Origin of the sequence: Saccharothrix lopnurensis (assembly GCF_042658445.1) — a bacterium.
Taxonomy (GTDB): Bacteria; Actinomycetota; Actinomycetes; order Mycobacteriales; family Pseudonocardiaceae; genus Actinosynnema; species Actinosynnema lopnurensis.
The window spans coordinates 115,344-173,014 of the sequence record NZ_JBHSQO010000010.1 but is presented as its reverse complement, the minus strand read 5'-3'; the positions used below and the strand labels follow the sequence as shown (position 1 = coordinate 173,014).

General features: G+C 73.5%; 46 protein-coding genes (2 of these 46 cut by a window edge). 34 read left to right on the top strand and 12 right to left on the bottom strand.

All coding sequences use genetic code 11. From position 1 onward, the window contains the following. The 4 genes in view from ACFP3R_RS12755 to ACFP3R_RS12740 are tightly spaced (at most 30 nt apart) and all read left to right on the top strand, a layout consistent with a single transcriptional unit that may run on beyond the window. Positions 1 to 687: the 3' portion of an ABC transporter permease gene (locus tag ACFP3R_RS12755; protein WP_380635838.1), read on the top strand. 312 nt of this gene lie to the left of the window's left edge; 687 of the gene's 999 nt are visible here — the last part of the coding sequence; its start codon lies beyond the left edge, outside the window; the stop codon is at positions 685 to 687. Then, a complete protein-coding gene (locus tag ACFP3R_RS12750; RefSeq protein WP_380635799.1) occupies positions 684 to 1,673 on the top strand; it encodes an ABC transporter permease in 990 nt (329 codons plus the stop codon). Before ACFP3R_RS12755 ends, ACFP3R_RS12750 begins: the two co-directional genes overlap by 4 nt. A gap of 30 nt (positions 1,674 to 1,703) precedes the next feature. Continuing rightward, a complete protein-coding gene (locus ACFP3R_RS12745) occupies positions 1,704 to 2,888 on the top strand; it encodes a substrate-binding domain-containing protein (RefSeq protein ID WP_380635797.1) in 1,185 nt (394 codons plus the stop codon). 2 nt (positions 2,889 to 2,890) lie between these two features. Further along, positions 2,891 to 3,802 carry a sugar phosphate isomerase/epimerase family protein gene (locus ACFP3R_RS12740; RefSeq protein WP_380635795.1) on the top strand — a complete coding sequence of 304 codons (912 nt, stop codon included), beginning with the start codon at positions 2,891 to 2,893 and terminating at the stop codon, positions 3,800 to 3,802. Between the two features lie 6 nt (positions 3,803 to 3,808). On the opposite strand, the gene ACFP3R_RS12735 is transcribed toward ACFP3R_RS12740, so the two are convergent. After that, on the bottom strand, positions 3,809 to 4,864 hold the full coding sequence (locus ACFP3R_RS12735) for a LacI family DNA-binding transcriptional regulator (RefSeq protein WP_380635794.1): 1,056 nt from the start codon (positions 4,862 to 4,864) through the stop codon (positions 3,809 to 3,811). A 292-nt stretch (positions 4,865 to 5,156) separates the two neighbouring features. On the opposite strand from ACFP3R_RS12735, the gene ACFP3R_RS12730 reads away from it, so the two are divergent. The 7 genes from ACFP3R_RS12730 (at position 5,157) to ACFP3R_RS12700 (ending at position 15,159) form a co-directional block, all read left to right on the top strand. Continuing rightward, positions 5,157 to 6,422 (top strand): ABC transporter substrate-binding protein, encoded by a 1,266-nt coding sequence (locus tag ACFP3R_RS12730; protein WP_380635792.1) that lies wholly within the window; start codon positions 5,157 to 5,159, stop codon positions 6,420 to 6,422. Positions 6,423 to 6,426: 4 nt separating this feature from the next. Further along, on the top strand, positions 6,427 to 7,380 hold the full coding sequence (locus ACFP3R_RS12725; RefSeq protein WP_380635790.1) for a carbohydrate ABC transporter permease: 954 nt from the start codon (positions 6,427 to 6,429) through the stop codon (positions 7,378 to 7,380). Then, a complete protein-coding gene (locus ACFP3R_RS12720; RefSeq protein WP_380635788.1) occupies positions 7,380 to 8,207 on the top strand; it encodes a carbohydrate ABC transporter permease in 828 nt (275 codons plus the stop codon). Before ACFP3R_RS12725 ends, ACFP3R_RS12720 begins: the two co-directional genes overlap by 1 nt. Position 8,208: 1 nt before the next feature. Continuing rightward, positions 8,209 to 9,399 carry a mandelate racemase/muconate lactonizing enzyme family protein gene (locus tag ACFP3R_RS12715; RefSeq protein WP_380635786.1) on the top strand — a complete coding sequence of 397 codons (1,191 nt, stop codon included), beginning with the start codon at positions 8,209 to 8,211 and terminating at the stop codon, positions 9,397 to 9,399. A gap of 235 nt (positions 9,400 to 9,634) precedes the next feature. Beyond that, complete coding sequence (locus ACFP3R_RS12710) at positions 9,635 to 11,992, top strand: ricin-type beta-trefoil lectin domain protein (protein WP_380635785.1); 2,358 nt, start codon at positions 9,635 to 9,637, stop codon at positions 11,990 to 11,992. Between the two features lie 209 nt (positions 11,993 to 12,201). Beyond that, the gene (locus tag ACFP3R_RS12705) at positions 12,202 to 14,025 is read left to right on the top strand and encodes an alpha-galactosidase (RefSeq protein ID WP_380635783.1); all 1,824 of its coding nucleotides are present in this window, start codon (positions 12,202 to 12,204) and stop codon (positions 14,023 to 14,025) included. Between the two features lie 24 nt (positions 14,026 to 14,049). Beyond that, complete coding sequence (locus ACFP3R_RS12700; RefSeq protein ID WP_380635782.1) at positions 14,050 to 15,159, top strand: ricin-type beta-trefoil lectin domain protein; 1,110 nt, start codon at positions 14,050 to 14,052, stop codon at positions 15,157 to 15,159. Positions 15,160 to 15,196: 37 nt separating this feature from the next. Here ACFP3R_RS12700 and ACFP3R_RS12695 read toward each other — a convergent pair whose 3' ends face one another. Further along, positions 15,197 to 16,174, bottom strand: a complete 978-nt coding sequence (locus tag ACFP3R_RS12695) for a PaaX family transcriptional regulator (RefSeq protein ID WP_380635780.1) — start codon at positions 16,172 to 16,174, stop codon at positions 15,197 to 15,199. Between the two features lie 154 nt (positions 16,175 to 16,328). Here ACFP3R_RS12695 and ACFP3R_RS12690 point away from each other — a divergent pair, with 154 nt between their 5' ends. Then, entirely contained in the window at positions 16,329 to 17,657 is a 1,329-nt protein-coding gene (locus ACFP3R_RS12690; protein ID WP_380635779.1) for an extracellular catalytic domain type 1 short-chain-length polyhydroxyalkanoate depolymerase, read from the top strand. 33 nt (positions 17,658 to 17,690) lie between these two features. On the opposite strand, the gene ACFP3R_RS12685 is transcribed toward ACFP3R_RS12690, so the two are convergent. Then, the gene (locus tag ACFP3R_RS12685; RefSeq protein ID WP_380635778.1) at positions 17,691 to 19,214 is read right to left on the bottom strand and encodes a glycoside hydrolase family 43 protein; all 1,524 of its coding nucleotides are present in this window, start codon (positions 19,212 to 19,214) and stop codon (positions 17,691 to 17,693) included. A 262-nt stretch (positions 19,215 to 19,476) separates the two neighbouring features. On the opposite strand from ACFP3R_RS12685, the gene ACFP3R_RS12680 reads away from it, so the two are divergent. The 3 genes from ACFP3R_RS12680 to ACFP3R_RS12670 all read left to right on the top strand — a co-directional run bounded on the left by ACFP3R_RS12680 (position 19,477) and on the right by ACFP3R_RS12670 (position 23,568). Next, a complete protein-coding gene (locus ACFP3R_RS12680) occupies positions 19,477 to 20,463 on the top strand; it encodes a LacI family DNA-binding transcriptional regulator (RefSeq protein WP_380635777.1) in 987 nt (328 codons plus the stop codon). 293 nt (positions 20,464 to 20,756) lie between these two features. Further along, positions 20,757 to 22,088, top strand: coding sequence for a glycoside hydrolase family 6 protein (locus ACFP3R_RS12675; RefSeq protein ID WP_380635775.1), 1,332 nt, complete (start codon positions 20,757 to 20,759; stop codon positions 22,086 to 22,088). A gap of 67 nt (positions 22,089 to 22,155) precedes the next feature. Continuing rightward, complete coding sequence (locus tag ACFP3R_RS12670; RefSeq protein ID WP_380635774.1) at positions 22,156 to 23,568, top strand: glycoside hydrolase family 10 protein; 1,413 nt, start codon at positions 22,156 to 22,158, stop codon at positions 23,566 to 23,568. Between the two features lie 81 nt (positions 23,569 to 23,649). Here the strand turns inward: ACFP3R_RS12670 and ACFP3R_RS12665 are convergent, their stop codons facing one another. The 4 genes from ACFP3R_RS12665 to ACFP3R_RS12650 form a co-directional block, all read right to left on the bottom strand. After that, the gene (locus ACFP3R_RS12665) at positions 23,650 to 24,663 is read right to left on the bottom strand and encodes an SMP-30/gluconolactonase/LRE family protein (RefSeq protein ID WP_380635773.1); all 1,014 of its coding nucleotides are present in this window, start codon (positions 24,661 to 24,663) and stop codon (positions 23,650 to 23,652) included. A 63-nt stretch (positions 24,664 to 24,726) separates the two neighbouring features. Continuing rightward, on the bottom strand, positions 24,727 to 26,841 hold the full coding sequence (locus tag ACFP3R_RS12660; RefSeq protein ID WP_380635772.1) for a PQQ-dependent sugar dehydrogenase: 2,115 nt from the start codon (positions 26,839 to 26,841) through the stop codon (positions 24,727 to 24,729). 412 nt (positions 26,842 to 27,253) lie between these two features. After that, positions 27,254 to 28,072 carry an alpha/beta fold hydrolase gene (locus ACFP3R_RS12655; RefSeq protein WP_380635770.1) on the bottom strand — a complete coding sequence of 273 codons (819 nt, stop codon included), beginning with the start codon at positions 28,070 to 28,072 and terminating at the stop codon, positions 27,254 to 27,256. A 165-nt stretch (positions 28,073 to 28,237) separates the two neighbouring features. Beyond that, entirely contained in the window at positions 28,238 to 29,062 is an 825-nt protein-coding gene (locus ACFP3R_RS12650; protein ID WP_380635768.1) for a helix-turn-helix domain-containing protein, read from the bottom strand. 269 nt (positions 29,063 to 29,331) lie between these two features. Here ACFP3R_RS12650 and ACFP3R_RS12645 point away from each other — a divergent pair, with 269 nt between their 5' ends. Next, a complete protein-coding gene (locus ACFP3R_RS12645; protein WP_380635766.1) occupies positions 29,332 to 29,559 on the top strand; it encodes an acyl carrier protein in 228 nt (75 codons plus the stop codon). Continuing rightward, positions 29,556 to 30,455 carry an ACP S-malonyltransferase gene (locus ACFP3R_RS12640; RefSeq protein ID WP_380635764.1) on the top strand — a complete coding sequence of 300 codons (900 nt, stop codon included), beginning with the start codon at positions 29,556 to 29,558 and terminating at the stop codon, positions 30,453 to 30,455. Before ACFP3R_RS12645 ends, ACFP3R_RS12640 begins: the two co-directional genes overlap by 4 nt. A gap of 161 nt (positions 30,456 to 30,616) precedes the next feature. On the opposite strand, the gene ACFP3R_RS12635 is transcribed toward ACFP3R_RS12640, so the two are convergent. Continuing rightward, positions 30,617 to 31,018 (bottom strand): acyl-CoA thioesterase, encoded by a 402-nt coding sequence (locus tag ACFP3R_RS12635; RefSeq protein WP_380635762.1) that lies wholly within the window; start codon positions 31,016 to 31,018, stop codon positions 30,617 to 30,619. 353 nt (positions 31,019 to 31,371) lie between these two features. On the opposite strand from ACFP3R_RS12635, the gene ACFP3R_RS12630 reads away from it, so the two are divergent. Together ACFP3R_RS12630 and ACFP3R_RS12625 are read left to right on the top strand one after the other, a co-directional pair. After that, positions 31,372 to 34,206 carry an AfsR/SARP family transcriptional regulator gene (locus ACFP3R_RS12630; protein WP_380635760.1) on the top strand — a complete coding sequence of 945 codons (2,835 nt, stop codon included), beginning with the start codon at positions 31,372 to 31,374 and terminating at the stop codon, positions 34,204 to 34,206. Between the two features lie 11 nt (positions 34,207 to 34,217). After that, entirely contained in the window at positions 34,218 to 35,927 is a 1,710-nt protein-coding gene (locus ACFP3R_RS12625; RefSeq protein WP_380635759.1) for an aldehyde dehydrogenase family protein, read from the top strand. Positions 35,928 to 36,012: 85 nt separating this feature from the next. Here ACFP3R_RS12625 and ACFP3R_RS12620 read toward each other — a convergent pair whose 3' ends face one another. After that, positions 36,013 to 37,590 (bottom strand): anthranilate synthase component I, encoded by a 1,578-nt coding sequence (locus ACFP3R_RS12620; protein WP_380635758.1) that lies wholly within the window; start codon positions 37,588 to 37,590, stop codon positions 36,013 to 36,015. A 235-nt stretch (positions 37,591 to 37,825) separates the two neighbouring features. Here ACFP3R_RS12620 and ACFP3R_RS12615 point away from each other — a divergent pair, with 235 nt between their 5' ends. From ACFP3R_RS12615 to ACFP3R_RS12555, 13 genes are all read left to right on the top strand, one after another. Next, a complete protein-coding gene (locus ACFP3R_RS12615; protein ID WP_380635757.1) occupies positions 37,826 to 38,905 on the top strand; it encodes a beta-ketoacyl synthase N-terminal-like domain-containing protein in 1,080 nt (359 codons plus the stop codon). Continuing rightward, on the top strand, positions 38,895 to 39,662 hold the full coding sequence (locus tag ACFP3R_RS12610; RefSeq protein ID WP_380635755.1) for a hypothetical protein: 768 nt from the start codon (positions 38,895 to 38,897) through the stop codon (positions 39,660 to 39,662). The genes ACFP3R_RS12615 and ACFP3R_RS12610 overlap by 11 nt, the downstream gene beginning before the upstream one ends. Then, the gene (locus ACFP3R_RS12605; RefSeq protein ID WP_380635753.1) at positions 39,653 to 41,122 is read left to right on the top strand and encodes an AMP-binding protein; all 1,470 of its coding nucleotides are present in this window, start codon (positions 39,653 to 39,655) and stop codon (positions 41,120 to 41,122) included. The genes ACFP3R_RS12610 and ACFP3R_RS12605 overlap by 10 nt, the downstream gene beginning before the upstream one ends. Beyond that, positions 41,119 to 42,249 (top strand): beta-ketoacyl-[acyl-carrier-protein] synthase family protein, encoded by a 1,131-nt coding sequence (locus tag ACFP3R_RS12600; RefSeq protein ID WP_380635752.1) that lies wholly within the window; start codon positions 41,119 to 41,121, stop codon positions 42,247 to 42,249. The genes ACFP3R_RS12605 and ACFP3R_RS12600 overlap by 4 nt, the downstream gene beginning before the upstream one ends. Continuing rightward, positions 42,246 to 43,226: a beta-ketoacyl synthase N-terminal-like domain-containing protein gene (locus tag ACFP3R_RS12595; RefSeq protein ID WP_380635750.1), complete on the top strand. Its 981-nt coding sequence runs from the start codon at positions 42,246 to 42,248 to the stop codon at positions 43,224 to 43,226. The genes ACFP3R_RS12600 and ACFP3R_RS12595 overlap by 4 nt, the downstream gene beginning before the upstream one ends. Beyond that, the gene (locus ACFP3R_RS12590; RefSeq protein WP_380635748.1) at positions 43,223 to 44,419 is read left to right on the top strand and encodes a beta-ketoacyl-[acyl-carrier-protein] synthase family protein; all 1,197 of its coding nucleotides are present in this window, start codon (positions 43,223 to 43,225) and stop codon (positions 44,417 to 44,419) included. Before ACFP3R_RS12595 ends, ACFP3R_RS12590 begins: the two co-directional genes overlap by 4 nt. Then, on the top strand, positions 44,416 to 45,315 hold the full coding sequence (locus tag ACFP3R_RS12585) for a beta-ketoacyl synthase N-terminal-like domain-containing protein (RefSeq protein ID WP_380635746.1): 900 nt from the start codon (positions 44,416 to 44,418) through the stop codon (positions 45,313 to 45,315). The genes ACFP3R_RS12590 and ACFP3R_RS12585 overlap by 4 nt, the downstream gene beginning before the upstream one ends. A gap of 37 nt (positions 45,316 to 45,352) precedes the next feature. Then, complete coding sequence (locus ACFP3R_RS12580) at positions 45,353 to 46,150, top strand: SDR family oxidoreductase (RefSeq protein ID WP_380635744.1); 798 nt, start codon at positions 45,353 to 45,355, stop codon at positions 46,148 to 46,150. 26 nt (positions 46,151 to 46,176) lie between these two features. After that, positions 46,177 to 46,425 carry an acyl carrier protein gene (locus ACFP3R_RS12575; RefSeq protein ID WP_380635742.1) on the top strand — a complete coding sequence of 83 codons (249 nt, stop codon included), beginning with the start codon at positions 46,177 to 46,179 and terminating at the stop codon, positions 46,423 to 46,425. A gap of 83 nt (positions 46,426 to 46,508) precedes the next feature. After that, positions 46,509 to 47,228, top strand: coding sequence for a 3-oxoacyl-ACP reductase FabG (gene fabG, locus ACFP3R_RS12570; protein ID WP_380635837.1), 720 nt, complete (start codon positions 46,509 to 46,511; stop codon positions 47,226 to 47,228). A 20-nt stretch (positions 47,229 to 47,248) separates the two neighbouring features. After that, a complete protein-coding gene (locus ACFP3R_RS12565; protein WP_380635740.1) occupies positions 47,249 to 48,160 on the top strand; it encodes an alpha/beta hydrolase in 912 nt (303 codons plus the stop codon). After that, positions 48,157 to 49,191 carry an LLM class F420-dependent oxidoreductase gene (locus ACFP3R_RS12560; protein WP_380635738.1) on the top strand — a complete coding sequence of 345 codons (1,035 nt, stop codon included), beginning with the start codon at positions 48,157 to 48,159 and terminating at the stop codon, positions 49,189 to 49,191. Before ACFP3R_RS12565 ends, ACFP3R_RS12560 begins: the two co-directional genes overlap by 4 nt. Before the next feature lie 15 nt (positions 49,192 to 49,206). Next, the gene (locus ACFP3R_RS12555; protein WP_380635737.1) at positions 49,207 to 50,373 is read left to right on the top strand and encodes an FAD-dependent oxidoreductase; all 1,167 of its coding nucleotides are present in this window, start codon (positions 49,207 to 49,209) and stop codon (positions 50,371 to 50,373) included. A 164-nt stretch (positions 50,374 to 50,537) separates the two neighbouring features. Here ACFP3R_RS12555 and ACFP3R_RS12550 read toward each other — a convergent pair whose 3' ends face one another. Genes ACFP3R_RS12550 through ACFP3R_RS12540 form a run of 3 tightly spaced genes read right to left on the bottom strand, consistent with a single transcriptional unit; the run spans position 50,538 to position 54,186 of the window. Further along, a complete protein-coding gene (locus ACFP3R_RS12550) occupies positions 50,538 to 51,401 on the bottom strand; it encodes an HpcH/HpaI aldolase/citrate lyase family protein (protein ID WP_380635735.1) in 864 nt (287 codons plus the stop codon). Next, a complete protein-coding gene (locus ACFP3R_RS12545) occupies positions 51,398 to 52,174 on the bottom strand; it encodes an IclR family transcriptional regulator (RefSeq protein ID WP_380635733.1) in 777 nt (258 codons plus the stop codon). Before ACFP3R_RS12545 ends, ACFP3R_RS12550 begins: the two co-directional genes overlap by 4 nt. 5 nt (positions 52,175 to 52,179) lie before the next feature. Continuing rightward, the gene (locus ACFP3R_RS12540) at positions 52,180 to 54,186 is read right to left on the bottom strand and encodes an oxidoreductase (protein ID WP_380635732.1); all 2,007 of its coding nucleotides are present in this window, start codon (positions 54,184 to 54,186) and stop codon (positions 52,180 to 52,182) included. Between the two features lie 256 nt (positions 54,187 to 54,442). On the opposite strand from ACFP3R_RS12540, the gene ACFP3R_RS12535 reads away from it, so the two are divergent. Beyond that, positions 54,443 to 56,035, top strand: coding sequence for an ABC transporter substrate-binding protein (locus ACFP3R_RS12535; RefSeq protein WP_380635730.1), 1,593 nt, complete (start codon positions 54,443 to 54,445; stop codon positions 56,033 to 56,035). A gap of 5 nt (positions 56,036 to 56,040) precedes the next feature. Beyond that, positions 56,041 to 57,671: the 5' portion of an FAD-dependent oxidoreductase gene (locus ACFP3R_RS12530; protein ID WP_380635728.1), read on the top strand. 361 nt of this gene lie beyond the right edge of the window; only the first 1,631 of its 1,992 coding nucleotides appear in the window; the start codon lies at positions 56,041 to 56,043; its stop codon lies beyond the right edge, outside the window.

Genomic DNA, 57,671 nt, shown 5'->3' with positions numbered 1-57,671 from the left:
GTCCTGCCCGGCGTGCTGCTCGCGCTGGCGGTCGCGGCCGTCGTCGGCCTCGTCAACGGGCTCGTGGTCACGGGTCTCCGGGTCAACGCGTTCATCGCCACGCTCGGCGTCGCGCTGGTCCTGCGCGGGTACCTCGAACAGGGTTACACCGGGCCGGCGGGCAGCGTGCCGCGCTCGTTCCAGCACCTCGGGTACGCCCGGGTCGGACCGGTCCCGGTGGCGGCGCTGCTGGTGCTGCTGGTCGCCGCGGGCGCGTGGTGGTACCTGCGGCGGACCCGCGGCGGCTACCACATGTACGCGGTCGGCGGTGACGTCGACGTGGCGCGGCTGTCCGGCGTGCGGACCGGCCGCACGATCGTCACCGCGCACGTGCTGTGCTCCCTCGCGGCCGGCCTCGCCGGCGTGTTCCTGGCCGCCAGGCTCGGGTCGGGCGCGCCGTACGTCGGCACGGACGCGGGGTACGACCTGGAGTCCATCGCGGCCGTGGTGCTCGGTGGGACGGCCCTCGCGGGTGGCCGCGGCGGTATCGCGGGCACGGTGGGCGGCGTGCTGCTCCTGGCGACCCTGGACACCGTGTTCGACGACCTCGCGGTGGACCCGTTCTTCAAGGACGTGGTCCGCGGGGTCGTGCTCGTCGCGGCGGTGGCGCTGTACGCCCGCCGCGGGTCGTCCCGGAGGTCGGCGTGACGGGGCGACCCCGCCCGGCCCGCGGGACCGCGCCGGTGCTCGCCGTGCTGGCGGTCCTGCTGGTGGCCCTGGCCTTCGCCGGGCCCGCGTACGCCGAGCCGGACGGTTACCTGGCGCTGCTCAAGCGGGCCACGCCGCTGGTGGTCCTGGCGATCGGCCAGTACTTCGTGGTCGTGTCCGGCGGCTACGACCTGTCCGTGGGGTCGCTGGTGACCGCGGGGGTCGTGATCGCCGCCCGGCTGATCTCGGGGGACGACGCGAACACGTGGTGGGTGATCGCGCTGCTGCTCGCCTTCGGCGCCCTGGTCGGCCTGGTCAACGGCCTGATCACGACGAAGCTGCTGGTGCCGTCCTTCATCGTGACGTTGGGGGCGCTGCTGGTGCTCGACGGCGCGGTGTTCCTGTGGACCGGCGGGGCGCCGCGCGGCGCCCTGTCGCCGTCGTTCCGGGCGTTCGGCCGGGGCGGGTTCGACGTGCCGGTCCTGGGGCAGGTGCCCTGGTCTGTCGTCGTCCTGCTGGTGGTCCTGGCCGGGGCGGTGCTGTTCATGCGCGGCGGCACCGGGCGCACGCTGCTCGCGGTGGGCGACAACGACACCGCCGTCCGGCTGGCGGGCGGGCGGGTGGACCGGCTGCGGGTGCTGGCGTTCGTGCTCTCGGGACTGCTGGCCGCCCTCGCCGCCGTCCTGCTCGCCGGGTTCGCCGGGGTGTCCGCGCAGGTCGGCGCCGGCCTGGAGTTCCGGGCCATCACCGCGGTCGTGCTCGGCGGCGTCCTGCTCGGGGGCGGTCGGGGCTCGGTGGTCGCCGCGGCCGCGGGCGCGCTGTCGCTGGAAGCCCTGTTCTCGCTGCTGAACCTGCTCGGCGTCGCCGGCGCCCTCGACTCCGCCGTGCAGGGACTGATCCTCATCGCCGCGGTCGCCTACGCCGCCCGCGGCACGGGCCCGCGCCGGGTGCTCCGGCCCCGCGGGACCGGAACCGCCATCCCCTGAAACGCCGCCGAAGGACCAAGGAGCAGCACCATGCGCAGGACGTGGACCGCACTCGCCCTCGTGGGCGCCCTCGCGACCGCCGGGTGTTCGAGCGACCTGCCCGCCGAGGGCCCGACCGCCACGACGCCCCCCGACCGCGCCGGGTCGGAGTTCTTCGACCGGGCCGAGTACGAGCGCCAGTTGGCGTTCCGCACCGCGACGCCGGTCGGGTTCGAGGACGGCGGACCGGCGCCCGCGCCGTGGGAGCAGATGCTCGACCCGGAGATGGTGGACACCAGCGGGTACGCCAAGCCCGGCGGCGACCACCACCTGTGCTTCTCCAACGCCTCGGTCGACAACCCCTGGCGGCAGGTCGGGTTCCGGACCATGGCGGAGGAGGTGAAGCTGCACCCGGAGATCACCGGGTTCACCGTCCTCGACGCGGAGGCCAAGGACGACAAGCAGATCAGCGACATCCAGTCGTTCGCCTCCCGGGGGTGCGACGCGCTGATCGTGTCGCCCAACACCACCGCCACGCTGACCCCGGCCGTCGAGGCCGCGTGCGCGACCGGTGTGCCGGTGATCGTGTTCGACCGGGGTGTCGACTCCGACTGCCCGGTCACGTTCATCCACCCGATCGGCGGGTTCGCGTTCGGGGCCGACGGCGCCGAGTTCCTGGCGGAGGAGGTGGAGCCCGGCGGCAAGGTGCTGGCGCTGCGCATCCTGCCGGGCGTGGACGTGCTGGAGCAGCGGTGGGCCGCGGCGAACGAGATCCTCGCGGACAGCGGGCTGGACGTCGTCGGGGTCGAGTTCACCGACGGCGACGCGGCCAGGACCAAGAGCATCGTCAACGACCACCTCCAGCGCGAGGGCCGGATCGACGGCGTGTGGATGGACGCCGGCGCGACGGCCGTGGCCGCGGTCGAGGCGTTCCAGGACGCGGGCGCCCCGATCCCGCCGTTCGTCGGCGAGGACCAGCAGGACTTCCTGCGCACGTGGGTCGCGGAGGGGATGACCGCGGTCGCGCCCACGTACCCGACGTTCCAGTGGCGCACACCGGTCATCGCCGCGCTCCGGGTCCTGGCGGGGAAGCAGGTCCCCGAGGAGTGGGTGCTGCCGCAGCCGAAGGTGACCCGGGACGACGTCCGGGACTTCGTCGACCACGACATGCCGCCGCTGCACTACGCCATGTGCGGCTGCGAGGCCATGCCGGGTTACCCCGGTCCCTGGAAGTAGCCGTGGACAGGCGCCGGTCGATCCGCCCGCGCCGGACCGACTCGCCCGACGGGAGCACGCACATGTGGGACATCGGGGTCAGCACCTGGGTCTGGACGTCACCCCTCACCGACGACGTGCTGTCGGTGCTCGCGCCGCGCATCCGCGGGTGGAGCTTCGACGTCGTCGAGCTGCCGGTGGAGAACCCCGGCGACTGGGACCCGCACCGGGCGGCCGGGCTGCTGGCGGCCCTGGGCCTGAAGGCCACCGTCTGCCTCGTCATGCCGCCCGGTCGGGACCTGGTCGAGTCCGACGCCGTCGTCGAGACCCAGGACTACCTGCGGCACGTCGTGGACGTGGCGGCCGTCGTCGGCAGCGGCGTGGCGGCGGGCCCGGCCTACAGCGCGGTGGGCCGCACGTGGCGGATCGGGCACCGGCCGGAGGTCTACGCCCAGCTGCGCGCGAACCTCGCCCCGGTGGTCGAGCACGCGGCGTCGAAGGGGGTCCGGATCGCGGTGGAACCGCTGAACCGCTACGAGACCAGCCTGATCAACACGGTCGGGCAGGCGTTGGAGGCGTTGGACGGGCTGCCCGAGGAGGGCTGGGGGCTGGCGCTGGACACCTACCACCTGAACATCGAGGAGTCGTCGCCCGTCGAGGCGATCCGGGCCGCGGGTGCCCGGATCGCCCACGTGCAGGTGTGCGCCAACGACCGCGGCACGCCGGGGCGGGACCACCAGGACTGGCCGGCGGTGCTGCGGGCGCTGGCGGGTGCCGGTTACCGCGGTCCGCTGTGCATCGAGTCGTTCACCCCCGACAACGCCGCGATCGCGACGGCCGCGTCGATCTGGCGGCCCCTGGCGGAATCGCCCGACGCCCTCGCCGCCGACGGGTTGGCCTTCCTGCGCGGCGCCACGGCGCCGTTCACGGGCTGATCGATGTCATCGCGGCGGCGCCACGGAGCCGCGAACGCGGACGGGCATGGGGACGTAGTGCGGTCCGTTCCCGCCCGCGCGGCCCGCGTCCTGCCGCTCGGGTCCGGCCAGGAGGAGGTCGACGGCCTTCGCGCCGAGGTCGTGGTGCGGGAACGCGACCGTGGTGAGGCCGGGGCGCAGCCACGAGGCGATGGGGTGGTCGTCGAAGGAGACCACGGAGACGTCGTCGGGCACGGTGAGACCGGCTTCCTGGAGCGCCTGGTAGGCGCCCAGCGCCAGCCGGTCGTCGAGGCAGATCAGGGCGCGGGGTCGCTTGGCGCCCAACAGGTCCCGCGTCGCGGCGAAGCCGCACTCCGGCAGCCACCACCGGCACGGGCGCGCGCCCTCCACCTCCACCCCCGCCTCGTCCAGGGCCCGGCGGATGCCGGTGAGCCTGCCGACCGCCGCGGTCCCGCCCGCGGGCGCGTCACCGCCGATCGGATCGGCGCCGATGAGGTGGATGCCCTCGACGTGGCCCGCGTCGAGGAGCACGCGCGCGGCGGCGCGCCCGCCCAGCACCTCGTCGGGCAGGACGGAGGGCAGCGCGGACGGCTCCCGGGGCAGCGCGTTGAGCAGCACGGCGGGCCCGTCGGCGAGCACCCTCGGCACGCCGATCCTCCTGGTGCGCACCGTGGCCAGCACGATGCCGTCGACGTGGTGGTCGCGCATCGTCCCGATCAGCGTGCGCTCAAGCCCGGGATCGCCCTCGGTCTCGCCGAGCAGCAGCGTCACGCCGTGCCGGCGGGACGCGGCGAGCGCGCCCCTGACCATGTCGCCGGCGATCCGCGAACCCGCGACCGAGTCGGACACGAGGGCGATCGTCCGGGTCCTCGTCCCGCGCGGCTCCCACGACGCGCGGTTGCGGCGGTACTCCATCTCCGCCGCCGCCTCGCGGACCCGTCGCTGCACCTCCTCGGAGATCCGCAGGTCCGGACCGCGCCCCGAGAGCACCAGGGACACGGTGGTCTGGGAGACACCGACCACCTTGGCCACGTCGGCCAACGTGACCCGTCGTGCGCCCATCGTGGACCTCCCGCCGATGAGTCAGACTCAAGGGATTGTGGCCCCGGTTACCCATGACAGCTCTTCGGCTAACCCGACGTCAAGGGGGAGCGGCATGTTGTTCGTGCGACTGCGCATCCGCGGTCGCGACCCGGGTCCGTCTGCCGCAAGGTCTGCGGCGGATCGGCGGTGGTAAGTAATACTCATCGTTCCCCAACGGGCGGTGGATCAGTATGGTGGCCGAGTCAGCTCCTTGGCGTCAGCAAGCCGAGCGGGTGGGTAACCCGGCCGCCGTCTGGAGAAGTGAGCAGCCATGCAGCAGCGCACACCGTGGTCCGCTGTCCTGGTCCTGGGGTTGGTGCTGAGCGGCTGCGGGAGCGCCGCGGTGTCGGACCGCACCGGGACCTCCGGCGACGATCTCGTGGTCTGGGACTGGAAGTCCGGTGACGCGAACGCCGCCGCCTACCTCGACGCGGCGAGGGCGGACTTCGCCAAGAGCCACCCGGACGTCGACGTCGAGTTCGTGGCGCAACCCTTCGACCAGTACTACACGTTGCTCGGAGCGGCGATCCAGTCCGGCAAGGGCCCCGACGTCATCCTCTTCAACGGGGGCGGTCAGCTCCGGGACCGGGTCGACGCGCTCCTGCCGCTGGACGAGTACGTCGCCGAGGACAGGCGGCGACTGGTCGGCTGGGACGCGTTCACGCACGCCGGGAAGACCTACGCCGCACCGGTGACACTGCAAGGACATCCCCTGTACTACAACAAGGCGCTGTACGAGCAGGCCGGTCTGGACCCCGAGGCGCCCGCCGGGAACTGGGCCGACTTCGTCGAGGACTGCGGCGCCATCACCGACCGGACCGGCGCCGAGTGCTTCGGCGTGGGCAACAAGGAGGGCATCGGCATCCAGTTCTTCCTGTCCGCCATGGGATCGGCGGTGCTCGCCCCGGACGAGTACGACCGGTGGATCGCCGGGGAGCGGGACTGGACCTCGCCGAACGTGAAGCGGATCTTCGAGCTGTGGCAGCAGGTCGACGCCGCCGGCCTGAACAACGACGGGGTCAACTCCACCGCGATGTTCAACGACGCGTTCGCCATCTTCCAGTCGGGACGGGCCGCGCACGTCATCGGGCTGGTGTCCGACATCGGGCACTGGAAGGACTTCGGCGAGTTCCTCGACCCGGACGACGTCGGTGTCATGGCGGCGCCGGTGGTGAACCCCGGGGCGACGCCGAGCCTGCCCTACGACGGCGGCATCGGCTACGGGGTGGCGAAGTGGACCCGTGACCCGGAGGTCGCCGCCGACCTGGTGCGCTCGCTGACGTCGACCGTGGCGCTGGGTGCCTTCTACGCCGACGCGGGCGCGATCGCGGCCGACACCGCCATCGACGTCTCCGCCGCCGGCCCGGCCGTCGCCGCGATCACCTCGGCGATCAGGACGGGCAAGCCGGCGCTGCACGTCGCCCTGTCCAGCAAGACGGTCGACCTGATGGGACGCCTCTCGCAGCAGCTGCTCAGCGGCTCCGCCACCGTCGACGAGGCCGTGGCGCAGCTGGCCGCCTCCGACGCGGCGGGCTGATCCCGTGCCGGCCGCACCGTCCCCGTCCCCGCTCCGCCCGGCGCCGACCACCGGGCGGGTCGAGCCGGCACCGGCCCGCCGACGACCCCGGCGCGGGTCGCGGGCCGAGCGCCTGGCGCCGTTCGTCCTGGTCGCGCCGGCCGTGCTGATCATCGTCGCGCTGCGCCTGTGGCCACTGGCGCTCGGGGTCAACTTCTCCTTCACCGGTGACGGCGACCGCAACGGCACGCCGGTCGGCCTCGACAACTACGCGACCCTGTTCGGCGACCCGCTCTTCCGCACCGCGCTGGGCAACGCCGCCCTGCTCCTGCTGCTGCTCCCGGTGGCCGTGGCGATCCCGGGGCTGCTCGCCACCTTCATCTACCTGAAGGTTCCCGGGCACCGGGTCTACCGGGGCGTCTACTTCTTCCCGGCCGTGCTCTCGCCGGTGATCGTGGGGGCGGTCTTCAACCTGCTGCTGGGTTTCGACGGGCCCCTCAACCAGCTCCTCGGCGTGGTGGGGCTCGGGCCGGTGGACTGGCTCGGGGACCCCGACGTGGCGATCTTCGCGGTCGTCGGCGTGCACGTCTGGGCGACGTTCGGCATGGCGCTGGTCGTCTTCCTGGCCGGGTTCGCCGCCCTCGACCCCTCGTTGCTGGACGCGGCCACCGTGGACGGCGCCTCCCTCCCGCAGACCATCCGGCACGTGATCGTCCCGGGGCTGACCCGCACCATCCAGTTCGTCTTCGCGACCACCACGATCGGCCTGCTGACCTCGATGTTCGGCCTGCTGTACGTGATGACCAGCGGCGGGCCGGAGGCGTCCACCTACCTGCCCGAGTACTACATCTGGATCCGGCAGGGGCAGTTCGACCAGCCCGCGCTCGCCTCCGCGGCGTCCACGGTGCTGCTCCTGGTCATGCTCCTGGTCGGGTCGGCCCAGATCGGTGTCCTGCGCCGCGTGGGGAGGGAGGGCTGATGGCCGGCCGGGGGATGACGAGGTGGGTCGTCGCGGTCCCGATGGCGGTGCTCGCGCTGGCGACGGTCTACCCCCTGCTGTTCACCGCCAACGTCGCGGTGAAGACCCGCCGCGAGTACGTCCTGGACCGGTTCTCCCCCCCGGGTTCGTGGAACTGGGAGAACATCGCCACGGCGTGGACGACCGCGGGCGTGTCCCGGTACTTCCTGAACTCCGCGGTCGTGGTGACCTGCTCGGTCGCGCTGCTGCTGCTGTTCGGGTCGATGGCCGGGTTCGCGCTGGCCCGGTTGCGGTTCCGCGGTTCGTCGGCCGTCCGCCTCGGCTGCCTCGCCGCGCTGTTCATCCCCTTCCAGGTGATCATGGTCCCGCTCACCCGGGTCATGGCCGACACCGGTCTCGTCGACACGTACCCGGGACTCGTCCTGGCGTACGTGGCGCAGTTCCTGCCGTTCACCGCCTTCCTCATGACGAGCTACTACTCGACGGTGCCCCCGGACATCGTGGACGCGGCCCGGATCGACGGGAACACGACGTACGGCGTCTACTGGAGGATCATGCTGCCGATGGGCGCCCCGGCGCTCATCTCGGTCGGGGTCCTCGACGCCCTCTTCTGCTGGAACGACGTGCTCATCGCCCTGCTCGTGATGCCGTCGGCGGACCACCGCACGCTCATGGTCGGGGTCACCTCGCTGCGGGGGCAGTACTCGGACGACATCCCCGTCTTCGCCTCCGGGGTGCTGATCGCCGCGGTTCCCGTCCTCGCCGTCTACCTGCTCCTGCAACGCCGGATCGCCGACGGTGTCACGGCCGGGGCCACGAAGGGCTGAGATGCGCATCACCGGTTATCGGACCCTCACCACCGTCCAGGACTGGGGTCGGCCGGTCGGCGACGCCAACGGCGTCTTCCCCGACGGCCTGGTCCGGGTGCCGATCGTCCTGGTCGAGACCGACGGGGGGATCACCGGCATCGGGCTCGGGTCGCACGTGGAGATCGAGGCGGTCTTCGCCGCGATCGAGGGCGAGGACCCCCGCGGTGTCACCGCCCTCTACGACCGGATGCTGCGCCGGGTGTTCAAGGCGGGGCACGCGGGCGCGGTGTTCGGCACCATCGGCACCCTCGACACGGCGCTGTGGGACATCAAGGCGCAGGCCGCCGGAGAGCCGCTGTGGCGGCTGCTGGGCGGGCGCGACCGCCGCGTGCCCGCCTACGCCTCGGGGCTGGACATCGGGCTGGGGGACGACGAGCTCGTGGCGGCGTACGAGACCTACGCCGATCACGGGCTGCGGGCGGCGAAGCTCAAGGGCGGTCTGGACGTCGACCGGGACCGGGACCGCCTCATCCTGGTGCGCGACGTGCTCACCGCCGCCGGCGGCGGGACGCGACCGGGTCTGATGCTCGACGTCAACGAGTCCCTGACCCGCAAGCAGGCGGTCCGCCACGTGGGCGAGCTCGAACGCACGCTCGACCTGACCTGGGTCGAGGAACCCGTCCGGCGCTGGGACGCGGAGGGGCACGCCGTCGTCAGCCGCGGGGTCCGGGCGTCGGTCGCGAGCGGGGAGAACCTGAGCGGGTTGGAGCAGTACCGACCGCTGATCGCGGCGGGCGCGGTCGACGTCGTACAGACCGCGGCGGTCTGGGGCGTCACGCACTTCCTCCGGGTCGCGGCCCTCGCGCACGCCCACGACCTGCCCGTGAGCCCCATCGGCACCACGCCGGTGGGGTTGCTCCACGCCGCGACGTCGGTGCCGAACCACCTGGTCAGCGAGTTGCAGGACCTGCGCCCGCCCACGGGGGTGTCCGCCGACCTCCACGTGGAGGGCGGCGCGTTCGTGCTGGGCGACAGCCCGGGGCTGGGCATCCGCGTCGACGAGGAGGCGGTCGACGCCTCCCGCCACCGGCTTCCGGTCCCGGCGCCCGACGGGCCCCACGTCCGGCCGGAACGCGCCGGGCAGCGCCTGCTGGCCGTGGTGCCGGACACCGTCGCCCCGCCCGACCGCCTGAACCCGCTGCCGTCCTGATCGACCCGTCGGGTCCGCGCGCCCGAGCACGGTCCCTGTCCGCCGTCCCGACCACCCGCGGTCCCGACCGCCGTCTCGACCGCCCGCCGGCCCGCCGGCCCGCCGCCCTGCCCGTCCGCCGGCCGCCGCCGCCGGCCTGACCGACCACCGCCCCGACCACCACCGCCCCGACCGGCCGCCGCACAGCACACCCCCACTCCAGGAGGTCCCCTTGTTCGCGTCCTCGTCCCCCGCGGTGCGAAGGCCGTTGTCGGTCGCCGCCGCCGCCGCGGTGCTGGCGGCGGTGATGGTCCCCGCCCCTCCCGCGCACGGCGCCACCACGACCCTCTACGCATCGCCCTCCGGCACCGGCACCGCGTGCTCCACCACCCAGCCGTGCTCCCTGTCCGCCGCGCAGGCCGCCGTGCGGTCGCAGGTCGGCTCCACGTCCGGCGACCTCGTCGTGCAGCTGGCCGGCGGCGTGTACCGGCTCTCCCAGCCGCTGCGGTTCACCGCCGCCGACTCCGGCGCCAACGGCTACCGCGTGATCTGGCAGGCGGCCCCGTCCGCGCGCCCCGTGATCAGCGGCGCCCGAGCCGTCACCGGGTGGTCGGTCGTCGACGCCGGGAAGAACATCTGGCGGGCGAACGTCGGCGCCGGGACCGACTCCCGGCAGCTGTACGTCGACGGCGCGATCGCGACGCGGGCGCGCACGCAGGTGAACCGGGCCGACTTCACCTTCACCGACACCGGCATGAGGTTCTCCACCACCGCGCTGGGCTACCTCAACAACCTGGCGAACCAGAACCGGGTCGAGGTGGAGAGCGTCAACTCCTTCACCGACCGCTACTCGCCGGTGCAGGGCATCAGCGGCAACTTCCTCACGATGCAGCAGCCCGCGTGGAACAACAACACCTTCGGCTACGACACGCTCGCCGCGCCGCACCGCGCGGGCCCCCTCTACCTGGCCAACGCCTACGAGTTCCTGGACTCGCCGGGGGAGTGGTACCTCAACCCCGGGACGGGCGCGCTGTCCTACATCCCGCTGCCCGGCCAGGACATGGGCACCGCCGGCGTCGAGCTGCCGGTGCTCCAGTCCCTGGTGGACGTCGGGGGCACCTACGACGCGCCGGCGCACCACATCTCGTTCAGCGGGATCACGTTCACCGGCACCAGCTGGCTCGGGCCCAGCGGCAACCAGGGCTACGCCGACCAGCAGACCGGCGCCTACCTGGCGGGCAACTGGAACTGGCCCGCCAACCGGATCACCTCGTGCCAGAACGGCTGCGCCCAGTTCGAGGCCGCCCGGCCGCACTGGAGCCAGATGCCCGCCGCCGTGCAGGTCTCCGCCGCCGACGACATCACGTTCAGCGAGTCCCGGTTCCTCAACCTGGGGCAGACCGCCATCGGCATCGGCAACGACGCCAACGCCCACGCGAGCGGGGTGGGCCTGGGCGCGAGCGACATCACGGTCACCCGGTCCGAGATCGCCCACAGCTCGGCCGGCGGCATCGTGGTCGGCGGCGTGCGGGCCGACGCGCACCACCCGGGCGACCAGCGGATGGTCAACCGGAACATCACCGTCAGCCACAACCGCATCCACGACCTGGGCGTGGAGTACCGGGGCAACGTCTCGGTCCTGAACACCTACGTCAGCACCGCCACCGTGGCCCACAACGAGGTCTACAACATGCCGTACTCGGGCATGTCGATCGGCTACGGCTGGGGCGCCAACGACGCCGGCGGCAGCAACCACTACGCCAACCGCGGGCTCTACAACTACCAGCCGCGCTACACGACCCCCACCACGGCGTCCGACAACCGGCTCCTCAACAACTACATCCACGACGTCATGCAGCAGATGAACGACGGCGGGTGCGTCTACACGCTGGCGTGGAACCCGAACGCGGTGATCAGCGGGAACCACTGCCTGCGGACCAACGGCCACTTCGGGCTCTACTTCGACGAGGGCTCCCGCCACTACACCGCGACCAACAACGTGTTCTCCGCCACCGGGACCTGGGCCACCGCGAACTACTGGGGTGGCGAGAACATGGGCAACTGGACGGTCGCCAACAACTGGTCCACGAACGGCAGCACGAACGTGACCAACGGCGACCGCGGCAACGTGGTGTCCGGCAACGTCACGGTCACCAACGGCAACTGGCCCTCGGGCGCGCGGGCGGTGATGGCCAACGCCGGACCGGGCGGCGGCACCGGCGGCCCGCAGAACGCCATGCTCGTGGGCGGGCAGTCCGGCCGTTGCGCCGAGGTCGCCGCCGGCGGCGCCAACGGGGCGCAGGCCCAGCTCTGGGACTGCAACGGCGGCGCCAACCAGAGGTGGACCCACACCTCGGGCAGGCAGCTCGTGACGGCCGGCAACAGGTGCCTCGACGCCAGTGGTCAGGGGACCGCCAACGGCACCGCGGCGATCCTCTGGGACTGCAACGGCCAGGTGAACCAGCAGTGGAACGTCAACGCCGACGGCACCATCACCGGGGTGCAGTCCGGGCTCTGCCTGGACGCCGGCGGCAACGGGACCGCGAACGGCACCCTGATCCAGCTCTGGTCCTGCCACGGCGGCGCGAACCAGCAGTGGGGCGTCCGCGGCTGAACGGCCGCGGGGAGGCCGGTCCGGCCTCCCCGCGGGCCCCTCGTCTCGACAGCCCAGTTGTGAGCGCTAACGAAGCCGCGTGCTTGACACCTCCTCCGGTGGTCAGCAGACTTGTTGACACAGGTCTCCTTGCTCGTGCTCACCTGATGTGAGCGTGAACAAGTGATGTCCCGGCAGGAGCGCCCTCTCGACGACGAGCAGGAGGCACCGTGGGTGGAGTTCGAAGGTCATCCCTGCGGCGGGCGGGCGCACTGCTCGCCGCCGCCGCGCTGTCGACCACGGCCTTCACCCCGGGACCGGAGGAGCAGGCGCCGGCGTGGGACAACGGGGTCGCGACGACCCCGCCGCTGGGGTGGAACAGCTACGACTCGTTCAACTGGAACGTCACCGAGGCGCAGGTCAAGGCCAACGCCGACTACATGCGCGACAACCTCAGGCAGCACGGCTGGCAGTACGTCGTCGTCGACTGGGCGTGGTACTACCCGGGCCGGGGCACCGGGAGCCCGAACCAGGACGCCAACCTCCAGCCCCGGCTGCGCACCGACGCGAACGGCCTGCTGCTGCCCGACACCACCCGGTTCCCCTCCGCCGCGGGGACCAACGGGTTCAAGCCGCTGGCCGACTACATCCACACCGCGGGCCTGAAGTTCGGCGTGCACCTGATGCGGGGCGTCCCGCGCCAGGTGGTGGCCGACAACCTCCCGGTGCCGGGCACGAGCTGCCGCGCCAACGAGATCGAGAACAACACCACCGCGGCCTGGTTGAACCTGAACTGGGGCCTGGACATGGGCAACCCGTGCGCCCAGGCGTACCTGGACGCCCAGTTCCGCCTGCTGGCCTCGTGGGGCGTGGACTACGTCAAGGTCGACGACATCGCCGCGCCGACCTACCGCCAGGCCGAGGTCGAGGGCTACAAGCTGGCGATCCAGCGCAGCGGCCGCCCCATGGTGCTCAGCCTCTCGCCCGGCCCGACCTCCACCGCCAACGGCGCGCACGTCGCGGCGAACGCGAACATGTGGCGGGTGGTCAACGACCTGTGGGACAACTGGTCGTCGCTGGACGCCCTGTTCGAGCGGCTGCACGCCTGGACACCGCACCGCCGCCCCGGCGCGTGGCCCGACCCGGACATGATCCCGATCGGCTGGCTGTCCCAGCAGGGCCCCGTGGGGTCGCCGCGCTACTCCAACCTGACCCCGGACGAGCAGCGCACCCTGATGACCCTGTGGTCGATCACCCGCTCACCGCTGATGTGGGGCGGTGACCTGACCCAGAACCGGGCCTCCGAGCTGGCGCTGATGACCAACGCCGCCGTGCTGGCGGTCGACCAGCACAGCCTCAACAACCGGCAGCTCTTCGCCGGTACGCACACCGCCTGGACCGCCGACGTGCCCGGCAGCCAGGACAGGTACCTGGCGCTGTTCAACCGGGGCGGCGGCACCGCGACCGTGTCCGCGTCGCTGGCCGAACTCGGGATCGGCTCGGCCACCGCGGTCGACCTGTGGTCGGGCGCGGACCTGGGCACGGTGAGCGGGACGCTGTCGCGCTCGCTGCCCGCGCACGGCTCCGGCCTCTACCGGCTCACCCCGCGCACGACCGTGCCCGTGCCGACCGCCGAGACGTTCACGGCGCGGCACAGCGGCAAGGTCGCCGACGTCTACGACGCCTCCACCGCCGACGGCGGCAACGTGGTCCAGTGGGCCCCCAACGGTCAGGCCAACCAGCGCTGGCGGGTGCGCGACGCCGGCGGCGGGTACTCCGAGGTGGTCAACGTCGGCAGCGGCAAGTGCCTGGACGTCTACGGCGGCGAGACCGCCACCGCCGACGGGGTCCGGGCCGTCCAATGGACCTGCAACGGTCAGGCCAACCAGAGGTGGCGCGTCGAGGACGTGGGCGGCGGCCACGTGCGGCTGGTCGCCCGGCACAGCGGCAAGTGCCTGGACGTGTCCGAGGCCGCCACCACCGACGGCGCCCAACTCGTCCAGTGGACCTGCGGCAGCGGCGCCAACCAGCAGTGGCGGCGGCAGAGCGCGTAGCCCGCCCGAACTCCAGGAGAACACATGCGACCACGCTCCCGACGACTCGCCGCCTGCGCCGCGGCGCTGATCACCGCCGCGCTGCTGCCCGCCGCCCCGGCCGCCGCCGAGTCCAACGGCGGGGTGCGCGTCATGCCCCTGGGCGACTCCATCACCGAGGGCACGCAGGTGCCCGGCGGCTACCGGATCGGCCTGTGGCAGCGGTTCGGCTCCGGCAACCACCGGGTGGACTTCGTCGGCTCCCAGTTCAACGGCCCCGCCTCGCTGTGGGACCACGACCACCAGGGCCACCCGGGCTGGCGCATCGACCAGGTCGACGCGAACGTCGTGACCTGGCTCCGCAACACCAACCCGCGCACGGTCCTGCTGCACATCGGCACCAACGACATCCTCCAGAACCGCGACGTGGCCAACGCGCCGGCCCGCCTGTCGGCGCTCGTGGACCGCATCACCTCGACCGCGCCGAACGCCGACGTGCTCGTCGCGACGATCATCCCGCTGGCCAACTCGGGTCAGGAGGCCGCGGCCCGGACCTACAACGCCACGATCCCCGGCATGGTGCGGAGCAAGGCGAGCGCCGGCAAGCGCGTGCACCTGGTGGACATGCACGCCGCGTTGACCACGGCCGACCTGATCGACGGCGTCCACCCCACGGCCACCGGCTACGACAAGATGGCCGCGACCTGGTACGCCGCGCTGCGCGCCGTCCCCGGGAGCATCGGCGACCCGGTCCCGTCCCAGGGCAGGCAGGTCGTCGGCGTGCCCTCGGGCCGCTGCCTCGACCTGCCCGGCTCGTCGACCGCCAACGGCACGCAGCTCCAGCTGTGGGACTGCCACGGCCAACCCAACCAGTCGTGGACGCACAACTCGTCCAGGCAGCTGGTCGTCCTCGGCACCAGGTGCCTGGACGCGTACGGCAGGGGCACGACCAACGGCACCCAGGTGGTGACCTGGGACTGCCACGGCGACACGAACCAGCAGTGGAACGCCAACGCCAACGGCACCATCACCAGCGCGCAGTCCGGCCTGTGCCTGGCCGCGTCCGGCCAGGGCACCGGCAACGGCACCAGGCTGGTCCTGTGGACCTGCACCGGGCAGCCCGACCAGCAGTGGACCCTGCGCACCCCGGCGTGACCGGACGGGCCGGACCCCGCCGGGGCCCGGCCCCCGATCAGCGGCCGGGTCCGGTGACGGGTTCGGCGGCGCCCGCCACACCCGCCAGCAGGTCGGCGACGGTGTGGGCCCGCACGTCGGTCGGCGGGTCGGTGGTGAAGCGGCCGGCGACGGCGCGCACGTGGTCCTGGGCGGGCCCGGCGAGGCCGTCGTAGACGGCGGCGAACAGGTCGCGGGCGGGTTCGCGCGGCCACCCCGGGGGGAGCAGGTCGAGGGGCAGCCGCGGGTCCAGGATGGGCAGGCGGCGGTAGGTGTCCATGACCTCGGTGCGGGTGCGGACCGCCTCGGCGCCGGTGATCCGGGCGGCGCGGACGTCGGGCAGCAGGGGGCTCCAGCGCCGGATGAAGTCGTCGTAGTGCCGGGCGATCGCCCCCGTGTCCCAGGCGTCGAGGGGGTGGCGGCCGACCGCCGCGCCGAGGTCGACGTGGCGGGCGCGGAAGACGGTCGTGGTGCCGGGGGCGAGTTCGGCCAGCTGCGCCCTGAGCTTGCCGGTGAGGTCGTGGGGCGAGACCCAGAGGCCGTCGTAGAGCGGCGCGTGGCCGAGCCAGCGCAGCAGGCCGCGCAGCTCGCGCCGCCGGGTCGCGTCCTCCTGGGGCAGGGAGAAGGCGACGAGCGTCCACCACCCGTCCCAGGTCGTGGCGTCGACGGCCGCGGCGGCGATGGACCGCCCGCCGGCGGCGAGGTTGTGGACCGCGGCCGCGGTGAGCCGGTAGGAGCTGTTGCGGCCCTGCCTGCTGCCCTCCAGCACGCCGCGGCGGGCGAGCCGGCTGGTGGTGGCGCGGGCCCCGGCGTGGCTCACGCCCGCCTCGGCGAGCAGCGCCACGATCGCCGCCGACGGCAGCCAGGCGCGGGAGCCGAGGGTGTAGTCGGCCATCAGGGTCACGGTGAGGCCCTGCGGCGAGTTGCCGGTCTGCCGCCGGGGGAGTCGGACCCCGTCGTCCGGGAAGATCTCCTCGATGTCATAGGGGCTGGTCACGGCGGCTCCGCTGCGGTCCGGGGGCGGTCGGCACCGACTGTAACCGGCTCCGGGTGGCGCAGGCGGGGCTGTCGAGACGGTCGATTGACAGTTCTGTGCTCGGTCGACACTGTAAGTGTCACCTATCCGTGCGCGAACCAAGGGAGTCGAGCGCATGAAGGTCACACCGAGCCTGTTGCTCGCCGCGGCGGCGTCACTGGTCGTCACCGGCCTCGTCACCGCCGTGCCCACCCCCGCGTCCGCGGCGTCGCTCACCGAGGTCACCGGCTTCGGCAACAACCCCGGCGGGATGCGGATGCACGTCTACGCGCCGGATTCCCGCCCGGCCAACCCCGGCATCGTCGTGGCCATGCACGGCTGCGGTGGTTCGGGACCCGGCTTCTACTCGGGCAGCGAGTTCGCCTCGCAGGCCGACCGCCACGGGTTCGTCGTCATCTACCCGAGCGCCCAGCAGGAGGCCGGGTTCGGCAAGTGCTTCGACACCTGGTCGGACGCCGCCAAGCGGCGCGGCGGCGGCAGCGACCCGGTCTCGATCATCTCGATGGTGAACTACGTCCAGCAGCGCTACGGCGGCGACCCGAACCGGGTCTACGCCACCGGTTCGTCGTCCGGCGGCATGATGACCAACCACATGCTCGCGCTGTACCCGGACGTGTTCAAGGCCGGGGCCGCGTTCATGGGCGTGCCCTACAACTGCTTCGCCAACGCCGCGGACTTCCCGCCCGGCAACTCGCGGTGCACCGGGAGCGGTGGCGCGAACCGGACGCCGCAGCAGTGGGGCGACGCGGTCCGGCAGGCGTACCCCGGCTACACCGGCGCCCGGCCGCGCGTGCAGCTGTGGCACGGCACCAACGACACGCTCGTGCCGTACTCGCTGCTGGAGGAGTCCGTCGAGCAGTGGACCAACGTCTTCGGCCTGAGCCAGACCCCGACGTCCACCGACACCCCGCAGGCCAACTGGAACCGCCGCCGCTACGCCGACAAGGTCGAGGCGTACAGCATCCAGGGCGCCGGGCACAGCCTGCCCTCCGCCGGCATGGCCGCCCGCGCCGTCGCGTTCTTCGGCCTGGACAACCCGGGTGACCCGACCTCCACCACGACGACGACCACGACCACCACGACGACGACCACCACCACGACCACCACGACCACCACGCAGCCACCCGGCGCCTGCCGCGTCACCAGCACCGTGAACGCCTGGAACACCGGCCTGACCGCGACCGTCACCATCACCAACACCGGCGCCACCGCGATCAACGGCTGGTCCCTGGCCTTCACCCTGCCCAACGGCCAGACCATCACCTCCGGCTGGAGCGCCACCTACTCGCCCACCTCGGGGCAGGTCACCGCGCGCAACGTCGCCTACAACGCCTCGATCCCGCCGAACGCCTCCATCGGCATCGGCTTCCAGGCCGGACACAACGGCAACACCGCCAAACCCGCGTCGTTCACCCTCAACGGGATGTCCTGCGCCACCGCCTGACGGGCCGGGGCGGCCCGGGGTTCCCGGGCCGCCTCACCCGGTGCCCCGTGCCTCCCGCGACGCCTCGGTGAACCGCCAGCTGCGGACCTCAACCAGGGCCCGGCCGTCCGCTCCGACGAAGGTGAAGTACACGTCGTGCACACCCGAGACGCCGTCGAGGTCGGCACCGACCTCGGTCCAGACCCCGATCGGTCCGCCGACCGGGATGGTGGCGACGACGGGCCCCGCGCGGTCGTCCAGGCGGACCTGGATGCCCGCGTCCGCCACGAGCGGCTTGACCCGCGCCGACACCCCGCCGGCGCCGGCGCCGAAGTCGACCGACGACAGCGACGTCCAGTCGCCGTCGTCCACGTCGTGCAGGACCAGCGCGGGCACCTCGTCCGGCGCGCTGATCCGCCTCGTGGCCAGCCCCTGCTGCCAGGCGATGGTCACCGCCTCGATCTCCCGGTAGGGGTCGAGGTGGCGGATCTGCGCGACGCCGTCGAAAGTGCCGGGGACCTCCCGCACGGTGCCGTCGGCGTTGAACTCCAGCTCGGCGATGTGCGGGCTGCGGAACCCCTGCGTCGTGCCGCCGGTGATGCGGCTGTTCAGGGTTTGCGCGTGGTAGGTGAGGTAGTGCCGGCCGTTCAGCTCGAAGACCGACTGGTGGTTGTTGCCACCGGCGCCGAAGTGGACGCCGGGGTTCCGGAAGACGACCCCCGCGTACTCGTCGGGCGTCCACGGGCCCATCGGGTCGTCGGCCACGAGGTAGGCGATGGCGCCGAGCGGCGGGCCGTCCGGGTCGACCGGTCCGCCGAAGCCGAAGTTGGACGAGTAGGAGTAGTAGTACCTGCCCGCGCGCTTGAAGAGGTGGCCGGACTCGAACGCCAGGGGCGCGTCGATGACCTCGGCGGCGCCCTCGGTGCTGATCATGTCGTCGCCGAGCCTGATGACGCGGGTCGACCTCGGGGGGTTGGTGTTCTCCGCGGAGCGGGAGCCGTCGTCGCCACCACCGCCGAAGTACAGGTAGCCCCGGCCGTCGTCGTCGACGAACACACCCGGGTCGAACAGCCAGTTGCGGCCGTCCGAGGCGCCGGGGGTCTCGGCGGTGATGAGCAGGCTGCCGCGCTCGTCGCGCCAGGGACCCAGCGGCGAGTCGCCGACCAGGACGCCGGTCGCGGCGCCGTTGTCGGCGAAGTACAGGAAGAACCGCTCCCGGCCGGCCACGACGCGGCTCGCGACGGCGGGCGCCCACGACTGCGACGCGTACTTCGCGATGCCGTCGGGCCCGGCCACCGGGATCTCGCCGTGGTCGGTCCAGTTGGCCAGGTCGTCGGACGAGATGACGGTGATCGTGCTGATCCCGGCGTAGGTGTTGGTGGGCGAGGTCCCGTCGGGTCCCGGGGCGTACCCCTGGGTGTCGTTGGTCAGGTAGAGGTAGACCCGGCCGTCGTGCACGAAGGCGTCGCCGTCGGCGCCGAACCTGTGGGAGATGAGCGGGTTGCCCTCGCCGGGGTACTTGCCCAGCACCTCGATGGTGGTGGTCGGGGTGGGCCGTTCCGGCGTGACGTCATCCACGGTGAAATCCATGTTCCGATCAGTGTTGGCGATCGCCCGACCGGGTGTCAAGGAGGAGCGAAATTGTTTCGCCACGCTAAAAATCACGCGCGAAAATTTAGCCCGGGAATGCGTTGACCGTCGAAAAAGGGCGTGGCTACATTGACTCGCTGGTCAGGGTCGATCAGCTTCGATCATCGACTCATGACCGGTCGGACCGGCCTGGTGCGGGTGCCGCGCAGATGGGACGGCAGTGGCGAACAGGACAGCGGGGTTGCCCGCGATGGCCGACGTCGCCCGGCTCGCCGGGGTCTCGCACCAAACGGTGTCGCGGGTGCTCAACGGGCACCCCTACGTCCACGAGCGGACGCGCCTGCGGGTCCGGGCCGCGATCGAGGAACTGGGCTACCGCCCGAACCGGGTCGCCCGCGCGCTGGTGACGGGCCGCTCGCAGCTGATCGGGGTGGTGGCCCAGAACGCGACCCTGTGCGGGCCTGCCTCGCTGCTCGCGGCGTTCGAGCAGGTGGCGTCGGCGGCCGGGTTCGTGGTGACCACGCACCGGGTGAACGGGCTGGACCGCGAGTCGATCACCAGGGCGCTGGAGCGGCACCGCGACCAGCGGGTGGCGGGCGTCGTGGTGATCGCGCCGACGACGTCCGCGCACGACGCGCTCGACGCGGCTCCCCCCGGGGTGCCGCTGGTCACCGTGGACGGCGACCCGGAGCGGTCCACGCCGCTGGTCACCGTCGACCAGGAGGCGGGCGCCGTCGCGGCGACCCGCCACCTGCTGGAGGCCGGTCACCCCACGGTGTGGCACGTGTCCGGCCCGCCGGGCTGGTTCGACAGCGCGGGCCGGATCACGGGGTGGCGGTCGGTGCTGGAGGCGGCGGACCTGGAGGTGCCGCCGCTGGTGCCCGCGGACTGGAGCGCCGCGTCCGGGTACCGGGCGGGGCAGGTGCTGGCCCGGATGCCGGAGGTCACCGCGATCTTCGCGGCCAACGACCACCTGGCCCTGGGCATCCTGCGGGCGATGAGCGAACGCGGCCGCAACATCCCGCGCGACGTCAGCGTGGTCGGCTTCGACGACGTGCCCGAGGCGGCCTACTTCATCCCGCCCCTGACCACCATCCGCCCCGACTTCGACGCGGTCGCCCGGGACGCCCTGGAACTGCTGGTGGCGCAGTGGGACGGGAACGCGCTCGACGACGTCCGGCGCACCTCCGGTCCGGAGCTCGTGTCGCGGGACAGCGTCGCGCCGCCGTCGACCTGAGGTGCCGCCCGCCGGGGTCCGGGTCGGAATCGAAAGTTGTGCGAGTCGTGCCCGACCTCTGTGGCGCGGCACGGGCTAAAACCGGCGTTAATTTTTTAGCTCCGCCGAATTGTTGACCACGTCATCGCGGCGCGATTACGTTGGACCGGAGTCGAACCGAAATTCGCCGGTGATCTCTGGGAGCGCTCCCAGGCATAGGTTTCCTGCCGCTCCGCCGTCGCGTGCGGGACCGTCGAGGCGAACGTCACCGCTCTGTTCCAGAACACGCAACCGGTCCTGCGGGAGGACGAACGATGAAGTGGAAGAACCAGGCGGCAGCAGCGTGCCTCCTCTCGGGTGCCCTCGTGGCCGGTGCCGCGCTCCTGGCGGTCGGCGGCGCGACCGCCCAGGCCGCCGACTCGGCGTTCTACGTCGACCCCTCCGGCTCCAGCGCGAGGTGGGTCGCCGCCAACCCCGGTGACTCCCGGGCCGCGGTCATCCGCGACCGGATCGCCTCGGTCCCGCAGGCGCGCTGGTACACCACCACGAACACCTCGTCGGTGCGCTCGGAGATCAACTCCTTCGTCGGCGCGGCGGCCTCGGCCGGGAAGATCCCGATCCTGGTGGTCTACAACATCCCCAACCGCGACTGCGGCGGCGCCAGCGGCGGCGGCGCGCCCTCGCACTCGGCGTACCGGGCGTGGGTGGACGAGGTCGCGGCGGGCCTGGCCGGCCGCCCCGCGTCGATCATCCTCGAACCCGACGTGCTGCCGATCATGAGCAACTGCCAGAACTCGAGCCAGCAGGCCGAGACCAGGGCGTCCATGGCCTACGCGGGCAAGAAGCTGAAGTCCGGTTCGTCCCAGGCCAAGGTGTACTACGACATCGGCAACTCCGCCTGGCTGAGCCCGTCGGAGGCCGCCAACAGGCTGCGCGCGGCCGACATCTCCAACAGCGCCGACGGCATCGCCTCGAACGTGTCCAACTACCGCCGCACGTCCGACGAGGTCGCCTACGTCAAGAACATCCTCAACGCCATCGGCGACAGCAGGCTGAAGGCCGTGGTGGACACCAGCCGCAACGGCAACGGGCCGCTGGGCGAGGAGTGGTGCGACCCCGCCGGCCGCGCGATCGGCACGCCCAGCACGACGAACACGGGTGACGCCGCGATCGCCGCGTTCCTGTGGGTCAAGCTGCCCGGCGAGGCGGACGGCTGCATCGCCCAGGCGGGTCAGTTCGTGCCGCAGCGCGCGTACGAGCTGGCGATGGCGGCGGGTCCGATCACCACGACCACGACCACGACGACCACGACCACCAGCACGGGCAACAACCCCGGTGGCGGCTGCACGGCGACGCACCGCGTGGTCAGCCAGTGGACGGGCGGGTACACCGGCGAGGTCGTGATCGGGAACCGGGGGGCGGCCCTGAACGGCTGGACCCTCACCTTCTCGGCGCCGGGCGTGTCCGTCACGCAGGGCTGGAACGGGACCTGGACCGACTCGGGGGACGCGGTCCGCGTCACCAACACGTCCTGGAACGGCTCGCTCCCGTCCGGTGGCACGGTGACCGTCGGGTACAACGCGAACTACAGCGGGTCGGCGCCGCCGTTCACCTCGCCCGCGTTGAACGGCACCGCGTGCTCCTGATCCCGTGACCAGTCCTGGAGCAGTTCCCGTGCGGCCGGTTCCGACACCGATGTCAGGAGACGTCTCGATGCCAGCACCAGCAGGGCGTGCGCGCCGCGTCCTCGCCGCGACGGCCGCCGCCGCCGTCGTGGGCACGCTCGCCGTCGGCATGGCGGTCGCCGCACCGTCCACGACGGACGCCGCGCCGACCCTCGGGCAGCTCGCCGCCGCCAAGGGCCGCTACTTCGGCTCGGCGACGGACAACCCCACGTTGACCAACGCCCCCTACACCGCGGTGCTGGGCGGCGAGTTCAACCAGATCACCGTCGGCAACACCCAGAAGTGGATGTACACCGAGCCCAGCCGCGGGCAGTTCGACTACACCCAGGCGGACCGGATCGTCGACTTCGCCCAGGCGCACAACCAGGTCGTGCGCGGCCACACCCTGGTGTGGCACAACCAGCTCCCCGGTTGGATCGACACCGTGCCGGCCGGTGAGCTGCTCGGTGTGGTGCGCAACCACATCGCCAACGTGGCCGGCCACTACCGGGGCGACGTCGTGCACTGGGACGTGGTCAACGAGGCGTTCGAGGAGGACGGCACCCGACGCCAGTCGGTGTTCCAGCAGAAGATCGGTGACGGCTACATCGCCGAGGCGTTCAAGGCCGCCCGCGCCGCCGACCCGAACGCCGAGCTCTACTACAACGACTACAACATCGAGGGCATCGGCGCCAAGAGCGACGCCGTCTACAACCTGGTCAGGTCATTCAAGCAGCAGGGCATCCCCATCGACGGCGTGGGCCTCCAGGCCCACCTCGTCCTCGGTCAGGTGCCGAGCACCTTGCGGCAGAACATCCAGCGCTTCGCCGACCTGGGCGTGGACGTGGCGATCACCGAACTCGACATCCGGATGCGCACGCCCCGCGACGCGACCAAGGACGCCCAGCAGGCCGCCGACTACCGCGCCGTCACCAACGCCTGCCTCGCCGTGACCCGGTGCGTGGGCATCACGGTGTGGGACTTCTCCGACGGCTACTCCTGGATCCCCTCGGTATTCCCGGGCGAGGGCGCGGCCCTGATCTACGACGAGAACTTCGGCAAGAAGCCCGCCTACTGGGCGGTCTACGAAGCCCTCGGCGGCACCACAACAACCACCACAACCACAACCACCACAACGACCACGACCGGCGGGAACGGCACCGGCTGCACCGCCACCTACCGGGTGACCGGCCAGTGGCACGGCGGCTACCAGGCCGAGGTCACCGTCCGCAACACCGCCACCAGCGCCACCACCGGCTGGGCGGTCAGGTGGACCCTGGCCCAGGGCCAGACCGTGGGCAGCCTGTGGAACGGCGTGGCCACCACCAGCGGCCGGGACGTGACCGTGCGCAACGCCGACTACAACGGCAGGATCGCCGTCGGCGGCACCGCCTCGTTCGGCTTCACCGGCACCTCCACCGGCGCCAACCCCGTTCCCACCATCACCTGCGCCACGACCTGACCGCGGCCGCGGCAGGGGCTCGAAGGCCCGGCGCACCCGGCGACCGGTCATGGGCGCGACCCATGACCGGTCGCCGGTGCGTCAGTACGGGTTCCCGGGCACGTTGAGGCGCACCTGGTGGAGGCCGAACGAACCGGGGACGCCGGAGGTGAGGTACAGCGTCCGGCCGTCCGGACCCCCGAACGCCGCGTTGGTGGTGTTGCGGCCCGCGGAGACGGTGCCCAGCCGCGTCCCGGACGGGGAGAAGACGTGCACCAGGCCGTCCTCGTAGGACGCCCAGTACAGGTTGCCCGCGCAGTCGACGGTGGCGCCGTCGGGCGTCCGGATGCTCGCGAACGTCGTGCGGTTGCCGGTGGAGCCGTCGGGGGCGACGGCGTACTTCACGATCGAGTTGCTGCCGCCCACGTAGAGCGTCCTGCCGTCGGGCGACAGCACGACGCCGTTGGGCTGCGACAGCGTGTCGTCGACGAGGGTGACCACGCCGTCGCGGACGCGGAAGACGCTGGTCCGGCCGCCCTGCTCGTCGGCGCGGTTGCCGCGCTGGAAGCTGGGGTCGGTGAAGTAGGTGGTGCCGTCCTGGCCGGTGGTCAGGTCGTTGGGGGAGTTGAACGCGCGGCCGAGGTGGTTGGCCGCCACGGTGGTGCGGCTGCGGTCGGTCAGGCTGTAGGAGGAGACGGCGCGGTTGTCGTGGGTGGCGGCGAGCAGCCGCGTGCCGTCGGGGGTGACGGCCAGGCCGTTGCTGCCGGAGTCGGCGATGAACGTCTCGAACGTGGCCGGCGGGGTGAACCGGAGCACCTCGGACGGCTGCACGCCCTGGGGGCCGGTCGGGTTCCGCATGTTCGACAGCAGCAGGGTGCCCGTTCGCCGGTCCCACGTGGGGCCTTCGAGGAAGTTGAACCCCCCTCGGACGAGCTGGGACGTCACCGCGCGGGTCGGCAACGGCGGGCCGTAGGTCGCTCCCGGGGTGCACGGCGAGGCCGGTGCCGTGTGGGCGAGCGCGCCGGGTACCGGGGGTGCCGCGGCGCCCGCGACGGCGATCGCCACCGCCGTGAGCGTCCGCGCCCGGTGGCGGCTCGGTGTCGTGCGGCGAGTCATGGGGAACTCCTTCGTGATCGGCGGAGCCGCGGGGTGGGGCGGCCGCCCCACCCCGCGGCCGGGTCATCGGCCGAGTTCGACCTTGAGGATGCTCTCGTTGCTGTTGTTGGCGATGCTGTCCTTGTCGCCGCGGGTGCTGGTGGTCAGCCACAGGCCACCGTCGGCGGACGGCTCCACGGTGCGCAGCCGCCCGTAGGTGCCGTTGAGGTGCTGCTGGACGTTGGTCAGGCTCTCGCCGCTGATGTCGGCCCGGTACAGCCTGGCGCCGCGCAGGCAGGCGAGGTAGAGCGCGTCGCGGACCACGGCGATACCGCTGCACGAGCCCTCGGCGACGGGGTAGGTGCGCTTGGGCGCGATGAACCCGGCTTCGCCGCAGCTGCCCGTGGTGCCCTCGCACCGGGGCCAGCCGTAGTTGCCGCCGCGGACGATCAGGTTCGTCTCGTCCATGACCGAGTTGCCGAACTCCTGCTCCCACAACTGCCCCCGGGAGTCGAAGGCCAGGCCCTGCGGGTTGCGGTGGCCGTAGCTCCAGACCGGGGTGCCGAAGGGGTTGTCCGACGGGACGCCGCCGTCGCGGTTGATGCGCAGCACCTTGCCGGCGAGGTTGTCGAGGTCCTGGGCCCACTCGCCGTTCTGGCCGTCGCCGGTGGCGACGTAGAGCTTGCCGTCCGGGCCGAACCGCAGCCGGCCGCCGTTGTGGTACTTGTTGCGCGGGATGCCGGTGAGCAGCACCTGCGGCGTGCCCGCGAGCGCGCCACCGGTGTAGCGGATGCGCACCACGCGGTTGTCGGTCGAGCTGGTGTGCATGACGTACACCCACGGGTCGGCGGTGAAGTCGGCGGCCACGGCGATGCCCAGGACCCCGCCCTCGCCGTCCGTCCCGGCCGCGTTCGGCACGCGCCCGACGACGGTCTTCGCGCCGGTGGCGGGGTTGAGGCGGACCAGTTCGAAGGTGTCGCGGCGACCGAAGAGCACCTGTCCGTCGGGCAGGGTGGTCAGGCCCCAGGGCAGGTCTGTCTCGGTGGTCACCCTGGTCACCGAGCACAGCGCCGTGGCGCAGGCGCCGCCGGTCGTGACCGCGACCGCCGAGCTGGGGGAGGAGCGGTTCGCCTGGGCGTCGCGCGCCCGCACCCGGTACTCGTAGCGGGTGTTCGCGGCCAGGCCGCTGTCGGTGAACGACGTGGTGGCCGCGCCGCTGGTCGAGCCGACCTGGACGCCGTCGCGCAGCACCTCGTAGCCGGTGACGCCGATGTTGTCGGTCGACGGCGACCAGCGGACGGCGACCGAGGTGCCCGACGCGGTCGCCGCCACGCCGGTGGGCGTGCTGGGCGGTGTGGTGTCGGCCTGGCACTGCGGCACGGTGATGGTCACCGTGGCACTGGCCTGGGAGACGTTGCCCGCGGCGTCGCGGGCGTTGACGTACAGGCCCCAGGTGGCCCCCGGCACGACGGTCAGGTCCGCCGACAGCGCCGTGCCCGGCACCGAGGTCATCAGCTGGCCGTCGTGGTAGAGGTCGTAGAACGCCACGCCCACGTCGTCGGTCGAGGCCGACCAGGACAGCGTCACCCCGGTGCACGTCAGGTTCGAGGTCCGGGGGTTCCCGGGCGGGCTCGGCGGCGTGGTGTCCGCGCCGAGCCGGACCAACCGCCACTGCTGGCCGGTGCCGCCCGTGTCGGGCAGCTGGACGACCCGCGCCCCGTCGGCGGTGGAGGAGTCGAGCACGTCGACGGCCTTGCCGCTGGCCCGGTTGAGCAGCCGGACGTGGCCGCCGTCGGAGTCGGCCAGGCGGAACTGCTGGCCGGTGCGGTTGGCGTCGGTGTTCTGCACCAGGCCGGTCCGGTCGGCGGTGGAGGTGAAGTCCAGCACCTTGCCGCTGTGCCGGGACCTCAGCCGGTAGTAACCGCCGCCGGAGTCCACGAACTGCCACTGCTGCCACGCGCCGTCGTTGCGCGTGTACTGGGCGATCCGGGCGCCTTCCGCGGTGCTGCGCCCGTACACGTCCAGCACCTTGCCGCTGTTGCGGTTGACCAGCACGTACGAGGCGCCGGTGTCCACCGTGGCCGCCGACGCGACGGGGAGCGGGAGAACGGCGCCGAGGACCGACAGCGCCACCACCAACACCGCTCGGAGTCGCGCGCGGGGGGCGGGGTTCTTCCTGGTCGCGAGGGGATCTCGCATGGTCTTCCTCTCACGGGAGGCAAGGCAATCGCCTTGTTATCGCTAACAAATGAGGCGGCGCAATGCCGCGTCGACGGCGGTCGACGTGCACCGAAGGGGCTGAGCGGAAGTGTGCTTAAACGCGCTGGACGACGGTCCCGAAAGGGGTCGGACCGGGTCTCAAGTGGAGCGGGGACGACCCGGATTTCTTTCGCGCACGTGGTTCCACGTCTCGCCTCCTTGCGAGCAGGGTGCGTTGCGGTCGCCGCCCAGCGCCGGGTCGGCCCGACTGGGAGCGCTCCCAGGGGCACCGTAGCGCGAGGCGTTCGTCGTCGACAAGACCACCGGGTGGTTACCCCGGTACTCGTTAGCGCTAACACGGAAGACCGGGGCGATGCTCGGCGGACCCGGACGGGCGGGACCACCCGGAGCGTCAGCCGCGGAGGAAGTCGACGACGGCCGCCCGGAACGCGGGGTTGCCGACCGCCGTGCCGTGGTCGCCGGCCACCACGTGCAGCCGGGCGCCGGCGATGGCGTCGGCGAGGACGTGGGGCCGCCGGGCCAGCGGGTCGTCGTCGCCGGAGATCACCAGCGTCGGGGCGGTGATGGCCGCGAGGTCGACACCGCCCTGGTGCGCGGCGCGGGCCTGCGCGGCGAGGGAGGGGAAGTCGGCTCCCACCGCCGCGGCGAACGCGAGCATCCCGGCGACCTCGGGTGGCGGGGGACCGGCGTCGCGGGCCAGGAGGGCGTCGGCCAGGACGTCGTTGGGCAGCACGCGGGTGTCGACGCCGCCGACCTCGACCACCCCGGCGCCGACCCCGCCGACGACCAGCCTGCGCACCGCGGGCTCCTCGGCCGCCGTGAGCAGGGCGACCACGGCGCCCATCGAGTAGCCGACGAGGTCGACGGCCGCGACGCCGAGGGCGGCGACGACCGCCCGCAGGTCACGGGCCATCCGCGGCTCACCGTACCGCGCGAGGTCCGGCGACTTCCCGGACATCCCGTGCCCGCGCGCGTCGATCCCCACGACCCGGCGGCCGGCCGCGGTGAGCGCCGCCACCGTGCCGCGGTCGGCCCACTCGACCAGGGTGTGGGCCGAGAAGCCGTGCTGGAGCACCACCGGCACGGGGTCCGGGTCCACCCCGGTGTCCGGTTCCCAGTGGTGGTGGGCGACCTCGGTGCCGTCGTCCACCACGAGGACGGAGGTCCGCGGCGCGGGTCCGGCCCCGGCCGCGGCGGGCGAATCCGCCATGGGCTGCCTCCGGGGAAGTCCGCCGCGGTGCCGGTCGGGTGGTCGGCGTCGACCACCGTACGTCGTCTCATCGCCCCGTCGCCACGCGGTCGGTCGGGTCGCCGGTGGCGGAGCCGCGGGTGGTCGGGAGCCGTCAGGTGGCGCCCGACCACCGGGACGTACCGATCAGCCGGGCCGCACCACCCCGGCGCGCCCGCGCGTGCGGTACTCCGACGGCGACATGCCGAACGAGTTCCGGAACGTGCGCTGGAAGTGGCTGGACTCGTGGTAGCCGACGCGCCGGCAGACCTCGCTCACCGGCAGGTCCGTCGCGGCCAGCAGCGAGCGCGCCTCGGACATGCGCAGCGCCGTCAGGTAGTCGATGAACCTCCGCCCGGTCTCCTTGCGGAAGGTGCGGGAGAAGTGGAAGCGGCTCAGGTGCACCGAGCGCGCCACCAGGTCCAGCGACAGGTTGTTGTCGGAGAAGTTCGCGCACAGGAACGCGACCGCGCGGCTGACGCTCGGCGACAGGTCCGGCGCCTCGTCGTGCGTGGCCTCCCGCTGGGCGGGCACGGGCCGCGACCGGGCGGCGAACCAGGTGAGCGCCTCCACGAACGGCGCGATCTGGAGGTCCAGGTCGCCGTCGACCTGCTGCGGGATCATCACCGTCTCCAGCGCGCCCATCACCACCCTGAGGTGGTCCAGCGCCCTGGTGCCGTACGGGTTGCCGGTCGAGACCAGGCCGACGGGCTTGGCGCGGACGTCGGCCACCTCCAGCGCGTCGAGGGCCACCTTGAGCGCGCCGGAGAAGGAGTTGTGGCGCACCGAGGTGAGCAGCACCAGCGAATCGGCCTGCCGCGCGGCGACGCGCAACTGCTTCGTGCTGTCCACCGCGGCGTTCCAGCGCACGACCGCGCCACCCGAAGCGGTGAGCGCGCGGTGGACGCGGTCGGTGACCGGGTCGTCGACGTCGCTGATGATCAGTACCTGGATGTGACGCAGGGTTGTCACGGTCAAGGTTCAGCCCCCAAGGCGGTTGATCGCCCGTCCAGTACAACCGCCCGTCGCTGCAACGGGGATGCAGTCGCGTTTCACCGGGCGCAGCGGTCCGACGTTTGTTGCCGGGGCACGGCGGTTGTTGCGGCGTCCTGCCCTCGTCACCGGTTCGCCGCCCCTCGACGCGGTATGAAGACGGGGCCAACCCGGGGTCTAGTGGGAAAGGGCCGGCGTACATGAGCGCAGCGGCAGATCAGGCAGCGGCAGATCAGATCGTCGGCAGGTTGCGTGACCTCGTCGCGAAGGTGGTGGAGCTCGACGTCGAGGAGGTGCCCGCCGAGGCGTTGTTCTACGAGGAACTGGAGGTCGACTCGCTCCAGAAGGCGGAGATCTCGGTCCGGGTGGAGCGCGAGTTCGACGTGCAGCTCAAGCCCGAGGAGACCGCGGCGATGCGCTCGGTCAACGACGTGGCCGCCCTCCTGCGCGCCAGGGGAACCGCGGTGCGGTCGTGAACGACGTGAGGCAGGTGGACGGGTTCGGCATCGCCTTCCCCGGTCAGGGCACCAAGCGCGAGGCCATGGTGGAGGCGTTGCGGCGGCACCACGAGCACCCGCTGGTGGCGGAGTTCCACGCGGTGGTGGGCACATCCGACGTGGGATCACTGGACTTCATGGACACCGCGGTCGCGCAACCGGCCACCTACGTCGCCGGCATCGCCGCCGTGGAGGGGGCGTTCGGGCAACTGATCGACGTGCCGCTGGTGCTCGGGCACAGCCTCGGCGAGCTGACCGCCGCCGCGTGCGCGGGCGTGGTCGACGTGTGGAGCGGGTTCGCGCTCGCGGTGCGTCGCGGCGAGCTGTGCCGCGACCACGCGGTGCGCACGCCCGGCGCGATGGTCGCGGTGATGGGCGCCGAGGCGGACGGCATCGAGTGGTTGCGCCGCCAGGTGCTCGTGTGCGCGGGCCGCGTCATCGAGGTCGCCGGCATCAACGGGCGCGGGCAGACCGTCCTGTCCGGCGACCCCGAGTCGGTCAAGGAGGTCATCCGGCTCGCCGAGGACGAGGGGCTCAAGACCAACCTGCTGCCCATCCGCGGCTCCTTCCACAGCCCGCTGATGATCGACGTGATCGCCGAGTGGCGGGACACCGTCGAGGCGGTCGAGTTCCGCGAGGGCGCGGGCACGTTCGTGTCCACGATCGACGCACGGGTGCACAGCGATCCCGCGGAGATCAGGGAGTTGCTGGTGCGCGCGCTGCTGCTGCCGGTGCGCTGGCGCGAGGCCGTGCACACCGCGCGGCAGCACGGCGCGCTGCGGCTGTGGGACGCCGGGCCGGGCGACACGCTGCACAAGCTGGGCAAGCGCGAGAAGATCGTGGACTTCGCGCCGCTGGACCCGCGGCCGGTCTGAGGACGCGGGCCGGTCACGCCGTAGGTGACGCCGTCGGGCGCCGGACACGACCCGGGTCGGCTCCCCGGCCCGCGCCCCACCCGCCGACGCCCCCACCCGCCTGCACCCCCACCGGCCGACGCGCCACGCGATCCGGCCGCGCGCACCCGCCGGGGCTCCCCCTAGTCGAGGTTGAGCAGCCCGGGGCGCGCCGCGCGCGACCGCCACTCGTGCGCCGGGTCCTCCACCAGCCTGCGCGCCCTCAGGTCCAGCAACCCGCTCACGTGGGTCACCTCGGCCGCGACCTCGCCGTCCAGGCGGCGCAGCACGTGCTCGACGCGGTAGGTCTTCCCCTTCCCCCAGACCCACGCGCAGGACACGTCCACCTCGTCGCCGCCGCGCAACTCGTTGTGGTACCGGATGTTCGTCTCCAGGTTCACCGGCCCGAGGCCGCTGCCGATCAGCTCCTCCACCGAGATCCCCGCCGCCTGCACGCACGCGAAGCGGGAGTGGTCGGCGTACTGGACGTACACGGCGCCGTTCACGTGCAACTGCGGGTCGAGTTCGTAGCTCCGTACACCCATCCGCACGGTAAACGGCTCGACGGTCATGAATTCCCCCTGGCCCGGCATATGTGGATGAACTCCGACGATCGTACCGGTCGGGCTAATGAGACGTCGTTTTCGGCCGCTCGCGGCGGCTGCGGTACCGCCGATCGGGTGGACATCGGCCCGGCGTTCGGGTGTTCATCAAAGGGCAGCTTCACCGCATACTTCGTAGGAACCGCGCTAGCATCGGTGATGCTGGGTACTGGGCGGGCCGACTCAGCGCCGAGGGGGCCACTCGGAGTATCTCCGAATACGGGGGAAGAATGATCAGTGGTGCGTCCGTCGGAATTTTGGGATCGCTGGAGACCGTCGGGCCGCTCGGTCCGGTCGTGATCCACGGGCGCGTCCTGCGCACGCTGTTCGCCCGCCTCGCCACCAGGCCGGGTGAGACGGTCAGCCGGCAGTTGCTCGTCGAGGCGCTGTGGGACGGGGACGCGCCGCGCACCGCCATCACCACCCTGCGCAGCCATCTCACGAGGCTGCGCACCGACCTGCGCGAGGGCGGTCTCCCCGACCTGGTCGTGACCCGGGGCAACGGGTTCTTCCTCGACGCGCCGGCCGCAGCGCTGGACGCGGCCAGGTTCGAGGCGCTGGCCCGCGACGGGCGCGACGCCCTGGCGGCGGGCGACGGCGCGGTGGCCGTGCGGTCGCTCGGCGCGGCGCTCGCGCTGTGGCGGGGCGAGGCGCTGGAGGACTGCCGGGCCAGCGAGTGGACGCGCGCGGAGGCGTCCCGGCTGGGCGAGCTGCGCCTCGCGGCGACCGAGGACCTGCTCGACGCGCGGATCGCGGTGGGCGAGCTCGCGACCGCGGCCGCCGAGCTCGAATCGTTCGTCAACAGGTTCCCCTTTCGGGAAAGGGCGTGGGAACTTTTGATGAACGCGCTCTACCGCGCGGGCCGGCAGGCGGACGCGCTCGCGGCATTCCGGCGGGCCCGCGCCATGCTCGTCGACGAATTGGGCATCGAACCCGGGCCGGGGCTGCGCGGATTGGAGTCGTCGATACTCGCGGGTGACGGGCCGCGAAATTTATCGGAGCCAGAGCCGATCGTCGGGATCCGTTCCCCGCGCACCGGCAACCTGCCCGCGGAAACGACCAGCTTCGTCGGCCGGCGGGACGAGCTGGCCGAGGCGAAGAAGTGGCTGACCAGGTCGCGGATGGTGACGCTGACCGGGGTCGGCGGGGTCGGCAAGAGCAGGCTCGCCCTGCGCGTCGCCGCGGACCTGCGCGCGGAGTTCCCGGACGGCGCGTGGCTGGTCGAGCTGGCCGGGCTGCGCGATCCCGAACTGGTCGCGCACGCGGTGGCCGACGCGTTGAACATCGTGGACCGCATCGACAACGGCTCGATCGACTCGGTGGTCCGCGACCTGCGCGACGCGAAGGTGCTGCTGATCCTGGACAACTGCGAGCACCTGCTCAACGCCTGCGCGCAGATCGCCAGCACGCTGCTCAAGGCGGCCCCGGACCTGCGCGTGCTGGCCACCAGCAGGCAGCCGCTCGCGGTGCCGGGCGAGCACATCCTGCCCGTGCCGCCGCTGCTCGTGCCGGACGACGACGACGGCGACGAGGACCTGCGCACCGCCATGACGCTGTTCGCGGACCGGGCGAACGCCGCGGTGCCCGGCGGGTTCGAGGTCCAGCCGGACAACAGCGCCGTGGTCGCCCGGATCTGCCGCCAGCTCGACGGCATCCCGCTGGCGATCGAGCTGGCCGCGGTGCGGCTGCGCGTGCTCTCGCCCGCCGAGCTGCTGGACCGCCTCGACGACCGGCTGAAGCTGCTCGCCTCCGGTCGCAGCACGGCGCTGCCGCGGCACCAGACGCTGCGCGCCACCATCGACTGGAGCTTCAACCTGTGCACGCCCGAGGAACAGGCGCTGTGGACGCGGCTGTCGGTGTTCGCGGGCACCTTCGACCTGGCGTCCGCGGAGGCGGTGTGCGCCGCCGACGACACCGGGCACGACTTCCTGTCCGTGGTGGACGGCCTGGTCGACAAGTCCATCCTGATCCGCGAGGAGCACTCGGGCGAGGTGCGGTTCCGGCTGCTCGCGGTCCTCGGCGGGTACGGCCGCGACCGGCTGCGCGCCGAGGGGCTGACGGCGGAGGTGCTGACCCGCCACCGCGACTGGTACCTGTCGGTGGCCGAGGAGGGCGCGCGGAACTGGTTCGGCCCCGGGCAGCTGGACTGGCTCGCCCGGCTGCGGCGCGACCACGCGAACCTCCGGGCGGCGCTGGACTTCTCCCTCACCACGCCGGGCGAGCACCTCGCCGGGACGCGGCTGGCGGCGGCGCTGCACTCGTTCTGGGTCGCGTGCGACCAGGTCTCGGAGGGGCAGCACTGGCTCGACCTCGCGCTGAAGGTGTGCGCCGAACCGAGCCGCGAACGCGCCCGCGCGCTGTGGGTGTGCGGGCGGGTGACCTACCTCCAGGGCGACCTCGACGGTGGTGTGGCGAAGCTGTCGGAGTCCCTGGCGCTGGCGGTGGGGCTGGGCCACACCGCCGAGGCGACCCACGCGACGCACCTCCTCGGCGCCGCGGCGCTGCTGCGCGACGACCCCACCGGCGCGCGGGCGCTGCTGGTGGAGGCCGCGGGCGCGTACCGCGAGCTGGAGGGCCCGTCGAGCACCTGCGTCATGGTCGACGTGCACCTGGCGATGAGCGACGTGTTCCTGGGCGACATCGCCTCGGGACTGGCCCGCGTCGAGACGGCGCTGGCGGTGTGCGAGAGCCGCGGCGAGCACTGGACGCGGTCCTACGCGCTGTACGCGCTGGCGTTCGCGCAGTGGCGCGCCGGCGACCTCGCGCGGGCGCGGCGCAACGCCCGGGAGGCGTTGCGGCTCAAGGCGATGTTCCGCGAGATCGGCGGGCTCGCGATGGTCGTGGACCTGCTGGCCTGGATCGCGGTCGGCGACGGGTCCGGCGAGGAGGCCGCCGTGCTGCTCGGCGTCGCGGTGAGGTCCTGGGCCCTCGTCGGCGTGCCGTGGTTCGGCTCCAAGAGCTGGCGCCGCCCGCACGAGGAGGCGCAGGCCCGCGCCCGCTGCGAGCTGGGCCACCACGTGTTCGAGGACGCCTTCCGGCGCGGGTGGGCGCTGAGCCGGGAGGACGGCACGGCGCTCGCGCTCGGCGCCCCGCAGCGCGGATTGCGCGCCGCCACAACCGATCCCCGGTAGCTTCGCTCCTCGTGGAGCACGAAGTCCTGCGCCGTGGTCGGGAGGTGGGCGGTCCGGCCCTGCGGTCGAAGACCTTCCACGAACGCGCCGACCTGCTGAGCGATCTCGCCGTCCGGGTGCGTTCCGCGCGCGCCGACCTGCTGGCCGCCTGCGCGGAGGACGGGGTGGCCCCGGCGGACGCCGCCCACGACGTCGACGCCGGCATCGCGGAGGTCCGCGGCCTCGCCAACCGGGCCAAGCGCGAGCTGCCCGACGACGTCGTGCTGGTCGCGGCCGAGACCACCCCGCTCAACCGCGGCGGTTCCCTCGTGGCGCAACGCCTGTCCACCTCGCCGACCGGCGTGGTGGTGCACGTGACGGCGCTCGGGCTGCCGGTGTGGTCCACGCTGCGCGGCGTCGGTGCGGCCCTGCTCGCCGGCGCGGCCAGCGTGGTGAAACCCTCCCGGCACACCGCCGCCGCGACGCGGGCGCTGGTGTCCTGCCTGGACGGTGTGGCGCAGGTCGTGCCCGACACCGCCGTGCTCGACCTGCTGACCCCGGGGGACACCGTCTCGTTCAGCGGTTCCCCGGAGACGGCGCGGCGCGTGCGCGACCGGCTCGACCAGGTGCCCCTGCTGACCGACACCGGCTCGCTCGGGTGGGCGGTGCTCGGCCCGGACGTCGAGGCGGGCACGCCCGCGTTCGACCGGTTCGTCGCGCGCCTGGTCGCCGACCTGACCGGGCACGCCGGGCAGCGCCCCCTGGCCGCGCGCCGGGCCATGGTGCCCGCGGCGCTGCTGGACCACGTCGTCGACGCGGTGCGCGACGCGCTGGCCGGCGTCGAGGTCGGCCCGGTGGCCAGGCCGGACCGGTTGCTGCGGGCGGTGAAGTCCCTGCGGGACGCGGCCGAGGTCGTGTTCGGCGACCCGGGGCGCGGCCCGGTGCTGCTGCGCGCCGCCGACCCGGAACTGCCCGAACCGCACACCGTCGAGGCGTTCGGACCGGTGTGCACGGTCATGCCCTGGTCGTCGGTCGAGCACGCGGGGTCGCTGGTGTCGCGGGGGGACCGCGCGATCACCGGCTGGGCCGCCACCTCGGACCCCGACCTGCTCCGGGCGCTGGTGCTGGCCGGCGGGCGGTTCACCCAGCTCGGCCACGGCCGGGAGGCCCCCGCGCTGGACCCGGTGCTCGGGTTCCTGCGCACCGGTGAGCTCCGGGCCGACCCGGACGCCGTCGGCGCGGTCACCGGCCGCTGGGTGCCCGGCGGCGCGCGGCGGACCTCCGAGGTCCACCCGCTGCGGAAGTACCTGCCGGAGCTGCGCGTGGGCGACACCGCCGTGGCCGGGCCCCGCGTGGTCACCGCCGAGGACGTCCGGCGGTTCGCCGACCTCACCGGCGACCACTACTACCTGCACACCGACGAGGAGGCCGCGGCGCGCAACCCCGTGTACCGGGGGATCATCGCGCACGGGTACCTGGTGGTGTCCCTGGCGGCGGGGTTGTTCATCACGCCCGAGCAGGGGCCCGTGGTGGCCAACTACGGGATGGAGCGGCTGCGGTTCCTCGCGCCGGTGCGGCCCGGCGACGCGCTGACCGTGACGCTGACCGCGCAGCGGATCACGCCCCGGCCCAACGCGGGGTACGGGGAGGTGCGCTGGGACGTCGACGTGGCCAACCAGGACGGCACCTCGGTGGTGCGCTACGAGCTGCTGACCCTGATCGCGGACCGGCCCGCCGGCTGAAGTCGCCACCCGCTGTTCCGGGATCGCGAAGACCGGGGTCGCGAACACCGCGACCCCGGTCTTCGAGCCCTCACCGGGAACCCGGCTACCGCGACCCCAGCCGCTCGCGCCCCACCGGGACCGACCCGTCCGCTGCGGTCCCCGCCCCGCCGGCGCCCTTGCGCAGGGTCTCCGCCGCGGCCACGGCGGTCAGCACCACCCGCGCCTTGTTCAGGCACTCCTGGTCCTCGTACGCCGGGTCGGAGTCGGCGACGACGCCCGCGCCCGCCTGCACGTAGGCGACCCCGTCCCGGATCAGCGCGGTGCGGATGGCGATGGCCAGGTCGATGTCGCCCGCGAAGTCCAGGTAGCCCAGCGCGCCGCCGTAGAGCCCGCGCCGGATCGGCTCCAGCTCGTCGATCAGCTCCATCGCGCGCGGCTTCGGCGCGCCCGACAGCGTACCCGCCGGGAAGCACGCCTCCACCGCGTCGAACGGCTCCCGGCCGGGGGCCAGCTCGCCCGCGACGGTGGACACGATGTGCATGACGTGGCTGTACTTCTCCACCTTGAAGAACTTCTCCACCCGCACCGTGCCCGGCGCGCACACCCGGCCCAGGTCGTTGCGCCCCAGGTCGACCAGCATCAGGTGCTCCGCGCGTTCCTTCGGGTCGCGGATCAGGTCCTGCTCGACCCGCGCGTCCTCCTCGGCGTCCGCGCCGCGCCACCGGGTGCCCGCGATCGGGCGGGTCCGCGCGGTGCGGCCCTTCACCACGACCAGCGACTCCGGGCTTGAGCCGACCACGTCGAAGCCCTCCAGCCGCAGCAGGTACAGGTACGGGCTGGGGTTGGTCGAGCGCAGCACCGAGTAGACGTCCAGCGCGTCGGCCCGCGTCCGCATCTCGAACCGCTGCGACAGCACGACCTGGAACGCCTCGCCGGCGTGCACCGCCCCGATCGCCTCGCGCACGACGTCCCGGTACTCCTCGGCGGGCCGCTGCCGGTGGAACTCCGGGCGCGGCACCGCGTGCACGCGCTCGCGGCGCGCGACCGGGGTGGTCAGGCCGGCGGCCATCCGGTCGAGCCGGGCCAGCGCGTCGTCGTAGTCGGTGTCGCCGTGCGGCAGGACGGCGTTGGCGATCAGCGTGACCACCCCGGTCTCGTGGTCGATCGCCGCGATGTCGGTGGCCAGCAGCATGGTCATCTCGGGCGTGCCGAGGTCGTCCAGCGTGGTGTCGGGCAGGCGCTCCAGGCGGCGCACCACGTCGTAGCCGAGGTATCCGACCATCCCACCGGTGAAGGGCGGCAGGCCGGGCAGCGGGTCGGCGCGCAGCACCCGCAGCACCTCCCGCAGCGCGACCAGCGGGTCCGGGTCGAGAGGCAGGCCCGCGGGCGGCGTCCCCGTCCAGCTCGCCGCGCCGCCGGAGGCGGTGAGCGCGGCGGGGCTGCGCACGCCGACGTACGACCAGCGCGACCACGACCTGGTGTCCGGCGAGGACTCCATCAGGAACGTCCCCGGCCGGTTGCCGGCCAGCGCCCGGTACACGTCGACCGGGGTGCGCCCGCCGAGCCCGACCTTGCGCACGACCGGCACGACCCCCCGGGTCCGGGCCAGCTCGCGGAACCGCGGTCGGGACGGGCTGGTCAACCCGAGGTCGTCGTCCTCGTCGAGCAGGTGCACCCACATCCGGTTCGCTCCTCACCGCGTTCGCCCTCCGCCGTGTCTATCGGGCCCGGTCGGGTGCGTGCAGCGGATTTCTTGCGGTGGCGGTGGTCGGTTGTTGCGCCGCACGGCGCCTGTTGCTGACCGTCCCGCTTTTCGTGGTCGGGCCCCCGCTCGCTCGACTACACACGGACCAGGAGCACCGCCGCGGACGTCCGGGCCGCGGGCGGCTCCGGCACAGACACCGGGAAGGTGCGCGATGGTTCCGCTCAGGCCGCTCGTCACGGGGCTCGGCGCCGTGTCCGCCGCTGGGCTCGGGCGCACGCCGCTGTGGGACGCGGTCCGGCACGGCAAGGTGTGCACCGGGCCGGTGCGCCGGTTCGCGTTCCCGCACCCGGCCGGCGAGGTGCCGCCCGAGGTCGGGCTGGACGTGCCGGCGCACCGCTCGCTCGCGGCGCGGTTCCTCGCCGCCGCGGTGCTGGAGGCGCTCGGGCACGCGTGCGTCACCTCCGGTCGGATCGGGCTGTTCGTGGGCACCGTGCTCGCCGACCCGCGCGACCTGTTCGACGTCGTCCGCGCCGCGGTGGCCCTGCGCGGGCCCGCGGTGCTGGTCGGCTCCGGGTGCGCGGCGGGCAACGACGCCATCGCGCTGGGCGCCAACGCCGTCGCCGCGGACGAGGTGGACGTGGCGATCTGCGCGGGCGTGGACGAGCTCGGCCCCGGCACGGCCGCGGCGTTCGCCGGCATCGGCCCGCTGAGCCCCGACGTGGTGCGCCCCTTCGACGCCGGCCGGCTGGGCACGCTGCCCGCCGAGGGCGCCGGGGTGCTGGTGCTCGAACACCCCCGGCACCTGGCCGCGCGCGGTGGCACGGCGCTCGCCGCCCTGGCCGGTCACGCGTCCACTTCGGACGCCCACTACCGGACCCGCCGCACGCCCTTCGACGGCGCGGTCGTCGACTCGCTGCGGCGCTGCCTGCACCGCGCGGGCCGCCGGGCCGACCAGGTCGACTGGCTGTGCGCGCACGGCAGCGGCACCCGCGCGGGCGACGCGGTCGAGGCGGTCGCCGCCGCCTCCCTCGGCACGCCGGCGGTGTCCTCGACCAAGGGCGCGCTCGGGCACGCGCTCGGCGCCGCCGCCGCGCTGGACGCGGTGGTCGCGGTGCAGGCGCTGCGCGCCGGGTTCATCCCCGGCAACGCCACGCTGCGCCACGCCGACACCGACCTGGACCTGGTCGAGCCCGCCGGCCGCCGCGCACCGGTCCGGCTGGTGCTCAGCCCGGCGTTCGGGCTCGGCGGCGGGGTGTGCACGATCGCGCTGGAGGCCGTCGATGAGCGCTGAGCCCACCGTCCGCGTCGCCGTGCGCGGCACCGGCCTCCGGCTGCCCGGCGTGAGCTGCCCGGAGATCCGCTGGCCCGTCAACCACGACCGGGAGTCCTCGCTGGCCGTGTCGGCGGCCTCGGCCGCGGCGTTCCGGGCGAAGTCCGGCCGGGGCGCGCCGGTCGTCGGCCGGGTCGGCACGGTGTGGGCGACGCCGGGGGCGCGGGTCGCCTCGGAGGTGTCGCGGCGGCTGCACCTGACCGGCCCGTACCTGGACCTGGTCGGGACGCGGGACGCCGGCGCGCAGGCGTTCGTCGAGGCGGCGCACATGGTCCAGCAGGGGTGGGCGGACCAGGTCGTGGTCGGCGCGTCGGCGGGACCCGATCGCGACGGCGCGGTGTCCGCGGTGCTGGACAACCGGCCGGTGGCGGGCGACCTGGTGGTCCGGCCGGTCGGCCGCACCCAGCTCGGGGAGCCCGACGACCTGCTGGCGGAGTGCCTGGACCGGCTGGGCGGGCCCGCGGACGCGGTCGTGCTGTCCGCGAGCGGCGGGGTGGAGGAGTTCCGCGCGGCGGTGCGGCGGCGCGGGCTGCCGTTCCGGCACGTGGAGCAGCAGTTCGGGGATTTCGGCGCGGTGGGCGGGCTCGTCGCGGCCGTGTCGCCGGCCACCGTACGGACACGACAACACGCACTCACTCTCGTCGTCACCGTCGGCGAAACCGGCAACGCGGTCGCCGTCGAGGTGACGACCTGGAACGGAGATCCGCGATGGACCTGATTCACCACCTGGTCGGCAGGCACGACGGTGACCGCGTCAGCTACGTCGACCCCGCCGCGGGCGAGGTGACCTACCGCGAGCTGCGCGAGGCGGCCGGGGCCTACGCCGCCCGGCTGCGCGACAGCGGCGTGCCGCGCGGCAGCCGGTGCCTGATCGTCTCGGACGACTCCGTCGCGGCGGTGACCGCGGTGCTCGGCACGTGGTGGCACGGGTGCGTGCCGGTGCCGGTGAGCCCGGTGCTGCGCGAGTCCGAGATCGTGTTCATGGCCAAGGACTCGGGCGCGGTCGCCGCGCACATCGACGCGCCGCCGGCCAAGGAGCGGGTGCTGCGCGAGGAGCTCGGCTCGCTGGTGCGGCTCGACGGCGCGGAGGCGGGGACCGGCACCGCGCCCGAGCCCGCGGTGTTCGCGGCCGACGACGAGGTGCTGGTGCAGTACACCTCGGGCAGCACGGGCACCCCGCGCGGCGTGCGGCACGGCCTCGCCGGCGTGGCGGCCACGCTCGCCGGGTTCGGCGCCCACCTGGGGCTGACCCCGGACGACGTGGTGGTGTCGACCGCCAAGCTGTCCTTCGGCTACGGCTTCGGCAACTCGCTGCTGTTCCCGCTCGCCGCGGGCGCGGGCGTCGTGCTCCTGGGCGGCGCGGTCGACCCGTACGTGGTGGCCACCGCGCTGAACACCCACCGGCCGACCGTGCTGTGCTCGGTGCCCAGGGTGTACGCGGGGCTGGTCGCCCTGGCCGAGCAGGTCTCGGCGGGCTCGCTGCGCCGCGCCGTGTCCGCGGGCGAGCACCTGCCTGCGGAGCTGGCCGAGCGGTTCACCGCGACGTTCGGCGTGCCGCTGGTCAACGGCCTGGGCGCCACCGAGGTGCTGCACATCGTCGTCGCCACGGACCCCGGGCGCACCGAGCCGGGCTCCACCGGCCGCGCCGTGGCGGGCGTCGAGGTGACCGTGCGGGACGAGGACGGCGAGGTCGTGCCGGACGGCGTCGACGGCAGGCTGCACATCGCCGCCGGCTCGGTGGCGCTCGGGTACATCGACCGGCCCGACGCGACGGCGCGGACCTTCGCCCGGGGCGGCGCGTACACCGGCGACATCGTGCACCGCACCCCCGAGGGCGACGTGCGGCACCTCTGCCGCGCCGACGACCTGCTGAACCTCGGCGGGTACAAGGTCTCGCCGGCGGAGATCGAGAAGGCGGTGCGCGGCACCGAGGGCGTCGCCGACTGCGCGGTGGTCGGCGAGACCGACGACAACGGCCTCCAGCAGGCGATCGCCTACGCCGTGCCGGTGGCCGGGGTGGGCGCGGCGGACCTGCGGCAGGCGATCCTGCGGTCGGTGCGCGCCGACCTGGCGCCGTTCAAGCGGCCCGCGCGGATCGAGGTGCTCGACCAGCTGCCGGTCACCTCGACCGGCAAGCTCGCCCGGTTCAAGCTGCGGTCGACCGGGGTCGCGAAATGACCTGGGACATCACCGGCCTGGGCGCGGTCGCGAGCGTCGGCGACACCCCGGAAGAGGTCTACGAGGCGCTGTGCGCCGGGCGCAGCGGCGTCTCCGGGCTCCAGGTGTTCGACACCTCGAAGTACCGCGCCCGGCACGCCTACGAGATCGACGACCGCGCCACGCCCGGCGTCGACGAGCCCCTGCGCGCCACGAAGTGGCTCGGGCAGGTCGTCGACCAGGCGCTGGACGACGCCGGGCTGCCCCGGGACGGCGACTACCCGGTGCTGGTCGGCACGACGCTGCGGGAGCTGCGCTCGGCCGAGCTGTGGTGGCGGCACGGCACCCCGGTGTCGCTGCCCGACCTGCACTTCGGCGGCGCGCTGCGGACCGGCTTCGGCACCACCGAGAGCCACACGGTCGCCAGCGCCTGCGCCGCCTCGCTCTACGCGCTCGGCATGGCCACGGACATGATCGAACTGGGCCTGGCCGACACCGTCGTGGTGGCGGGCACCGACTCGATCACCGAGAGCTCCTACGGCGCGCTCGACCGGCTCCAGAACCTGACCCCGGAGGCCGTGCGCCCGTTCCACGCCGACCGGCGGGGCATGTTGATGGGCGAGGGCGCGGTGGCGGTGGTGGTGCGCAGGTCCGGCGCCGGCGGCCGGGTGCGGGCCCGGGTCCGCGGGGTGAGCATGAACTGCGACGGCGCGCACCCGACCATGCCCGACGTGGCCGGCATCGTCCGCGCCATCCGCGAGGCGCACGACCGCGCGAAGGTGCGCCCCGAGGACATCGACCTGGTGATCACCCACGGCAGCGGCACCAAGCAGAACGACCTGGCCGAGACCGTCGCGCTGGAGGACGTGTTCGCCGCCGTGGCCGAGCCGCCGTTCGTGACGTCCGTCAAGTCCGGCGCGGGCCACACCTGCGGCGGGTCGGGGCTGCTCAGCCTGGTGGTGGCGGTGCTGTCGCTGGACCACGGCGCGGTCCCGCCGATCATCGGCCTGGACGACCGCATGGAGGAGGCGGCGGACCTGCGCCTGGTGCACGGCGAGCCCGCGCGCGGCGACCTGTCCACCGCGCAGGTCCACTCCATCGGCCTCGGCGGCATCAACGCCGTCGCGATCGTGGAGCGGGCCGCGTGAGCGCCCCGGCGAGGGCCCTCGTGGGCGCCGAGGTGACCGGTGTCGGTCTCGCGGTGTCCGGCGTGCGCGCGGTCGAGGACCTGCTGCGGCCCACCGTCGGGGACTTCGAGCCGTCGCTGCGCGGCCGGGGGATGAGGCACAAGGACCGCGCGTCCAAGCTCGCGCTGGTGGCCACCGCCGAAGCCCTGCGCGACGCGGGGGCCGACGACCTGGACGGCGACCGGGTCGCGGTCGTGGTCAGCTCGAACTTCGGCAACCTCGACACCGCCTGCGAGTTCACCGACATCATCCACACGGAGACGGTGACCGGCATCAGTCCGATGCGGGTGCCGCACATGTCCAGCAACGTGACCGCGTGCTGGGTGGCCATCGAGCACGGCCTGCGCGGCCCCAACCTGACGCTGTGCAGCGGCACGGCGAGCGGGCTCGACGCGGTGTCCTGGGCGCGCAACCTGATCGCCGTGGACCGCGCCGACGTCGCGGTGGTCATCGGCGTCGAACCCGACACCGAGCCGGTCGCCCGGCTGCACCGGGCCAACGGCGGCCGGCGGTGGCTCGACGGGGCGGTGGCGCTGGTCGTCGAGTCGACCGGTCGGGCCCGCCGGCGGGGCGCCCGGGTGCGCGCCCGGGTCGGCGCGTACGGCCGGGGCGTCGAGCCGCGCGCGGCCGTCGAGGCGGCCCTGGGCGGGCACGCCGAACCGGTGGACCTGTACGTCTCGGCGCCGGGCGTGGCCGGGCTGCCCGCCGGGGGCGACCCGGTGGACCTCACCGACCGGTTGGGCCGCTGCTCCGGCGCGCTCGGCGTGCTCCAGTGCGCCGCCGCCGTGGCGTGGTTCGACGCCGCCGGGGGAGGGGCCGGCTCGGGCGCGGTGCTCGCGGTGGCCGGCGCGCCCGACGACGGCGAGGGCGATGCCACGGGTAGCGCGGCACTGGTGCTGACCGGCCCGCGCGCGACGCGACAGGAGGACGTGGCGTGACGGACGACGACACCCGCGTGGTGATCACCGGGATCGGTGCCGTGTCCTGCCTCGGGACCGGGGCGGACGCGCTGTGGAAGGGCCTGCTGGCCGGCGGCGGGGAACCGGTGCCGGTGCCCGAGCCGCACCTGAACATGGGCGCGACCAGGATGTACCTGGTACCGGAGGCCGACCTGCCCGCGGAACCGACCGCGTTCGCGCACGTCCGGCTCGGCGACGGGCCGAGGTTCGGCGTCGCCGCGGCCAGGCAGGCGATCGCCGACGCGGGCCTGTCCGCCGACGCGGTCCGGGACCTGCCGGTCGTGATGGGCGTGGAGATGGGCAACGCCTCGCGGCAGGAGCAGGAGCGCGCGGCCCACGGCCGCATCGGTCGCTGGACCCCGCTCACCGTCACCTCGGCGGTGGTCGGCGCGGCCATCGGGTCGCGGGCGGGCAACGTCAGCGTCGGCAACGCCTGCTCGGCCGGCGGCTACGCGCTGACCATCGCGCTGGACATGATCCGCGGTGGCGAGGCCGAGGCCGTGCTCGTCGGCGGCGCCGAGGCGTTCACCCGGGTCGGCATGGGCGGGTTCGACCGGCTGGGCGCGGCCGACCCGCTGCGCTGCCGCCCGTTCGACCGCGGCCGGCGCGGCACCATGTTCGGCGACGGGGCCGCGATGGTGGTCCTGGAGTCGGCCGCGCACGCCGCCCGGCGCGGCGCCCGCACCTACGCCGAGCTGGCGGGCGGCGCCTGGAGCTGCGACGCCCACCACCCGACCGCGCCCGACCCGAGCGGTGCGCAGATCACCCGGTGCATGGGCGAGGCGCTCGCCGAGTCCGGGCTGCGGCCCGAGGACGTCGGCTGCGTCCTGCCGCACGGCACCGGCACCCCGCTCAACGACGTCGTGGAGAGCGGCGCGCTGCGGGCGGTGTTCGGCGACGCCTGCGACCGGCTGCCCCTGCTGTCGCTCAAGGCGATGATCGGGCACACCGCGGGCGCGGCCGCCGTGTTCGCCTGCGTGGCCGGTGTGCTCTCGCTCCAGCACGGGCAGGTGCCCGGCAACCCGCCGATCGACCAGGACCCGGAGTGCGCCGTGTGGGTGCCGCAGGGCGAGCCGGTGCCGCTGGAGCGCCCGGCGGTGCTGGTCAACGCCTACGCGTTCGGCGGCAACAACGCCTCGTTCGTGCTGACCCGCGGGGGGAACGACCGATGACCATGGTGATCACCGGGTTCCGCACCGTCGCCCCCGGCACCGCCGCTCCCGGCGGCGGGGCCGAACCGGGCGCGGACTGGTTCGACGTGAAGACCGCCCTGCCCGGCCGCGGCTACAAGCGGCTGCCCAGGGCCTGCCAGTACCTGCTGGCCGCGGCGCGCGAGGCGATCGCCGGGGCGGGCGACCCGCTGGCCGGGGCCGACCCGACCCGCCGGGCGGCGGTGGTGGGCACCAACAACGCCGGCGCGCGGCTGCTGGAGGAGCTGGACCGGACGATCATCGACGGCCACGCCGGCGAGATGTCCCCGATCACCGCGCCGTTCATGGCGATGAGCTCGTTCGCCAGCCGGCTGTCCACGGAGCACGCCATCAAGGGCTTCAACCTCACCACGAACTCGCCCCGCACGGCCGGGCTCGACGCCATCGGCATCGCCGCGCGGGCCCTGCGCGCCGGTCGCGCGGACGTGTTCGTCGTCGGCGCGACCGAGGACGACCCGCCCGAGGACCAGCGCGCGGGCGCGGCCGACGTCGGTGCGGCCGTGCTGGTCTGCGAGTCCGCCGAGGCGGCCGCGGCGCGCGGCGCCACCGTCTACGGCGAGTGCCGCGTGCGGTCGTTCTTCCTCGACCCCGCCGATCCGGACACCTCGGTGCTCGCCGGGTCGACCTGCACGGACGCGGTGCTCGACGACTCGCCCGTGGGCCGGGCGGTGCGGGCCTGGGCGGGCCGGCCCCGGGAGCACCGGGTCGAGGTCGACAGCGGGTGCTTCACGCCGGTGCGGGTCCTGGTCGACCTGCTCGCGGCGGGCGGGGACGGGTCGCGCCCGCGGACCCTCGTCACCGCGTCCGCCGAGGGCACCGTGGCGCTGGTCGAACTCGTGGCGCCGAACCCGCGGTGACGCCGCGCAACCACACTCCACCGGAGGGAGCTTGAACGTGCTGGTAACGCTGAAGGGGTCCTGGGCGCTGATATTCGGCGTGTCCAGCGGCATGGGGCGCGCGGCCGCCCGCGCGCTGGCCGCCGAGGGCTGCCACGTCATCGGCGTGCACTTCGACATGGCCGACGGGCAGGAGGCCGCCGACGAGCTGGCGGCGGAGCTGCGCGAGCTGGGCGTGGAGGCGCACTTCTTCAACCGCAACGTCGCCGCCCGCGAGACCCGCGCCGAGCTGGTGCCGGCGATCAAGGAGCTGACCGGCGGCGTCGGGACGCGCGTCGTGCTGCACTCGGTGGCGTTCGGCTCGCTGGTGCCGTTCCTGCCGACCGAGGGCGCGCCCAAGGGCGTGACGGCCAAGCAGATGGCCATGACGCTCGACGTGATGGCGCACAGCCTCGTCTACTGGACGCAGGACCTGCTCGCCGAGGGCCTGCTGCCCCGGGGCGGCAAGGTCTGGTCGCTGACCAGCTCCGGCGGCACCAGGGTGCTGAGCAGCTACGGCGCGGTCTCGGCGGCCAAGGCGGCGCTGGAGGCGCACTCGCGGCAGCTCGCCGTGGAGCTGGCGCCGCACGGGGTGGCGGTCAATGCCATCCGGGCGGGCACCACCCTCACCCCGGCGCTGCGGAAGATCCCGGGCAGCGCGGAGGTCGCCGAGCGCGCCCGCGCGCTCAACCCGCACGACCGGCTCACCACCACCGAGGACGTCGCCGAGGCGATCGTCCTCCTCTCCTCGACCGACTCGTCCTGGATCACCGGGAACGTGATCGGCGTCGACGGCGGCGAAGCGATCGTCGCCTGAGGGCACTAGGAAAGGACACCCACACCATGGCCGACGTCGACAAGAACGAGCTGCGCACGCTGGTGGCCGACGCCATCGAGCTGGAGCCCGAGGAGGTCACCGACACGGCGGACTTCGTCTCCGAGCTGGAGGTGGACTCGCTGACCACGCTGGAGATCACCATGCGGCTGGAGAAGAAGTACGGCATCAAGATGGCCGAGGAGGAGCTGCTGGAGATCACCTCCCTCAACCGGGTGCACGAACTGGTCACGGCCAAGCTCGCGGCCACGTCGTGACCGGGGCGGGACCGGAGGTGGCGGCGGAAGCGGCGGCGGGAGCTGCGGCGGAGGCGCCGGCGGAGCGCGGACGACCGGTCGCGCTGGTGACCGGCGGCTCGCGGGGCATCGGGCGGGCCGTGGTGCGCCGCCTCGCCCACGACGGCTTCGACGTGGCGTTCTGCTACCGGTCCCGGCCGGACGCGGCGGAGGAGCTCGTCGCGGAGCTGGGGACGTCGGGCGCGCGCGTGGTCGCGCGCAAGGCCGACGTCTCCAGCTCCGGCGAGGCCCGCGCGTTCGTCGCGGAGGCCGAGGAGGAGCTCGGGCCGCTGTCGGCGCTCGTCACGTGCGCGGGCGTGGTCAGGGACAACCCGCTGGTGCGGATGACCGACGAGGACTGGCGGTCGGTGATCGACACCAACCTCGACGGCACGTACTTCGCGTGCCGGGCGGCGATCTTCTCGTTCATGAAGCGCCGCACCGGCAGCATCGTGACCACGTCGTCGGTGGCCGGCGTGCACGGCAGCGCGACCCAGTCGAACTACTCGGCGTCCAAGGCGGGCATCATCGGGTTCACCCGGGCGCTGGCCAAGGAGGTCGGCCGCTACGGCGTCCGGGCGAACGTGGTGGCGCCCGGCCTGATCGACACCGACCTGACCGAGGGCTTGCCCGGCGCGGTGCGCGGGAAGATCCTGGAGCGGGTGCCCCTGGGCCGCGCGGGCACCCCGGACGAGGTCGCCGACCTCGTGTCGTTCCTCGTGTCCGAGCGCGCCGCCTACATCACGGGCCAGGTGCTCGGGATCGACGGCGGACTCGTCGTCTGACCACCTCAAGGGAGTCGTCCGTGAAGCGTTCCCCCCTGCCGGGGGTGCTGGCCGCGCCGATCGCGCCGGTGCTGGCCGCCCTGGTCGCCTACCGCGTCTGCCACCCGCCGCGGCCCAAGCGCACCAAGCGCCCGGCCGAGTTCGGGCTCACCGCGCGGGACCTGCCGGTGCCGGCCCCGGTGCCCGGCCGGACCCTGGACGCCTGGCTGTTCGAGGGGGACCCGGCGCGCGTGGTGGTCGTCGGCCACGGCATCGGCCTGGACAAGTCGCGCAGCCTGCTGCACGCCCGCTTCCTGCACCAGGCCGGGTACACGGTGGTGCTGTTCGACTTCCGCAACCACGGCCGGAGCTTCACCGACCGGGGGCTGACGAAGTTCAGCGAGCGGTTCGCCGACGACCTGATCGCGGTCGTGCGGCACGTCCAGGCCATGCCCGAGCACGCCGGGGCCGGGTTCGGGCTGTACGGGTTCTCGATGTCGTCGTTCGCGGTGCTGCACGCGCTGGGGCGGCTGTCGGGCATCGACGCCGTGGTGTGCGACAGCGGCCCGGCGCCCGACCCCGACCGCACCATCCGCAACCTGCTGCGCTCGGGCATGGTGCCGGTGCCCGAACCGGTCCGGGCCGCGCCCGCGCGCGCCGTGTTCGACGCGGTGTTCCGCCCGCTGGCGGCGGCGAGCACGTCCACCCCGCCGAACTGGCCGCCCGCGCCCGCCACGCCCGGTTACGCCACCGTGCCGATGCTGTTCCTGGTCGGCGACCAGGACGCGGTGGTGGGCGTCGACGAGGTGCGCGGCCTGGCGGAGCCGTACCCGCTCGCGGAGGTCGTCGTCGTGCCGGGCGCCGGGCACATGCGCCCCATCGCCGTCGACCCCGGCCACTACAGCACGACCGTGCTGGAGTTCCTGGGCAAGGCGATGGGACAGGTCGGATGAGACTCGCGCTCAACCTGCGCTACCTCGGGCCCCGCACCGACCACCGGGACCTCCCGCGGCTGGTGCGGGAGGCCGAGCGGCTCGGGTTCGGGGTCGCCTGGGTGGCCGAGGCGTTCAGCTCCGACGCGCCGTCGGTGCTGTCGTGGCTGGCCGGGCAGACCACCACGATCGGGCTGGGCAGCGCCGCCATGCAGATCCCGGCCCGCAGCGCGGCGATGACCGCGATGACCGCGGCCACCCTCGACGTCCTGTCCGGCGGCCGCTTCCACCTCGGCCTCGGCGTGTCGGGCCCGCAGGTCGCCGAGGGCTGGCACGGCGCCCGGTTCGGCAAGCCGCTGGCCCGCACGCGCGAGTACGTCGAGATCGTGCGCCAGGTCCTGGCGGCCAGGGGCCCGGTCACCCACGAGGGCGAGCACTACCCGCTGCCGCTGCCCGACGGCCCCGGCAAACCGCTGCGCCTGGGCATGCGCCCGCCCCGCCCGCACCTGCCGATCTACCTGGCCGCCGTGGGCCCGAGGAACCTGGCGCTGGCGGGCGAGATCGCGGACGGCTGGCACGCGGTGTTCGTGGACCCGGAGTTCCTGCCCGCCCAGCTCACGGGGCTCGGACCCGTCCGCGACGGGTTCGACGTGGTGGCCAACCTGCCGCTGGTGGTGGCGGACGACGTCTCCCTGTGCGTGGACCGCGTCCGCGCGTACGCCGTGCAGTACCTGGGCGGGATGGGCAGCCGCGAGGAGAACTTCTACAGCAGGCTGGCCGCGCGCATGGGCTACGCGGACGCGGCCACCGAGGTGCAGGACCACTTCCTGGCCGGTCGCATGCGCGCCGCGGCCGCCGCCGTGCCGGACGAGTTCATCGACCGGACCTCGGTGCTCGGCCCGGTCGACCGCGTGGCCGACCGCCTGCGCGACTACGCCGCCGCGGGCGTCACCACCCTGTCCACCATCCTGTTCGTCCGCGACGCCGACGAGGGCGTGCGCACACTCCAGGACGTCGCCACCGCGCTGGACAAGGCGGGCGTCGGCGCCTGAGACCCCGGAGGTCCCGTGTACGACATCATCGTGGTGGGGGCGCGCTGCGGAGGCGCGCCCACCGCCATGCTCTTCGCCCGCGCGGGCTACCGGGTGCTTCTGCTCGACCGCGCCAAGCTCCCCCGCGACACGCTCTCCACGCTCTACATCCACCAGCCGGGCATCGCCCTGCTGCACCGCTGGGGCCTGCTCGACGCGCTCGTGGTGTCCGGCTGCCCGCCGATCACCTCCGCGCTGCACCAGGTGGAGGACGTCCGGCTGGTCGGGTGCTCGATGCCGGTCAACGGCATCCGCGCCGCCTACGCCCCGCGCCGGTACGTGCTCGACCGGCTCCTGCTCGACGCCGCCGTGGCCGCCGGGGTCGAGTTCCGCCCGGAGTGCGGGGTCGAGGACGTGCTGTTCGACGAGGGCGGCCGGGCGGTCGGCGTGCGCGGCCGCGGCTTCGAGGAGCGGGCCCGGCTCGTGGTGGGGGCCGACGGGATGCGCTCCCGCGTGGCGGCGGCGGTGGGCGCCGAGTACGAGGTCGAGGACCCCGAGATGACCTGCGTCTACTACTCCTTCTGGGAGGACGTGCAGGCGGGTTTCGAGGCTTACGGGGCGCGCGGCAGGTGGGCGGGCTGCGTGCCGACGCACGACGGTCTGACGCTGGTGGCGGCCTACTTCCCGCAGGCCGAGTACCCGAGCGTGCGGATGGACGCGATGGCGGCGTACCTGGAGAACCTGCGGGCCGTGGCGCCGGGGCTGCACGCCCAGGTGGTCGACGGGACGCAGGCGGAGCGGCTGTACGGGACCGGCGCGCAGCGCAACTTCTTCCGGCGGGCGTTCGGCGCGGGCTGGGTGCTGGTCGGGGACGCCGGGCACCACAAGGACTCGATCATGGCCAACGGCATCACCGACGCGTTCCGGCAGGCGCAGCTGCTGGTGGACTGCGTCGGGGCGGGGTTGCACGACGAGCCCGCGCTGGGGGTGGCGCTGCGGCGGTTCGCCGACGAGCGGGCCCGGTTGTTCACCGGGGTGTACCAGGACACGCTGACGGTCGCGCGGTTGGCGCCGGACCGGCGGTTGGGCGTGCTGCGGGCCATCGCCGACGACCCGGTGAAGGTGGAGAAGTTCTTCACCAAGATGGCGGGGGCGACGAGGGACGACCCGATCTTCAGCACGGAGCCGGTGCCCGCCTCCTGACGGGGCGGCGGCACGGGTGGTCCCGCGCCTGCCGGGGACGCGCTCCGGTCCCGCGTCCCGGGGCCGTCGGTCCCGGCCTCACGTTGATCCCGGCTCACGTTGATCCGGGCTCACGTCGATCTCGGCTCACGCCGGTCCCGGCGCGCGGGTGGCGGTGACCCCGATCAGCCGGGTGGCGCGTCGGGGGGCGGCGGGGTCGCGCGGGCGATGACCTCGTGGGCCGTGCGCAGGACGGCCGGGTCCACGAAGCGCCCGGTGCGGTCCACCGCGACGTCCCCGGTGAAGCCCCGGACCAGCGCGGTGGCTTCGGCGACCTCCGCCGGGGTGGGGGTGAAGACGGCGTTGATCGTCTCGACCTGGCGGGGGTGCAGCGCCGTGCGGGCGCGGAAACCCTGGCGCAGCAACGTGGTCGTGGTCTCCACGAGCCGCGCGGTGTCGTGCACGTCGGTCTCGACGGGGCCGATCGGCGCCGCCAGGCCCGCCGCGGCGGAGGCCAGCACCACCTGGAGGCGGATGCCGTGCAGTTCGCTGCGCCGGTCGTCGGGGCGCAGGCGCAGCTCGCCGGCGAGGTCGGCCTCACCGACGCCGAGCCGCGCGACGCGGGGCGCGGCGCACACCTGCTCCACCCGCAGCACCCCGAGGGCCGTCTCGACCAGCGCCACGACCGACAGCCTCCCCGCGGGCAGGTGGAGGCGGCGTTCGGCGGCGGTGAGCAGGTCGTGCGCGCGGCGCAGCGGCCCGGGTTCCGCCTTCGGCACCCAGATGCCGGTCAGGGCGGGTGACGCGACGGCCGCCACGTCCTCCTCGACCAGGCCGGGTTCGCCGTTGACCCGGACCCAGGCGGACCGGCCCGGCGGCAGCTCGTCCAGCAGGGCGCGCACGGCCCGGCGGGCGCGGTCCTTGTCCGCCGCGGGCACGGCGTCCTCCAGGTCGAGGACCACGGCGTCCGCGTCGCTGCCGACGGCCTTGCGCAGCCGGTCCTCGCGGTGGCCGGGGACGTAGAGGAAACTCCGCGCGGGTGGGGTCACCAGCCGCCCCTGAGCATCTCGGAGACCTGGTGCGCCGCGTGGACCACGGCCGGGCCGCAGCTGCGCCTGACCTCGTCGCCCAGCCTGGCGGTGGGACCGCACACGCTGAAGCAGGCGAAGGCCCGCGCGTCGTCGCGGGCGGTGATGGGCGCGGCGACGGCCGCGGCGTAGGGGTCGCGTTCGCCCAGGCTCTGGGTGTAGCCGCGGGCGCGGTCGACGTCCAGGATCTCCCGCAGCTGCCGGTCGTCGTGGACGGTCCGCTCGGTCAGCGGCGTCAGCTCCGTCTGCGTCAGGTAGCGGTCGAGGTCGGCCGGGCTGAACGTCATCAGGATCGCCCGGCCCGACGCGCCCGCGTACAGCGGGGCGCGCCTGCCGACCTCGACGGTCATGCGCACGTCCTGGCGGCTCTCGACCTGGGCGACGTAGACGCGGTGGGAGCCGAGCACGAAGCTCAGCGTCACGGTCTCGCCGGTCAGGTCGCGCAGCTCCTCCATCACCGGCAGCGCGAGCGCCCGCACGTCCACCGAGCCGAGGGCGGCCAGGCTCAGCTCGGTGGCGCGCGGGCCGAGCCGGTACTTGCCGCGCTCGTTCACCTTGGCGACGAGCCCCCAGTTCGCCAGGGCCTCCAGCACCCGGTGCACGGCGCTCTTGGGCAGCGCGAGCCGTTCGGCGATGTCCGTGACCCCGAGTTCGACGTCCGCGCCGGTGAAGCTCAACAGCACCGCGGCCACCCGGTCGACCGACTGCATCCCACTGGTCCTCTCGACGTCCATGCCTGTCACAACCTCCCCCTCAGCGCGGCGGCCGCGGTGCGCACCTCGTCGGTCCGCGCGGCGGCCAGACCGGCCAGGCGCCCCTCGAACGCCGCTTCCAGCGCGGTGCGCGGCGCGTAGGCGTCGCCGACGGTCGTCGTCGGCACCCCGTCGGGGGCGGGCGGGCCGGAGTTCGCCGCGCGGGGGCGCAGGAACACCACCGCCGAGACGCCCTCCACCTGCTGGGCACGCCCGGAGAGCGGGTCGGTGAGGATCATAGAGTCGCCCTCCATCCCGGCGGGGGCGCGCATCAGCACCGCGCTGAAGCCCCTGCCGCGCAGCCGGTCCAGCAGGGCCGGCCTGGAGTAGACCGGCACGCGCCAGGACAGCGCGGCGCGGTCGGTGACGAGGGTGACGCGCCGGTCGCCGTCGAGCAGGTGATCGGCCAGCGCGAGCGCCGTGGTGGTGCCGTCCTCGTCCACCAGCACCACGTGCCGCCCGGTGCGGCCCGGCTCGTCGATCGCCCGGCCCACCGGGACGGTCGGGTAGTCCGAGCCGGGCTCGTCGGGCTCGCCGGCGCCGGTCGCGAACACCACGTGGTCCCAGCCCCGGGCGAGCAGCGCCGCGTCGGCCCGCACGCCGAGCCGGATGTCCACGCCGAGGTGGCGCGCGGAGGCGGCGAGCTGGTCGACGAACAGGCCGAAGCGCCCGCGCACGGGCAGCCTCGCGGCCAGCCGCAACGCGCCGCCGAGCTCGGGTCCGCCCTCCACCAGGGTGACCCGGTGCCCGGCGGACGCCGCGGCGCTCGCGGCCTCCAGACCCGCGGGACCACCGCCCACGACGAGGACGCGCAGGTCCGGCGCGCGGCGCGCGGCCTCGCGCAGGGCCGCCCACTCGCGCTCCAGGCCGACCTCGGGGTTGACCACGCAGCTGATGCCGAGGCCCAGTTCGAGCCTGCCCGCGCACCCCTGGTTGCAGGCGATGCACTCGCGGGCGGGGGGTGCGGAGGGGTCGGTGCGCGTGGCGACGAGGGTGGGCAGGGCGATGTGCGGGCGGGCCAGCGCGACGAGGTCCGCGCTGCCGTCCGCGACGAGTTCGGCGGCGTTGTCGAGGTCGTCCACGCGGCCCACCGCGAGCACGGCCAGGTCGGGGAACGCCTCCTTGAACGCGCGGGGCAGGTGCCGGAACGGCATGGGCGGGAAGCTCATGTCCGCCATCTGGGTCGCCACGCTCACCGTGCCGACGTAGGCGGAGTGGCTGACGTGCAGCACGTCGAACCGGTAGTCGCGGACCAGCAGTTCGGTGGCGGTGAGCATCCGCTCCAGGTCCAGGCCGCCGTCGAGGAACTCGTCGGCGCTGACCCGCAGGACGACCGGCATCGAGCCGGGCAGCGCGCCGAGCACCGCCTCGACGACCTCCCGCGCCAGCCGCAGCCGCCTGGCCGGGCTGCCGCCGTAGGCGTCGTCGCGGTGGTTGGTCGCGGGGGAGAGGAACTGCTGGAGCAGGTGGCCGTGCCCGAGGTGGACCTCGACGGCGTCCACACCGGCCGCCGCGACCCGCGCGGCCGCCGCCCCGAAGGCGGCGACCACCTCGGCGATCTCGTCGGTGGTCATCCGGTGCGGGGTGGCGGCGGTGCTCGACCACGGCAGCGCCGAGGCGCCCCACGCGGCGGTCAGCACGTTGTGCCCGCCCGCCTGGCGCCCCACGTGCAGCAGCTGGGCGGCGAGCTTCGCGCCACCGGCGTGCACCACGCCGACCAGGTCGGCCAGCGAGCCGATCACGCGGTCGTCGAACGCCGACACGGTGTTGGCCCGCCCGAGGCTCGTCGGGTGCACCCGCATCCCCTCGGTGATGATCAGGCCGACACCGCCCTCGGCCCTGGCCCGGTGGTAGGCCAGGTGGCGTTCGGAGAACAGGCCGTCCACCGCGAAGTTGGTCGTGTGCGCCGGCATGACGATCCGGTTGCGCAGTTCGAGCCTGCCCGCGCGGACCGGTGCGAGCAGAGCGTCCAGCGGTCTGTCGGGTGACCTCACCGCACCTCCTCCTGGATTGCCCCGTTCCGGTCAGGGCCTACGGCTGATCGGGCGATTCCGGTTACGGCTGGTTACGCCCTTGCATCGACAAGCAATGGACCTTGACATGTCGCCCGTCACTCCTCAGGGTGGAACAGGAGCGTACTTCCTTCCCACTGAGCGGAACAAGGTGAGGTTTCGGATGACGAGAAGATCACTGACCCGGACAAGTCGGTCATTCGGTGGATCATTCGGAATCACCCGAACGGCCGCACTGGTGGCGGCGATCGCGCTCATCGCCACGGCGTGCGGTGGTGGCGGCGGCGGTGCGAACAGCGGTGGTCAGGCGGTCGACTCGACGTTCACCTACGCGCTGTCCGGGTTGCCGACGAGCCTCGACCCCGCCGACTACCAGGGCGACCCGTCCCGCAACATCGGCTTCGAACTGGGCAGCTCGCTGTTCCGGTGGGGCACCGAGCAGCTGGACAAGGCCGGGTGCGACGTCCTGGCCAACGTCGACCAGCTCGAAGGCGAGCTGGCCGAGTCCCACGAGCGCGCGGCCGACGGCAAGTCCGTGAAGATCACCCTCCGTGACGCCACCAGCGCGGCCGGCAACAAGCTGACCTCGGCGGACGTCAAGTGGACGATCGACCGGCTCATCGCGCTCAAGGTCGGCACGCCCAGCACGCTGATGCAGGACGTCGCCGACTACGCCGCCGACCCGGTCGAGGTCATCGACGACAAGACCTTCCGGCTCGTCATGGACAACCCGTCCGCCATGGACATCGCGATCCTGACCTGGGCGCAGTTCCGCGTCCTGGACAGCACCGAGGTCAAGAAGCACGTCACCGACGCCGACCCGTGGGGCAAGGAGTACGTCGCCCGGAACAGCGCGACCTTCGGCCCGTGGACCCAGGGGCCCGACGACTTCGTGGCCGGCGACCGGCTCACCCTGTCCCGCAACCCCAACTACACCGGTGCGCGCGGCGACGTCGAGAAGCTGGTCTTCCTGTCCGTGCCCGACGCCTCCAGCCGCGCCCAGCTGGTCTCCACCGGCAACGCCAACTACGGCACCGGCCTCCAGTACGAGCAGTACGCCCAGCTCAAGTCGACCCCCGGCGTCGAGGTGCAGACCTGCGTCTCGGCCGACCGCATCCCGCTGGTGCTCAACGCGGCGGACCCCGTGCTGGGCAAGCCCGAGGTGCGCCAGGCGTTCTCGCTGGCCATCGACCGCAAGACGATCGTGGACGCCGTCTACCGGGGCTTCAACAAGCCGAGCCGGTACGGCCTGAGCCAGGCGTACGGCATCGAGCACACCGCCGAGGGCACCTACACCCACGACGTCGACAAGGCCAAGCAGCTGCTGGCGGGCGCCGGCGTCGGCACCCCGTCGATCACGCTGCACATCAGCCCGGCTCGACCCGGCCCGGAGGCCGAGCAGATCGCCATCCTGCTCAAGGACCAGCTCGCCAAGATCGGCGTCGAGGTCAAGATCCAGACCGTGGCGAGCGCCACCGAGATCAACACCATTTTCCACGACGGCAACTTCCAGGCGCTGCTGTACCTGGAGCCGCCCGCCGTCGCCGACCCCTACTACTCGGTGTTCCTCTACAACTCCTCGTTCAGCAAGCTCAACACCTTCGGCTACGCCAACGCCGAGCTGGACGCCGTCGCCCGGCGGATCGGCGCCCTGAGCCCCGGCCCCGAGCGCGACGAGCTGGCCAAGGAGGCGTCCGAGCTCCAGGTCGCCAACCCCGGCCTCATCTACCTGGTGGACCGCGACTTCGTGCACGCCGTGCGCACCGGGTTCACCAACTACCAGCACGCGCCCAACGGCGAGATGTTCGTCCACACCCTCAAGCGGGGATGACCCACATGACCGACTACCCGAACCTGTTCAGCCCGGTGCGGATCGGCCCGAAGACGGCCAAGAACCGCATCTGGATGACCGCCCACAGCACCCAGCTGGTGAAGGACCACAACTTCAGCGACGCCCACGTGCACTACTACGCGGAGCGCGCCAGGGGCGGGGTCGGCGTCATCACCATGGAGGCGATGGCGGTCCACCCCACCACCCAGCCGTACAAGGGCAAGATCTTCGCCTTCGACAAGGCGGTCGTGCCCAACTACCGCAAGCTCGCCGCCGCCGTGCGCGAGTACGACTGCCTGCTGCTCGCCCAGCCGTGGCACCGCGGCCGGGAGACCAGCGGCCAGGTCAACCGCCTGCCGGTGTGGGCGCCGTCGTCCGTGCCCTGCGCCGTCTACCGGGAGATGCCGCACGTCCTCACCGCCGAGGAGGTCGACGAGCTGGTCCAGGGCTACGTCCTGGCGGCGCGCTACGCCGTCGAGGGCGACCTGGACGGCGTGGAGGTGCACGGCCTGGCCCACGGCTACCTGCTCGGGCAGTTCCTCTCCCCGGCGACCAACCACCGCGACGACCGCTACGGCGGCGACTTCGACCGGCGGTTGAGCCTGGTCCTGGAGATCATCGAGAAGACCCGCGCGGAGACCGGCCGGGACAAGATCGTCGGCGTCCGCATCAACGGCAACGACGGCGACGTGCCCGGCGGGCTGACCAACGAGGACTGGACCCGGATCGCGCGGGCGATCGCCGACACCGGCCTGGTCGACTACATCTCGGTCACCCAGGGCACCTACCTGGAGCGGATGAACATCTACGGCGCCACGCCGAAGCCCGCCGGGTTCCAGGTCGAGGACACCGCGCGGATCAAGGCCGCGGTGCCGGAGCTGCCGGTGGTGGTGGCCGGTCGGATGAACACCCCGGAGCTGGCCGAGCAGGTGCTGGCCTCGGGCGGCGCCGACATGATCGGCATGGCGCGCACCCTGATCGCCGACCCGGAGTGGCCCAACAAGGCCCTCAACGGCAAGGCGAACTCGATCCGGCCGTGCGTCGGCGCGAACTGGTGCCTCGCCTCGATCGTCAACTCGCCGCTGGCCTGCGTGCACAACCCGGCCGTGGCGCGGGAGGCGGAGCTGGGCGTCGGCACGCTGCTGCCGGTCGGCGTCGCCAAGCGGGTGGCCGTGGTCGGCGGCGGTCCGGCCGGGCTGCGCACCGCGCTCACGGCGGCCCAGCGCGGCCACCACGTGACCCTGTTCGAGCAGGAGTCCGAGCTGGGCGGGCAGGTCCGGCTGATCGGCCGGTCCGAGACCTACGCCGAGTGGCAGGGCATCACCGACTGGCTCATCTCGCAGCTCGGCGAGACCTCCGTGGACGTCGAGCTGGGGCACCGGGTGGAGGCGGCCGAACTGCTCTCCGGCTACGACGAGGTGGTGGTGGCGACCGGCTCCACCCCGCTCAAGCACGGCTGGAGCTCGCTGCGGCCGGCCTCCTGGGGCGACGGCACGACCGTGCCCGGCGTCGACCAGTGGAACGTCCACTCCATCAAGGAGGTGCTGGAGGGCCGGGCGGAGATCGGACCCCGCGTCATGATCTTCGACGACACCGGCGCCCGCCAGCCGCTGGTCGCCGCCGAGTACCTGGCCGA

Bases quoted from the DNA above. Each gene is read 5' to 3' on its own strand.
- ACFP3R_RS12745 (WP_380635797.1), top strand. From the start codon at position 1,704: ATGCGCAGGACGTGGACCGCACTCGCCCTCGTGGGCGCCCTCGCGACC.
- ACFP3R_RS12735 (WP_380635794.1), bottom strand. From the start codon at position 4,864: ATGGGCGCACGACGGGTCACGTTGGCCGACGTGGCCAAGGTGGTCGGT.
- ACFP3R_RS12730 (WP_380635792.1), top strand. From the start codon at position 5,157: ATGCAGCAGCGCACACCGTGGTCCGCTGTCCTGGTCCTGGGGTTGGTG.
- ACFP3R_RS12720 (WP_380635788.1), top strand. From the start codon at position 7,380: ATGGCCGGCCGGGGGATGACGAGGTGGGTCGTCGCGGTCCCGATGGCG.
- ACFP3R_RS12715 (WP_380635786.1), top strand. From the start codon at position 8,209: ATGCGCATCACCGGTTATCGGACCCTCACCACCGTCCAGGACTGGGGT.
- ACFP3R_RS12700 (WP_380635782.1), top strand. From the start codon at position 14,050: ATGCGACCACGCTCCCGACGACTCGCCGCCTGCGCCGCGGCGCTGATC.
- ACFP3R_RS12690 (WP_380635779.1), top strand. From the start codon at position 16,329: ATGAAGGTCACACCGAGCCTGTTGCTCGCCGCGGCGGCGTCACTGGTC.
- ACFP3R_RS12680 (WP_380635777.1), top strand. From the start codon at position 19,477: ATGGCCGACGTCGCCCGGCTCGCCGGGGTCTCGCACCAAACGGTGTCG.
- ACFP3R_RS12675 (WP_380635775.1), top strand. From the start codon at position 20,757: ATGAAGTGGAAGAACCAGGCGGCAGCAGCGTGCCTCCTCTCGGGTGCC.
- ACFP3R_RS12670 (WP_380635774.1), top strand. From the start codon at position 22,156: ATGCCAGCACCAGCAGGGCGTGCGCGCCGCGTCCTCGCCGCGACGGCC.
- ACFP3R_RS12665 (WP_380635773.1), bottom strand. From the start codon at position 24,663: ATGACTCGCCGCACGACACCGAGCCGCCACCGGGCGCGGACGCTCACG.
- ACFP3R_RS12660 (WP_380635772.1), bottom strand. From the start codon at position 26,841: ATGCGAGATCCCCTCGCGACCAGGAAGAACCCCGCCCCCCGCGCGCGA.
- ACFP3R_RS12655 (WP_380635770.1), bottom strand. From the start codon at position 28,072: ATGGCGGATTCGCCCGCCGCGGCCGGGGCCGGACCCGCGCCGCGGACC.
- ACFP3R_RS12635 (WP_380635762.1), bottom strand. From the start codon at position 31,018: ATGGGTGTACGGAGCTACGAACTCGACCCGCAGTTGCACGTGAACGGC.
- ACFP3R_RS12620 (WP_380635758.1), bottom strand. From the start codon at position 37,590: ATGTGGGTGCACCTGCTCGACGAGGACGACGACCTCGGGTTGACCAGC.
- ACFP3R_RS12615 (WP_380635757.1), top strand. From the start codon at position 37,826: ATGGTTCCGCTCAGGCCGCTCGTCACGGGGCTCGGCGCCGTGTCCGCC.
- ACFP3R_RS12610 (WP_380635755.1), top strand. From the start codon at position 38,895: ATGAGCGCTGAGCCCACCGTCCGCGTCGCCGTGCGCGGCACCGGCCTC.
- ACFP3R_RS12605 (WP_380635753.1), top strand. From the start codon at position 39,653: ATGGACCTGATTCACCACCTGGTCGGCAGGCACGACGGTGACCGCGTC.
- ACFP3R_RS12600 (WP_380635752.1), top strand. From the start codon at position 41,119: ATGACCTGGGACATCACCGGCCTGGGCGCGGTCGCGAGCGTCGGCGAC.
- ACFP3R_RS12585 (WP_380635746.1), top strand. From the start codon at position 44,416: ATGACCATGGTGATCACCGGGTTCCGCACCGTCGCCCCCGGCACCGCC.
- ACFP3R_RS12575 (WP_380635742.1), top strand. From the start codon at position 46,177: ATGGCCGACGTCGACAAGAACGAGCTGCGCACGCTGGTGGCCGACGCC.
- ACFP3R_RS12560 (WP_380635738.1), top strand. From the start codon at position 48,157: ATGAGACTCGCGCTCAACCTGCGCTACCTCGGGCCCCGCACCGACCAC.
- ACFP3R_RS12545 (WP_380635733.1), bottom strand. From the start codon at position 52,174: ATGGACGTCGAGAGGACCAGTGGGATGCAGTCGGTCGACCGGGTGGCC.